Origin of the sequence: Paraburkholderia sp. Cy-641, assembly GCF_011752945.1 — a bacterium.
Classification (GTDB): domain Bacteria; phylum Pseudomonadota; class Gammaproteobacteria; order Burkholderiales; family Burkholderiaceae; genus Paraburkholderia.
The window spans coordinates 57,672-113,326 of sequence record NZ_VWWM01000019.1; the positions used below are offsets into that span (position 1 = coordinate 57,672).

Here is a 55,655-nt window from a genome sequence, read left to right on the forward strand (position 1 = left end):
CCGAACGCCGAAATCGGCGCACACCTCGGCGAAGTGCTGTGGAAAACCGGCGAGCAGGACGAGGCGCGCGCAGCATTCCGTGCCGCGCGCAAGCTCGAGCCGGACAACGACACCCTCGTCAAAACGCTGCAACGTCTTCAGGTAAACGATCTTTGATGCGTCTTTCCCGTTTGATTTCCTGTTCCGGGGCGCCGCGCGGCATGGCGCTCGGATTCGCGGCGGCGGCCGTTGTCGCGCTGGCGGGCTGCGCGTCGGTGCAACCGCAGGGGGCGTCCACGTCGAAGGCCGCGACCGAAGTGACCGCGCAAACGAGCCGCTCGTATCAGGGCCGTTTCGCGGTCCAGTACAACGACCAGAACGGCCAGCAACGCAACGCCTACGGCAACTTCTCGTGGCAGGAAACCGGCGACACCGTGACCCTGCAATTGCGCAATCCGCTTGGTCAGACCCTGGCTATCGTCACGTCGTCGCCGGCCTCGGCCACGCTCGAATTGCCGAACCGCGCACCGCTCACCGCGGATAACGTCTCCACGCTGATGCAGAATGCACTCGGGTTCACGCTGCCGGTCGAAGGTCTGCGCTACTGGCTGCAGCCGTCTCCCGCACCGACCTCGCGCGCGAAGACCGAGAACGACCCGCAGCAGCCGTCGCGCTTGAAGCAGATCACGCAGGACGGCTGGACCATCGACTATCTCGCGTATGCCGATGCACCGGCTACCGGCGTAAAGCGCCTCAATCTGAGCCGCTCGGAGCCGCCGCTCGACATCAAGCTCGTGCTGGATCAGTGACGGCTTTTCGCCAGGGCGGCCGGTACGACGGCCGCTTTCGAAGGCCGCTTTGAAAACCTTCGCCCCTGCATCCGTTCACGCAGCGTTACCGCCCGTTTGGCGCCACCTTGGCGCAGGTAGCTTTCACTCATGATCGAAACAACCGATTCGCTGCGCGATTGCCTCGCGCCAGCGAAACTGAATCTCTTCCTGCACATCACGGGCCGCCGGCCAGATGGCTATCACACGCTGCAAACGGTCTTTCAGCTGCTCGACTGGGGCGACACGCTGCACTTCACGCGCCGCGACGACGGGCTCATCACACGCCGCACCGAAATCGCCGATGTGCCGCCCGAGCATGACCTCACGGTACGCGCTGCGACGCTGCTGAAAGCGCACACGGGTTCGCGCGAGGGCGTCGACATCGAAATCGACAAGCGCCTGCCGATGGGCGCCGGACTCGGCGGTGGCAGCTCGGACGCAGCGACGACGCTGCTCGCGCTCAATCGCTTATGGAAACTCGACCTGCCGCGCCAGGAATTGCAGGATCTTGCGCTGAAGCTCGGTGCGGACGTGCCTTTTTTCGTATTTGGGAAAAATGCCTTCGCAGAGGGTGTTGGGGAAGCGTTAGACGTTGTACAATTGCCGCCGCGTCACTTCCTGGTAGTGACACCGAGGGTGCAGGTTCCAACTGCAGCGATTTTTTCCGAAAAAGCGTTGACAAGAGATACAAAGCCCCTCATAATTACGGACTTTCCTGCAGAACACAGCTGCAACACTGATTGGCCGGAAAGTTTTGGCCGGAATGACATGCAGCAGGTTGTCGTAGGAAAGTACGCGGAAGTAGCGCAAGTGCTGCGATGGTTTGAAAACATCGCGCCAGCGCGGATGTCCGGATCGGGTGCGAGTGTTTTTGCAGCGTTCCGTAGCAAAGCCGAGGCAGAAGCGGCGCAAGCCAAGTTGCCAAGCGAATGGAACAGTGCAGTGGCAGCGAGCCTGGATCAGCATCCACTCTTTGCTTTCGCGTCATAAGTTTTGCATCGTCGAACGAAACTCCACGGTCGGCGGAGCTCAAAGTTAGTGTAGGGGAGTCGCCAAGCTGGTTAAGGCACCGGATTTTGATTCCGGCATGCAAAGGTTCGAATCCTTTCTCCCCTGCCAAAAATTCTCGTAGTTCGCTGTGGTTCGTCACAGCAATCATATCTCTCCCGCCCCCAGCCTGAAGTAGGTGCACGATGAGCAGCCATGACGGCCTGATGGTTTTTACTGGCAACGCAAATCCCGCGCTTGCCCAGGAAGTCGTCAAAAACCTCGGTATTCCCCTCGGCAAAGCAATGGTCAGCCGTTTTTCGGACGGTGAGATCCAGGTCGAGATTCAGGAAAACGTGCGTGGCAAGGATGTCTTCGTCCTGCAATCCACGTGTGCACCGACGAACGACAATCTGATGGAACTGATGATCATGGTCGATGCGCTCAAACGCGCATCCGCAGGCCGGATCACCGCAGCCATCCCCTACTTCGGTTATGCCCGTCAGGATCGGCGCCCACGTTCGGCGCGCGTCGCCATCTCGGCGAAGGTCGTGGCGAACATGCTGGAAATCGCCGGCGTCGAGCGGATCATCACGATGGATCTGCACGCTGACCAGATTCAAGGCTTCTTCGACATCCCGGTCGACAACATCTACGCAACGCCCGTGTTGCTCGGCGATCTGCGCAAGCAGAACTACGACAACCTGCTGGTCGTTTCGCCGGACGTCGGCGGCGTGGTGCGCGCCCGTGCACTGGCAAAGCAGCTCAATTGCGATCTCGCGATCATCGACAAGCGTCGCCCGAAGGCGAACGTCGCCGAAGTGATGAACATCATCGGTGAAGTCGAAGGCCGCACCTGCGTGATCATGGACGACATGGTCGACACGGCCGGCACGCTGTGCAAGGCCGCGCAGGTTCTGAAGGAACGCGGCGCGAAGCAGGTGTTCGCGTACGCCACTCACCCGGTTCTGTCGGGCGGCGCAGGCGAGCGTATCGCCGCTTCCGCACTCGACGAACTTGTGGTCACGGACACGATCCCGCTCGGCGAAGAAGCCCGTTCGTGCGCAAAGATCCGTTCGTTGACGAGCGCCGGCCTGCTCGCCGAAACGTTCTCGCGCATCCGCCGCGGCGATTCGGTCATGTCGCTGTTCGCCGAGAGTTAAGCATTTGCGAAGACGCCGCGTACCGCTTCATGCGACACGCGGCGTTTTTGCACAATCGGCATGAACGAACGAAGGTTCGTGCCGCTATCCCGGGCCTCAGCCATTACGGCTTCGAGGCCCTGTTTTTACTGCCTGGTCGCGGGCAGTGCATTGGAGATTCAACATGAAAGTAGTCGCTTTCGAGCGTTCCCTGCAAGGTACGGGTGCGAGCCGCCGCCTGCGTAACTCGGGTAAGACCCCGGGTATCGTTTATGGCGCGGGTGCTGACACGCAACTGATCGAACTCGATCACAACGCCCTGTGGCACGCGCTCAAGAAAGAAGTTTTCCACTCGTCGATCCTCGAACTGGAAGTGGCCGGCAAGTCGCAACAGGTTCTGCTGCGCGACGTGCAATACCACCCGTTCCGTCAGCTCGTGCTGCACGTGGACTTCCAGCGCGTCGACGCATCGAAGAAGCTGCACACCAAGGTGCCGCTGCACTTCCTGAACCAGGAAAGCAACCCGGCAGTGAAGCTGTCGAGCGCGGTGATCTCGCACGTCCTCAACGAAATCGAAATCGAGTGCCTGCCGTCGGCACTGCCCGAATTCATCGAAGTCGACCTCGCGAAGATCGAAGCAGGTCAATCGGTTCACGCGAAGGACATCCCGTTGCCGGCAGGTGTGGCGCTCGTCGCCCACGTCGACGCGGAAAACCCGGTGGTTGCTGCTGCAACGATCCCGGCTGGCGCGATCTCCGGAGACGCCGCTGCTGCTGAAGGCGAAACGCCGGCTGCTTAAGGGCCCTTCGGTTCAGAGCAAGCAATCCTCTCGATCCGTTTCCCATGAAACGGTCGATGTGACCCGCCGAGGTTCGCCCTGGCGGGTTTTTTTTCGGCTTTTTGGGTCCGGCTGCAGTTCCCTTCCGGGCCAGATGGACTCACGCAATCATGATCAAGCTGATCGTCGGGCTCGGCAATCCGGGCGCCGAATACACCGCGACGCGTCACAACGCCGGCTTCTGGCTGGTCGATCAACTCGCGCGCGAGGCAGGCACGACGCTGCGCGACGAGCGGCGCTTCCACGGTTTTTACGCGAAAGCGCGGCTGCACGGCGAGGAAGTGCATCTGCTGGAGCCGCAAACCTATATGAACCGTTCCGGCCAATCGGTCGTGGCGGTGGCGCAGTTCTTCAAGATTCTTCCCGACGAGATTCTGGTCGCGCACGACGAGCTCGACATGCCGCCCGGCAGCGTCAAGCTGAAGCTCGGTGGCGGCAGCGGCGGGCATAATGGACTGAAGGACATCAGCGCGCATCTGTCGTCGCAGCAATACTGGCGGCTGCGGATCGGCATCGGCCATCCGCGCGACCTGATTCCCGAAAGCGCGCGCGCCGGCGCCAAACCCGACGTCGCCAATTACGTGCTGAAACCGCCGCGCCGCGAAGAGCAGGATGTGATCGACGCGTCGATCGAACGCGCCCTCGCGGTCATGCCCCAGGTCATCAAGGGCGAGCTGGAGCGCGCGATGATGCAGCTGCATCGCAATAACGGCTGAATAACGGCTGACCGGCGCGGCCGGCCGCCATCGCCATTGCAATCGACATCGCCAGGAGAATCGCTTGAGCCGTTACTGGAGTGACATCGTCCACCGTTTGACGCCGTATGTGCCGGGCGAACAGCCCGCGCTCGCGCATCCGGTGAAGCTGAACACCAACGAGAATCCCTACCCGCCGTCGCCGCGCGTGCTCGCGGCGATCCGCCAGGAACTCGGCGACACGGCCGAAGCGCTGCGCCGCTATCCGGACCCTACCGCGCGCAAGCTGCGCGAAACGGTCGCTGCCTATCACGGCATCCGCGCCGAACAGGTGTTTGCGGGCAACGGCTCGGACGAGGTGCTCGCGCTCACGTTCCAGGCCTTGCTCAAGCACGGCAAGCCGCTGCTGTTCCCCGACATCACGTACAGCTTCTATCCGACCTACGCCAGGCTGTTCGAAGTCGATTACCAGACCATCGCGCTCGACGACAACTTTGCGATCGACATCGACGATTACGCGGTGGAGAACGGCGGCATCCTGTTTCCGAACCCGAATGCGCCGACCGGCCGCCCGTTGCCGCTCGCGGACATCGAACGTCTCGTGGCGCGCCATCCGGATTCGGTCGTGGTAATCGACGAGGCTTACGTCGATTTCGGCGCCGAATCGGCAATTGCGCTGATCGATCGCTATCCGAATCTGCTCGTCGTGCAGACCGTGTCGAAATCGCGTTCGCTGGCCGGCATGCGCGTCGGCCTCGCGTTCGGCAATCCGGAGCTGATCGACGCGCTGAACCGCGTGAAAGACAGCTTCAACTCCTACCCGCTCGATCGGCTCGCCCAAGCGGCCGCGACCGCCGCCTACGAAGACGACGCCTGGTTCCGCGACTGCTGCGCGAAGGTGATCGCGAGCCGCGAGCGCCTGGCCGCGGAACTGGGCGCGCTCGGCTTCGAAGTCTTGCCGTCGGCCGCGAATCTGCTGTTCGCGCGCCATGCGGGCTACGACGCGGCGACGCTCGCATTGCGGCTCAGGGAGAAAGAAATTTTCGTGCGCCATTTCAAGGCGCCGCGTATCGACCAGCACCTGCGAATTTCGATCGGCACCGATGCTGAATGCGACATTCTGCTGGATGCGTTACGCGCTATTTTCAGCACGTACGCCGGATAGCGATGCGCGCCTCGGCGGCCTGAGGAAAACACCACCGCAAAACAAAAGCCAGAAACAAAAATGGCGAAGACCCATTCAGCCTTCGCCATTTTTTTGCTGCACGCATCAACCCCGAACGTCACGCACCCTTCGCGGCTTGCAGCGCGTGATACTTCGCCATCAAGCCTTCGCGCGTTTCCAGATGTTCCGGGTCGCGTGGAATGCACTCCACCGGGCACACCTGAATGCACTGCGGCTCGTCGAAATGGCCGACGCACTCGGTACATTTCTTCGGATCGATCACATAGATTTCCGTGCCCATCGAAATCGCATCGTTCGGGCACTCCGGCTCGCAGACGTCGCAATTGATGCATTCGTCGGTAATCATCAAGGCCATGCCGCCACCAACTTTCCTATGAAAAACAATACATTATAGCTTTTCATCCTGGCGCGCGGGCGCATGAAGCCAAGCGCCTTTTCACCACGACGCAGATCGACGATAACTAAAATCCAGCCGACATCTATCTCCGATTTCTGCAATTGACCGAAGCGCAGCGTGGCCTGCCCACGCTACCGGCACTCGACCCGCTCGAAGAAAAAATCCTTGAATTCGTGGTGCGCGCAACGCAGAACAAGGAGCGCCTCCCGATGAAGGACATGATGGGTCACAGCGAGCTGAGCTCGCCGGCCACACTGCATGGCCGCATTTCATCGATGTGCGAGAAAGGCTGGATCGTGCTCAACGATACCGAAGACGCCCGGCGCAAGCAGATCGAACTCACGCCAGCCTCGCTCAGGCATTTCGACAAACTCGCCGAGGCTTTCGCCAAAGCGGCAAAGGGCGCCTGGCCGTACCCGCAACTATCGGCCGGCCGCCGCCCGGCCGGTTACGGCTGCGCCGCCTGAGCGCCGCCATTCGGGTCCAGCGAAGCGACCTTCTCCTTCAGCCATTTTTCGACCGACGGGAACACGAACTTGCTGACGTCGCCGCCCAACTGCGCGATCTCGCGCACGATCGTGCCCGAAATGAACTGGTACTGGTCGGACGGCGTCATGAACATCGTCTCGACGTCGGGCAGCAGATAGCGGTTCATGCCCGCCATCTGAAACTCGTATTCGAAGTCCGACACGGCACGCAGGCCCCTGACGATCACGCGCGCGTTATTGGTCCGCACGAAATCCTTGAGGAGCCCCTTGAAGCTCATCACCTTGACGTTCGGGTAGTGCCCGAGCACTTCGTGTGCAATCGCGAGGCGCTCCTGCAGCGTAAAAAACGGCTTCTTGTTGCGACTGTCGGCAACGCCCACCACCAACGTGTCGAAAATGCTCGACGCGCGCCGAACGAGGTCTTCGTGACCGCGCGTCAGCGGGTCGAACGTGCCCGGGTACACGGCGACTACCATGAGACTTCTCCTCTATTCAGACAAAAGGGCACGGCAAAGCGTCCACGCGACGCATTTGACTCCGGACGCGCTGACGATAAACCGCCCGGCCCTTTTTTGGAACGCGCATTATTCCTTATTTTCGCGCTGCAGCAAATGAAAGTGGACAGCGCCCGCCTTGCCTTGCCGCGTGACTTCCCAGCCCGCGAGCGGCTCGTGGGCAACCGTTTCGAGCGCCTCGCCCGCTTCGACATAGAGAAAACCGTTCGCGCCGACGAGCGGCGCCGCCACGGCCAGCGCCGGGCCGAGCAGATCGGCGCCGAACGGCGGATCGAGGAACACCACGTCGAACGAGCCGGGCGCGAGACTCGCGGCAAGACGTAGGCCGTCCGCCTCGGCGATTTCGATCGCGCGCGCCGCGAGGCGCTGCTGGTTCGCGCGCAACTGGCCGGCGGCGCGCGCATTGCGCTCCACCATCAGCACGCGCGCCGCGCCGCGCGACGCGGCCTCGAAGCCGAGCGCACCGCTGCCGGCGAACAGATCGAGGCAATGCTGGCCATCCAGACGCTGGCCGAGCCAGTTGAACAGCGTTTCGCGCACGCGGTCGGGCGTGGGGCGCAAGCCGTCCAGATCGAGCACGGGCAATGGCGTGCGCTTCCAGTCGCCGCCGATGATACGAATGGCGTGCGGCTTGCCGCCTTTGGACGAAGCGCCGGCGGCGCGTGAAGGTGCTAAACGGGGCATGCGGTTTCTTGCAGTTTCTATGACCTGGTGACGACGCCCGCGACGCGCAGGCGCGCGGACCGGAGCGCCCACGTTACCACAGGGGCGTCCCGCGTCCAGCCTGGCCGATCGGCCGATACGACGCGCCGCGGCTCGCCTGATAAAATGTGCGGCTGCCAGCGCCTTGCCTTTCGCATCGCGGCGCTGCCCTCCTTCGCCGGTCCCGTGCCGGCTGCGCGCATCGGCGCGCTCTCCAATACGCCAGATCATGTTCAGTTTTTTCAAACGATTCAAGGGTTCGAAAGAGTCCGATACCGCCGCAGACGAAGCGCAGGCGGCGCAAGACGGCGCGCAGTCCGAAGCCATCGCCCCGCTGCCCGAGGAAGCGGCGCTGCCGCCCGCGGCCGCGACCGTCTTCGAGCCGCAACCGCAGGAAGCGGCCGAGGCCGGCTTTGACGCCGAATTCGAAACCGAATTCGAAGCCGTCGAGGAAACCGTCGAAGTCGTCCCGCCGCCCGTGCAGGACGCGGGCGCGAAGCGCTCCTGGCTCACGCGCCTGAAAAGCGGGCTGTCGAAAACGAGTTCGAGCCTGACCGGCATCTTCGTTGGCACGAAGATCGACGAGGACCTGTACGAAGAACTCGAAACCGCGCTGCTGATGTCGGACGCCGGCGTCGAGGCCACCGAATTCCTGCTCGAATCGCTGCGCGAAAAAGTGCGCAGCGAGCGCCTCACCGACCCTCAGCAGGTCAAGACGGCGCTGCGCACGCTGCTCGTCGCGCTGCTCAAGCCGCTCGAAAAATCGCTGATGCTCGGCCGTGCGCAGCCGCTCGTCATGATGATCGCCGGCGTCAACGGCGCGGGCAAAACCACGAGCATCGGCAAGCTCGCCAAGCATCTGCAGAGCTTCGACCAGTCGGTGCTGCTCGCCGCCGGCGACACGTTCCGCGCCGCCGCGCGCGAACAGCTGGCGATCTGGGGCCAGCGCAACAACGTGACCGTGGTCGCGCAGGAAAGCGGCGACCCGGCCGCGGTGATCTTCGACGCGGTCGGCGCCGCGCGCGCGCGCAAGATCGACGTGATGATGGCCGACACGGCCGGCCGCCTGCCTACGCAACTGCATCTGATGGAAGAGCTGCGCAAGGTGAAGCGCGTGATCGGCAAGGCGCAGGACGGCGCGCCGCACGAGGTGCTGCTCGTGATCGACGCGAACACGGGCCAGAACGCACTCACCCAGGTCAAGGCGTTCGACGACGCGCTCGGCCTCACCGGCCTGATCGTCACCAAGCTCGACGGCACCGCGAAGGGCGGCATTCTCGCGGCCATCGCACGGCAGCGGCCGGTGCCGGTGTATTTCATCGGCGTCGGCGAAAAGGTCGAGGATTTGCAACCGTTCAGCGCCGAGGAGTTTTCGGACGCGTTGCTGGGTGTTTGAGTTGCGCTTGAGTTACGTTTGAGCCGCGCTTGATCCACACCTGATCCGCGCTCAACCCGTAGCGCGCGGGCGCTTGAGCCCGAAACCAGCAAGAGGGCACTCCACGGAGCGCCCTCTTTTCATTTCAACCCGCCGCCGATATGCCGATGCGTCGCTACGCGACATAGAGCCGAAAAGCCGCCGCGTCACTCGGCATCGGGTTGCGCACCCGGTGCCGCGCGCGCAAACGCATCGAGCTGCATCGCGTGATCGTAGATGCGCTGGATCGTCGGAAACTTCGCCGTGTCGACCTTGAAGCGGTGCGCGTTGAACACCTGCGGAATCAGACAGGCATCGGCGAGCGTCGGCGTGTCGCCGAAACACAGCGTGCCGGTACGCGCGTCGCCCGCCAGATGCGTCTCCAGCGTCGCGAAGCCCGCGTCGATCCAGTGCCGGTACCACGCGTCTTTCGCATCGTCGTCGACGCACAGCGTGTGCTTCAGATAGCGCAGCACGCGCAGATTGTTCAGCGGATGAATCTCGCACGCGACCTGTAGCGCCACCGAGCGCACATACGCGCGATCGACGGGCGTCTTCGGCAGCAGCGGCGGCTCGGGATGCGTCTCCTCCAGATACTCGATGATCGCGAGCGACTGCGGCAACACGTCGTTGCCGTCGACGAGCGTCGGCACGATACCGTCCGGATTGACTTTGCGGTATTCGGGCTTCAGTTGCTCGCCGCCGTCGCGCACGAGGTGCACGGGCACGTAGTCGTACGGCAGGTTCTTCACGTTCAGCGCAATACGCACGCGATACGCCGCCGAGCTACGGAAATAGCTATAGAGCTTCATGTTGTCTGTCTCCTCCAACCTGCCCGCGAATCGTCAGACGACGCGCACGCTGAACTCGCCGAGCCCGTCCACGCCGCCCTTCATCAGATCGCCCTGTACCACCGCGCCGACGCCCTCGGGCGTACCGGTGAAAATCAGGTCGCCCGGCTGCAACTCGAACAGCGTCGACAGATACGCCACCGTCTCGCCGACCGACCAGATCAGCTGCGACACGTCCGAGCGCTGCTTGTCCTCGCCGTTCACCGACAGCCAGATCGCGCCCTTGCCGATATGGCCGACCTTCGAAGCCGAATGGATCGGGCCGAGCGGCGCCGAATGATCGAAGCCCTTCGCGGTATCCCACGGACGGCCCAGCTTCTTCGCCTCGCCTTGCAGATCGCGGCGCGTCATGTCGAGGCCGAGCGCGTAGCCGTACACGTGATCGAGCGCGCTTTCGACGGGGATGTCCTTGCCGCTCCTGCCGATCGCCGCGACCATTTCCATTTCGAAGTGGACGTTCTTCGTTTGCGACGGATACGGAAATTCGCCGGTCACGCCTGGTGCGACATAGACGACGGCATCGGCCGGCTTCGAGAAGAAGAACGGCGGCTCGCGGTCCGGGTCATGCCCCATCTCGCGCGCGTGCGCCTCGTAATTGCGCCCCACGCAGTAGATGCGCCGCACCGCGAACTGCTCGCCCGACCCGACGACCGGCACCGCGACCTGCGGTGCCGGTGCAAATACGTAACTCATCCCGTTCTCCGTTTTCCGATTGGCTTACGATCCGCGCCGCCGACGCGGCGAGAAGCATCGAGTGTAACGCGCGGCACGGGCCAATGCGTCCAGGCGCGAGCGCCGAGGCACGGGCTCGGCGCCCCGTTCTTTCTCGCGCGAGCCCCATAGATGCGATACTCATACCGAATAGCATCCTTTGAATCAGCTGGCGACCCGCTCCAGTGCGACGCGCCACGCCGCCCGCCCCCTTACCCGATGACCGCCCCGACCGACACCGCTACCGCCGCCCCCTTCCCCTGCGCCCGCTTCATCAAGGAAATCGGCCGTGGCCCGAACGGCGCCCGCGCGCTGAGCGCCGACGACACCCGCGAACTCTACGCCGCGATGCTCGACGGCCGCGTGGCCGAACTCGAACTCGGCGCGGTGCTGCTCGCGTATCGCGTGAAAGGCGAGAGCGCCGACGAACTCGCCGCGATGCTGGCCGCCGCGCATGCGTCGTTCGAGCCGGTGCAATTGCCGCACGGCGCATATCGGCCCGTGTCGATCCCATCCTACAACGGCGCGCGCAAGCAGCCGAACCTCGTGCCGCTGCTCGCGCTGCTGCTCGCGCGCGAAGGTGTGCCGGTGCTCGTGCACGGCGTCACTGAAGATCCGGGCCGCGTGACGAGCGCCGAAATCTTCGCGGAGCTGCGGATTCCGCACGCGCAATCACTCGCCGAGATCGAAGACGGTCTCGCCGAGCGCCGCCTCGCATTTGCCTCGATCGACGTGCTCGCGCCGAAACTCGCGCATCTGCTCGCGCTGCGCCGGCGCATGGGCGTGCGCAATTCGACGCATACGCTCGTGAAAATCCTGCAGCCGTTCGCGCCCGCGGGGCTGCGCCTCGTCAACTACACGCATCCGCCATATCGCGACAGTCTCACGCAGCTGTTCAACTCGCATCCCGACGCTGCGCTCGGCGGCGCCCTGCTCGCGCGCGGCACCGAGGGCGAGGCGGTCGCGGATACGCGGCGCCAGGTGCAGGTCGACTGGCTGCACGACGGCATCTGCGAAACGCGTCTGCCGCACGAGCGTTCGTCGCCCGACGCGCCCGAAGTCGAATTGCCCGAAGCGCGCGACGCCGTCACCACGGCCGAGTGGATCGACGCAGTGCTGCGCGGCGAAGCGCCGGTGCCTGGCGCGATCGAGCGACAGGTCGAGCTGATCGTCGAGATCGCGAAAACGGCGCGCTGAAACTCGCCGAAACGTGGCAATCGCGCGCGAGGTCTGCGACGCCGTCGCGCAGACATGGCGGCCCACGCTCGCCGACAAGATGATCGTCAACCTGCCGGCGAGCGTCGAGGCGGCCACGCCGAACGTGTTCGCCGACCAGATCGAGTGGATGCACCGCAATCTCGGCTATCGCGACAGCATCGTGCTGTCGGTGCATCCGCACAACGACCGCGGCACCGCGATCGCCGCAGCGGAACTCGCGCTGCTCGCGGGCGCGGATCGCATCGAAGGCTGCCTGTTCGGCAATGGCGAGCGCACGGGCAATGTCGATCTCGTGCCGCTCGCGATGAATCTCGACGCGCAAGGCATCGATAGCGAACTCGATTTTTCCGATCTCGCGGCGATCCGGCGAGTGGTGGAGCGTTGCACGCGGATTCCGGTGCCGACACGGCATCCGTATGCGGGCGACGTGACGATGCGGATCGCCGGGGCAAGGAGCGGCGCGAACGGCGCCGCTACCGGTAATGGCAATGGCAACGACAACGCGACCGAGCGCGACGAGGCCGGCGAATGCGTCGCGGCCTGAAGCCGGGTCTCAAGCTGAGTGTGTCGTGAAAGAAGCGGAGTGAATCCGCAGCAGCAGAGCGCGTATCCCGTGCTTCGCTGTGGCCGCCGACGCGCTCACGAGGCGCATACCGCAAGCCGAGCCGGACCCGACGTGCATCCGACCCGAAGCCCACGCGAGTCCGCGGCATGAGTCCATGCGCGAATCAGACGCAAACCCAGCGCGCCCGCAAAACCTGCAAGCCGCTCGCCACATCATGCGAACAAGACGGACGTCGCCGAAAAACGCGTCACTCGATCGCGCAGCGCGTCGCCTGCCAGGCGATCAAACGCCACTGCCCATCTTCCTGCGTATGGATCGCCGTATAGGCAATCGGAAACAGCAGCGCGCCGTTGTTCGCTTCCATCTCGATCAGCGCGCGGCCCGTGACGACATACGTTTCGCGCCCGGCCGGCAGCACGTCCTGCGACTGCACCTCGATCTGCCGATAACGGCGGCGCCCCCCCGTAATCCCGTCGATGAACTGCCGCTTCGTCTCGCGTTTGCCGTTCGTGTGGACATAGCTCACGTTGTCCGCGAGCAGCGTGTCGAGCGACTGCCCGTCGCCGTCGACCATCGCACGAAAGCGCTCCCGCTCGAGCCCGCGAATCGCTTCGATCATCTTTGCCACCATTGCAGCCCCTTGCACACCGTAGGCCAAAGGCGGCCACGGTCGTCAGAAGTTATATTGCAAATATAGCTGGCTGAAATTTATACCAGGATTCGGCTCTTTGATACCGCCGTTGGAAATATGCTGGAAGCGGTAGCCCGCAACATATTGCTGATGCGTGCCGAATTGCAGCCCGACGCCCGCCATGTCGGCGAACTGAAACGCGCTGGAAAGCGTGAGGTCGGAAGAAATGCGGGGACTCGTCAGCAGCCGCACGCCGGCGCCCACCTCGACGAACGGCCGCACCGGGCCCGACATCTTGATGAAGCGGATCACAGGCGTCACGCCAACCTCCCCGATGTCGCCATGAACGTTGCCTTCGTTGGTGTGCCACCACGCGACGTGCGCCTCGCCGATCAACGCGAAGTGCCAGTCGCCGACCTGCCACCACGTCCAGTCCGGATCCCACACCATGCCCAGATCGAGCTTCTTGATGTGATGGTCGCCCACCCCGGCCGCCACCTGCACCCCGAACGGGTCGGCGAGCGCCGTACCCGCCGCCGACATCAGCAGCGCGGCCAGCGTGCCTTTTAGAGTAAACCCACGCAAAACAGTGTTTTTGTTCTTCACCTTGCACCCGCACTCACGAGCATTGAAACGATGCGTAACCGTCTGCTTATTCTAAATAAAAACTTAAGAGCGCGGATCGTATGAATAATTGTCTAAATTCGCAATTATTTACTGATAAATAGGAAAATATCAGTCGATTATGAGAACCAAGGCTATTGGGTCGGTAACTTCTACGTTCTCTGAACGACAGCGAAATAGGCTGTCTAATAGCTATTAGATAACGAATCTCAATAGGATTTCCGGGAACTCAGATGCCCCTACAGCCTCTAAGTATTAGCACTCGACAGATCAGAGTGCTAACATCCATCGCTGGAGTCCATCACTGAACACGCTATTGTCTGATTCCAAAGGAGTTTCACACGTGAGCCATGCAATGACCCTTCCGAGTACTCTGAGCCCGTCGTCGGCTAAGGCCGCTCCGGCAGGTGCACTGGCGCTCTCGCATTCCTCGCTGCTGCCCGGCCAACTGGGCAACATCGACGCCTACATCCAGGCCGTCAACCGCATTCCGATGCTGACGCCGACGGAAGAACGCCAGTTCGCCACCGAGTTTCGCGAGCACGACAACCTCGAATCGGCGCGTCGCCTCGTGCTGTCGCACCTACGCCTCGTCGTGTCGATCGCGCGCAACTACCTCGGTTACGGGTTGCCGCACGCCGACCTGATCCAGGAAGGCAACATCGGGCTGATGAAGGCCGTCAAGCGCTTCGACCCGGAGCAGAACGTGCGCCTCGTGTCGTACGCGATGCACTGGATCAAGGCCGAGATCCACGAATACATCCTGCGCAACTGGCGCATGGTGAAGGTCGCCACCACCAAGGCGCAGCGCAAGCTGTTCTTCAACCTTCGCAGCCACAAGCAGGGCCTCGGCGCGTTCACGCCGGACGAGATCGAAGGTCTCGCCAAGGAACTGAACGTGAAGCGCGAAGAAGTCGCGGAAATGGAAACGCGTCTGTCGGGCGGCGACATTGCGCTCGAAGGCCAGGTTGAAGACGGCGAAGAGTCGTACGCGCCGATCGCGTATCTCGCCGACTCGCACAGCGAGCCGACCGCCGTGCTGGCTTCGCGTCAGCGCGACCGGCTGCAAAGCGACGGCATCGCGAGCGCGCTCGAAGCACTCGATCCGCGCAGCCGCCGCATCATCGAGGCGCGCTGGCTGAAGGTCGAGGACGACGGCTCGGGCGGCTCGACGCTGCACGAACTGGCCGACGAATTCGGCGTATCGGCCGAGCGTATCCGCCAGATCGAAGCGAGCGCGATGAAGAAGATGCGCGGCGCACTCGCCGAATACACGTAAAGCCCGCCACGCCGCCGGCTGCGGCCAATACAGCCGATACAGGCTGATACAGCAGCCGGCGCCTCGCACGGGAATCACTTGCTAGTTCAAGCCCCGCCCTCGCAAGACGGCGGGGCTTTTTTCATCCTCACGCGTTCGCTCTCGCGGCGCGCCCATGCCCGCCGATTCACGATCGTGAACACTCACCGGCCGCCACGGCTTCCTTGACGTATCGCAAGTCAGATAGCAATACTGCTCAGACGCGGCGAGCTTCGCGACTCGATGCCGCACGGCCCAATTCAAGCGCGCGAGGTTCGGCTCCTACAATCGGCATGCATTCGCCAGATCTCCCGACGGCCCGGGCGGACTGGTCCAGCCGGGTTCACCGGCATGAAGTCGTCTTCGACCGAACATGACCCTAGCCCTCAATCGCCACAGCACACGCCGCTCACGCTGGCGCACCCGGTTCACCCGGTGGGTGCGCGGCCCGACACTGGCACGCGATATCGCCATCATCCTCGCCATCAAATTCGTCCTGCTGATGGCGCTCAAGTTCACCTTTTTCAATCATCCGCAGGCGCAGCACATGATGCTGCCGCCCGAGCAAGTCGCGCAGGCGCTGCTGTCGGTGCCTGTCCCGCATCCGTCCCGAGGTGATCAACATGCCCGTTAGCGAAGTCGTAGAACTATCGCGTCTTCAGTTCGCCATCACGGCGCTCTATCACTTTCTGTTCGTGCCGCTCACGCTCGGCCTCGCGTGGCTGCTCGTCATCATGGAGTCCGTCTACGTGATGACCGGCAAGCCGATCTACAAGGACATGACACAGTTCTGGGGCAAGCTCTTCGGCATCAACTTCGCGATGGGCGTCGCCACCGGTCTCACGCTCGAATTCCAGTTCGGCACCAACTGGGCGTACTACTCGCATTACGTCGGCGATATTTTCGGCGTGCCGCTCGCCGTCGAAGGGCTGATGGCGTTCTTCCTCGAATCGACCTTCGTCGGCCTGTTCTTCTTCGGCTGGAGCCGGCTCTCGAAGGTGCAGCACCTGATCGTCACGTTCTGCGTCGCGCTCGGCTCGAACCTCTCGGCGCTGTGGATTCTGATCGCCAATGGCTGGATGAACAATCCGGTCGGCGCGAAGTTCAACTACCAGACGATGCGCATGGAGCTCGACAGCATCTTCGCGGTGATCTTCAACCCGGTCGCGCAGGTCAAGTTCGTGCACACGGTATCGGCCGGTTACGTGACCGCGTCGATGTTCGTGCTCGGCGTGTCGTCGTGGTATCTGCTCAAGCGCCGCGACACCGAGTTCGCGCTGCGCTCGTTCGCGATCGCCGCCGGCTTCGGCCTCGCCTCGGCCTTGTGCGTGATCGTGCTCGGCGACGAATCGGGCTACCGCACCGGCGAAGTCCAGCAGGTCAAGCTCGCCGCCATCGAATCCGAATGGGAAACCGCGCCCGCGCCGGCACCGTTCACGATCTTCGGGATTCCGAACCAGCGCGAACAGCGCACCGATTACGCGATCCGCGTGCCGTACGCGCTCGGCATCATCGCGACGCGTTCGCTCGACGAGCCCGTGGTCGGCCTGCGCGACCTGATTGCGGAAAACGAAGGCCGCATCAAAAGCGGCATGCTGGCCTTCGCAGCGCTGCAAAAGCTCAAGGGCGGCGACGCGACCGACGCAGCGCGCGCCGCCTTCGAAGCGCACAAGGCCGATCTCGGCTACGGCCTGCTGCTCAAGCAGTTCACGCCGAACGTAACCGATGCGACGCCCGAGCAGATCTCCGCGGCGGCGCAGCGCACGATCCCGCCGGTCCTGCCACTGTTCTTCTCGTTTCGCCTGATGGTCGGCCTCGGTCTGCTGTTCCTCGCGACCTTCGTGCTCGCGTTCTGGTTCTGCGCGCAACGCACGCTGCTGCTGGAGAAGCGCCGCTGGTTCCTGCGCTGGGCCGTGTGGGCGATTCCGCTGCCGTGGCTCGCCGCCGAACTCGGCTGGATCGTCGCCGAAATGGGCCGCCAGCCGTGGAGCATCGCCGGCATCCTGCCGACCAATCTCGCCGCGTCGAGCCTGACGCCGCGCGATCTGTATCTGAGCATCGGCGGCTTCGTGCTGTTCTACACGGTGCTGTTCGTCATCGAGATCATGCTGATGTTCAAGTACGCGCGGCTTGGTCCGTCGTCGCTGCACACGGGCCGCTATCACCACGAGATCGCGCAGCCGGCCGCCCAGCCGCTGTCGCCGAATACGGCCGCGTGACGCGCCGCCGCCACTCCGTTCGAGAGGAATCGACACCATGGATTACGCAACGCTCAAACTGATCTGGTGGGCATTGATAGGCGTACTGCTGATCGGCTTCGCGCTCACCGACGGCTTCGATATGGGCGCGGCGATCCTGCTGCCGTTCATCGCGAAGACGGACGCCGAGCGGCGCATCGTCGTCAACACGGTCGGCGCAACGTGGGAAGGCAATCAGGTCTGGCTCGTCACCGCGGGCGGCGCGATGTTCGCGGCATGGCCGCTCGCTTATGCGGCGTCGTTCTCCGGCTTCTACTTCGCGATGCTGCTCGTGCTGTTCGCGCTGTTCTTCCGGCCGGTCGGCTTCGACTATCGCGGCAAGCGCGACGACCCGCGCTGGCGCAACGCGTGGGACTGGGGCCTGTTCATCGGCGGCCTCGTGCCGGCGCTCGTGTTCGGCGTCGCGTTCGGCAATCTGCTGCAAGGCGTGCCGTTCTCGTTCGACAACGACCTGCGCGTCACCTATCACGGCAGTTTCTTCGGCCTGCTCAATCCGTTCGCCTTGCTGACAGGCCTTGTCAGCGTGTCGATGCTGACCGCGCACGGCGCGGCGTTCGTGAAGTGGAAATCAGATGGCGTGATCCACGAGCGCGCGTCGAAGGCGCTGCGGCTCGCAGCGGTGTGCGCGGTCGTGCTGTTCATGGTGGCGGGCGCGTTCGTCGCGACGATGATCGGCGGCTATCAGATCGTCGACGCGCCGCCGCTCGACGCGGTCGCCAATCCGCTGCTGAAGACCGTGATCGGCGCACCAGGCCTGTGGCTCACCAACTACGCGCTGTATCCGTGGATGGTGGCCGCGCCCGTGGCGGGTCTCGTCGGCGGCATTCTGGCGGTGCTGCTCGCGCGTTCGCGCTTCGAGGCGAGCGCGTTTCTGTCGACCGCGCTGATGGTCGTCGGCGTGATCCTGACGGCAGGCTTCTCGATGTTCCCGTTCATCATGCCGTCCTCGCTCGACGGCCGCAGCAGCCTGACGCTATGGGATTCGACGTCGAGCCGCCTGACGCTCGAAATCATGCTGGTCGCCGTCATCATTTTCCTGCCGATCATCCTGCTGTACACGAGCTGGGTGTATCGCGTGATGCGTGGCAAGGTGACCGCGGCGGCCATCAAGGAAAACAGCCATTCGATGTATTGAACGGCACGACGTTTTGCGAGTCCGGTAGCATCCAGCGGTTAACGCAAGAGCGGCACCTTGAAAACAAGGTGCCGCTCTTTTTATTCACAGCCAACCGCTGCGAACCGGGGCATGGCTCACGCCAGTACCGGCTCTGCGCCGGCGCCCGCGCCGCCGCCTGGCGACAGTCGCGTCGCGAGCTTCTGCGCATAACGCGGCGCAGCCTCGCCGACCACGACATGGAACGTATCGGTCGCCACCCACGCGGTATCGAGCGAAGCGAGGCGCTGACGATCGACCGCCGACGGATCGCGCACGACGACCCGCAGACGCGTGGCCGCGACCGCATCGAGCGACACTATGTTGCCCGCGCCGCCGAACACGGCGAGCCAGCGCAGCGGATCGGGATCGAGCGGACCGCCCTGCGCGTGCTGAGCCACAGGTTGCGGCGCGGATTGCACGCTCCGCGCGGCAACCGCCGTCGGCGCAACAGCAGCAGCCACGGCAACCGGCGCAGCCCCGACCTCATCGCCGCCACCCTGCGCAATCACCGTGCGGATTTCATCGGCGATGATGTCCGCTTCCGGTCCGATGATGACCTGCACATTGGTCGCGCCGCGCTTGAGCACGCCGCGCGCGCCGATCGTCTTCAGCTCGCTCTCGGACACCTTCGCCGCATCGACCACCGACAGACGCAGACGCGTCGTGCACGCATCCACGACCGACAGATTCGCCGCGCCGCCGAGCGCCGCGATATAGCGTCGCGCACGCGGCACGGCCGCACCGGCGATCGGCGCGACGAAGCCGCCGGCCGTGAACGAATCGGCCTGCTCTTCGGCACCGGCCGGCTCGCGGCCCGGCGTTGCCATGTTGAACTTGCGGATGAAGAAGCGGAACAGCCCGTAGTACAGCACCGAGTACACGATGCCGATCGGAATCGCCCACCAGCCCCGCGTCGACAGCCCGTAGTTCAGCACGTAATCGATAAAGCCCGCCGAGAACGTGAAGCCGAGGTGAATGCCGAGCGCCGAGCAGATCGCGAGCGAAATCCCGGTCAGCAGCGCGTGGATCGCGTAGAGCACCGGCGCGAGGAACATGAAGCTGAATTCGATCGGCTCGGTCACGCCGGTCAGGAACGACGTGAGGCCCATCGAGAACAGCAGGCCGAACACCATCGCGCGGCGCTCTTTCGGCGCTTCGTGATACATCGCGAGACACGCGGCCGGCAGGCCGAACATCATCACCGGGAAGAAGCCCGTCATGAAGGTGCCCGCGGTCGGATCGCCGGCGAAGAAGCGGTGCAGGTCGCCCGTGACCGGCGCGCCGCCCGCCGGCGTGAACGTGCCGAACACGAACCACGTCAGCGAATTGAGGATGTGATGCAGGCCCGTGACGAGCAGCAGACGGTTCAGCACGCCGAACACGAAGGCGCCGAGCGCGCCCGCCGTGGTGAGCCAGTGGCCGGCCACGTCGATCGCGTTCTGCACCGGCTGCCACACGTAGCCGAACACGATGCCGAGTATCAGGCAGACCACCCCCGTGACGATCGGCACGAAGCGTTTGCCGCCGAAGAACGCGAGGTAATCGGGCAGCTTGATGTCCTTGTAGCGGTTGTACAGGAAACCGGCCACGAGACCCGCGACGATCCCCGACAGCACACCCATGTTGAGCTTGTCGTTGATGTCCTTCATCACCGCGATCTGCACCAGATAGCCGATCGCGCCCGCGAGGCCCGCGACGCCGTTGTTGTCTTTCGCGAAACCGACCGCCACGCCGATCGCGAACAGCAGCGGCAGGTTGCTGAAAATCGCGTCGCCCGCGTCGGCGATCATCTTGATGTTGAACACGTCGGGCTGGCCGAGGCGCAGCAGCAGGCCGGCGACCGGCAGCACCGCGATCGGCAGCATCAGCGCGCGTCCGAGGCGCTGAATCTTCAGAAACGGATTTCCATCCATGGGTATCTCCTGTCCTTGTCTCGTAACTGGACGTTGTGGTTAGGTTGTGTGGCGATAGGTGAGGATTGCGCCGGCCCGCGCCGCGAAGCGCGGACCACGCGGCTTCAGTCGAGCGGCCAGGTGGCGCGGCTCGCGGCTCTGACGGCCTGCGCCGATTCGAGCGCGAGCGCATCCTGGGCGCGCTGACGGCACAACGGATAATCGAGCGTGCGCACGCGCGCCTTGATGCCCGGCACCGATACCGGATCGACCGACAGCTCGGTCACGCCGAGACCGACGAGCAGCGGCATCGCGAGCGGGTCGCCCGCCAGCGCGCCGCACACGCCGACCCATTTGCCGTGCTTGTCCGCGCCCGCAACGGTCGCCGCGATCAGGCGCAGCACGGCCGGGTGCAGGCCATCGGCCTGAGCCGCGAGATCGGGCTGGCAGCGGTCCATCGCGAGCGTGTACTGCGTCAGATCGTTGGTGCCGATCGAGAGGAAATCGGCGTGCTGCGCGAGTTGATCGGCGAGCAATGCCGCCGACGGCACTTCGATCATCACACCCACTTCGATCGCTTCCGTGCGGCCGGCCTCGCGCGCCAGCTCGTCGATGCGCTTGCGGATGCCGATCAGTTCGCTCGCGTCGGTGACCATCGGCAGCAGGATGCGCACGGCGCCGAGCGGGCGCACCGCGAGCAGGCCGCGCAACTGGGCGTCGAGCAGATCGGGGCGCACCTGCGCGAGGCGCACGCCGCGCAGGCCGAGCGCGGGGTTCGGCTCGGGCGGCAGCGTCAGATAGTCGACTTCCTTGTCGGCGCCGACGTCGAGCGTGCGAATGATCGCGGTGCGGCCGCCCAACGCGTCGGCAATCGCCTGGTAGCTCTGACGATGCTCGTCGGCACTCGGTGCGGCCGGACGGTGGATAAACAGCAGCTCGGTGCGCAACAGCCCGACCGCATCGGCGCCGTTGTCGACGGCAGCCTTGGCGTCGTCGAGCGTCGCGATGTTGGCGGCCACTTCGATCGCCCGGCCGTCGGACGTCGCCGCGGCCTGCTGCGAGGTCCGGCGATTCGCTTCGCGCACGTCGGCGAGACGGCTGCGCTCGCGGCGCGCGCGTTCGACGTCGAGTTCGGTCGGTGCGAATTCGAGGCGCCCCGTGCTCGCATTGACGACGACCTGGGTGCCCTCGGGAATCGCATGCAACGCATCGCCGATCGCGACCAGCGCCGGAATGCCGGCCTGGCGCGCGAGAATCGCCGCGTGCGAGGTGGCGCCGCCGCGCGCCATCACGAGCGCGGTCACGCGCGTGCGATCGAGCGAGGACAGATCCGACGGCGTGAATTCGTCCGCGGCGAGCACCGCTTCAGCGGGCAGCGTGCGCGCCGCCGCGCTCGTATAACCGAGCGCGCGCAGCACGCGCTTTTCGATGTCGCGCAGATCGGCGGCACGTTCGGCAAGCAGCGCGTCCTCGACCTTGCTCAGGACATCGATCTGTGCGCGGATCGCCTCGCGCCACGCGAATCCGGCGCTCTTGCCGAGGCTGATCAGATCGCGCGCGGCATCGAGCAGCGTCGGGTCTTCGAGCAGCACGCGGTGCACCGCGAAAATCCCCGCTTCGCCGACCGCACCGCGCTGCGACGCATCGCGCACGGTCGTGTCGAGATCGGCGTCGACGCTCGCGATCGCCTTGTCGAGCAGACGGCTTTCCGCCGCCGACGTGCCGCTCGCCTGTTCCGGCGGATCGAGGTCCGCGTCGTCCCAGCGCACGAGCTGGCCGACCGCGACGCCCGGCGCCGCGCACACGCCCGCGAGCGTGTTCGGCGCGAGCGGCTCGCCCGCGGCCCGCACCGCTGCGGCCGCCACGGACACAGCAGCGGGTGCCGGTGTAGCCTGGCGCGCCGGCTTCTGTTCGACTTCGCCGTGCGCTTCGCGCGTCAGTTCGTGAGCGACGGCATCGACCGCCGCCTGCGCTTGCGGACCGACGCCGAGCAATTCGACCGTCGCACCTTCGCCGGCGCCGAGGCCGAGCAGGCCGACCACGCTTTCGATCGCCGCCTTGCGGCCTTCGTACCGCACCTCGACACGCGCATCGAAACCGCGCGCCGCTTCGCGCGCTCGCGCGGCCGGCCGCGCATGCAGACCGCCCGCGTGCGTCAGCGTGATCTGGCGACGTGCTTCGGTCTCGACCTGGGCGGCGCTCGCCTCGCGCACGGCCTCGGTGTTCACGCCGTCGCGCGCGCGCAGCACCAGCAGCGGCGTTTCGCCGGCCTTCACCGGGCCTGCCGGCGCGCGCTCGATCACCTCGAACGCATCCGAATTGGCGATCGCGATCACCGAGACGAGGCTCGGCGCATTGAGCGCGATCTGGTCCTGATCGAACTCGATCAGCACGTCGCCGGCGTGCACGTGCGCGCCCTGCTCGACCATCGGCGCAAACCCCTTGCCGTTCAGCCCGACCGTATCGATGCCGATATGCAGCAGAATTTCCGCGCCCTCGGCGCTCGCGAGCGTGACCGCGTGGCCGGTGCGCGCGAGATGCGTGACGACGCCGTCGCACGGCGCGACCAGGCGACCTTCCAGCGGATCGATGCCGATGCCGTCACCGAACATGCCGCCCGAAAACACCGGGTCCGGCACGTTCTCAAGCGGCACGACCGGACCGGTCAGCGGTGCGAGCAAAACAATGTGATCTTCGGAATGACTCATGAGGCTGGACTTTTCGACACGTCGCATCTGCATTCTCGTCAGTGAGTTTCGGTGACTTTGTTGAGATGGCGCGGCGCATCGGGATTGCGCCCGCGCGCGGCGGCAAGGTCCGCGGCCATCACGTAAAAGGACAGGATCGCGGCGATCGGATCGAGCGCCGCGTGTGCGGTTGAAACAAGCGGCAGCGACGCGTCGGCCACGTCGTCGGGCGCGGCGAGCAGCACGCGCGCGCCGCGCGCGCGCATGTCGTGCGCGAGTTGCAGGAGGCCCGCCTGCTCCGGTCCGCGCGGCGCGAACACGAGTAGCGGATAGTCGCGATCGATCAGCTCCATCGGACCGTGACGCACTTCCGCGCTCGAAAACGCTTCGGCCTGGATGCCCGAGGTTTCCTTCAGCTTCAGCGCGGCTTCCTGCGCGATCGCGAGACCGAGGCCCCGGCCGATCACGATCATCCGTTCGATGCCGCGCAGTTCGTTCACGGCCATCGACCAGTCGAGCCGGCCCGCGCGCTCCAGCGCCTCGGGCAGCGTGTTCAGCGCGTCGAGCAGTTCGGCGTCGTTCTGCCAATGCGCGACCAGTTGCGCGGAAATCGACAGCATCGCGATATAGCTCTTGGTCGCGGCGACGCTCAGTTCGGGACCGGCGACGAGCGGCAGATGCCACTCGCACGCATCCGCGAGCGGCGACGCCGGCGCGTTCACGGCGGCGACCGTCAACGCCCCAGCATTGCGCAACGCGTTCATCGTGCCGACAAGGTCCGGGCTCTTGCCCGATTGCGAGAACGCGAGCGCAAGCTGGTCGCGCACCTGCAACGGCGCCTGCTGCAACGTCGCGACCGACATCGGCAGCGACGCGACCGGCACGCCGAGGCGGCTCATCGTCAGCGAGGCGAAGTAACTGGCGGCGTGGTCCGAACTGCCGCGCGCGACCGTCAATGCGACGTGGCGCGGCTGTTGCGCGAGCGTCGCGGCGAGCGCCGCGACGCGCGAGGTGTCCTCGAGTTGCGCGGCGACCGTCCCGGCGGACGCGAGCGCTTCTTTAAGCATATTCGACAATGGCTTCTCCTTCGACGTAAGTCGCGGTCAAGGTCAGTTCGCGATCGAACACGACCACGTCGGCCCACGCGCCGCGCGCGATACGGCCGCGGTCTTCGATGCCGAGATAGTCGGCGGCATAGCGCGACAAACGGTGTGATACATCGGCGATCGGCAAGCCGATCGAAACAAGATTGCGCAGCGCCTGATCCATCGTCAGCGTGCTGCCCGCAAGCGTGCCGTCGGCGAGACGCACGCCGCCCAGGCACTTGGTCACGTGCTGGCTGCCGAGGCGGTATTCGCCGTCGGGCATGCCGGTGGCCGAGGTGCTGTCCGTCACCACGTAGAGACGCGGAATCGCACGCAGCGCGGCGCGGATCGCGCCCGGATGGACGTGCAGCAGATCGGGAATGATTTCGGCGTATTCGGCATGCGCGAGCGCCGCGCCGACGAGGCCGGGGTTGCGGTGATGCAGCGGCGACATCGCGTTGAACAGGTGCGTGAAGCCGCACGCGCCGTGCTTGAGCGCGGCGACGGCGTCGTCGTAGGTGCCGAGCGAATGGCCGAGCTGCACGCGCACGCCGCGCGCCGCCATCTCGGAGATGATCTCCATATGGCCGGCGATCTCGGGCGCGAGCGTGACGACGCGAATCGGTGCGATCGACAGATACTTGAGCACCTCGTCCATCACCGCCGACACGGCCGCGTCCGGCTGCGCGCCGAGCTTGCCGGGGTTGATGTACGGCCCTTCCAGATGCACCCCGAGCACGCGCGCGCCGCCCGGCGTGCGCACCCGCGTGACGTTGCCGAGCCCGGCGACCACGCTCATCAGCTCCTCGCGCGGCGCGGTCATCGTGGTCGCGAGCAGGCTCGTCGTGCCGTGGCGCGCATGCGTGCGCGTGATCGTTTCGATCGCGTCGCCGGCTTCCATCACGTCGGAGCCGCCGCCGCCGTGCACGTGCAGGTCGATGAAGCCGGGCAGGATGTAGGGCGCGTCGTTCGTCGACGGATCGGCGCGCTCGCCGGTCAGTGCCGTGATACGGCCGTTTTCGTATTCGAGCGTGCCGTGAATCCACCCGTCGGTGGTGAGTATGTTTCCGGTCAGCATGAGTCTCTCTGGTGCGTGATACGTATGCAGCAAATTCGTGTGCCCCGGCTCGCGGCCCTAGCAAGCCGCGCCGCCCGGATACGCGCTTCAGGTGCGCAGTTCGGCGACGAAGTCGTAGTAGTCGTCGCGACAATAGGTGTCGGTCAGTTCGATCGCACGCTGGTCCGCGCTATAGCCGATGCGCGTAATGACCAGCAGCGCCGTGCGCGATTCGATGTCCATCAGCGCGGCGATTTCGCTCGACGCGTTGACCGCGCGGAAGTGCTGCAACGCGCGCACGACCGCCACGCCGTGCTGCTCCAGATAGCTGTAGAGCGAATCGCCGATCGCCTGCGGGTCCGGCACGATCGCGACCGGCAGCGCCGAATGCTCGACCGCCATCACGATGCCGTCCGCGCGCCGCAGCCGCCGCAGGCTCGTGACGGCCGCCCCCGGCGACAGGCCGAGATGCAGCAGTTCGTCGCGATTGGCAGCGCGCACGTCGCGCTCGAGCCACACCGAATCCGGACGGAAACCGCGCTGCTGCATCTTCTTCGTGAAGCCGGTGAGACGCGACAGCGGGTCTTCGACGCGCGGCGTGATGAAGCTGCCCGCGCCGCGCGAGCGCCGGATCAGGCCCTGCTCGACCAGCAGCTCGATCGCCTTGCGCGCGGTGATGCGCGACACGCCGATCGCATCCGACAAGGTGCGTTCCGACGGCAGCGCCTCGCCGGCCGACCAGACGCCGCAATGGATCGCCGTCGTCAGGTTGCGCGCGAGCTGCAGGTAGAGCGGCGTGACGTTGTGCACGTCAGGCATCAATGCGGACCAGCGAGTTTCCATGGGGCTCCAGGAGACGCCGCGAGCAGTGCGGCCCGGAAAAATGAGAGCCCATTATATAACCAACATAATACCAGTCAATTAACTGGTCCCATGCTGGTATAGTACGTGGCAAAGCCTTGTCGGATAAGGCTCAGAGGCCGATTGGAGCGGTGTTTCGAGACGAATTGGGAGATCGGGATTTACCCGTATCCGGTGGTTGGAACCATACCAGCGGATGCTTACCTGACTTTCGCCGGGCTCGAAAAAGCAGTCTGATCGATACCTGTTTAATACCAGTTTCGATCCACCCGTGGCGTGACGGCTTTGCTCGCCGCGGGCGTTCCAATATAGTGGCCGTGTACCAATCCCAAAAAGGTCCCGGGGAGCCGCACTTGACAGATTCCGAGGCGCAGCGGCGCGCTCACGCCGTCCGCCATTTCAATCGCTTCTATACCCTGTACATTGGCGCCCTGCATGAGCGCCTGACGAAAAGCGGGTTCTCGCTGACCGAGGTACGCGTGCTTCACGAGCTTTCTCGCGAACACACGCAAACCGCGTCGGCGCTGAGCCGCGCGCTCGGTCTCGACAGTGGCTATCTGAGCCGCCTGCTGACCAGTTTCGAACGGCGCAATCTGATTACGCGCCGCCCATCCGACACCGACGCGCGCCAATCGCTGATCGCGCTCACCGAGCACGGCCATGCGACCTACGCGCCGCTCGACGCCGCCGCCACGCAGGACGCGCTGGCCCTGCTCGACCGGCTCGACATGCACTCGCAGCAGCAACTGATTGGCGCGATGAGGCTGATCGAGCGCCTGCTGCGCGAGCGGCCCAGGCACGAACTCGTCGTGCTGCGCCCGCCGCACGCCGGCGAATGCGGCTGGCTCGTGCATCGGCAGGCCCAGTGGTTCGCCGCGCAATACGGCTGGGATCAGACATTCGAAGGATTGCTCGCGCGGGTGGTCGCCGAGTACGCGCAGCGCAACGATCCGCTGCGCGAGCAATGCTGGATCGCCGAACAGGACGGTCTCGTGACCGGCTCGGCATGCATCGTCGGCGTATCGACGACGGTGGCGAGCGTGCGTTTGCTGTGGGTCGAACCGGACATGCGGCGCTTCGGCATCGGCACTCAGCTGCTCAGCGAATGCGTGCGTTTCGCGCGACGGGCCGGTTATACGAAACTCACGCTCGCCACCGCGAGCGCGTTGGCGGAACCGCGGCGGCTCTGCGAGCGCATGGGCTTCGTGCTGACCAGTGCCGTGGACACGCACCGTTTCGGCCGCGATCTGACGCTCGAACGATGGGAGCTGGAGCTCTAGCCACGGCCGCAAAAGAAAAGGCGCGGCACGACCAGTGTCGCGCCGCGCCTCGCCAGGCCGGAGATGCGTCGCTTAGAACGACGGCACCATCGAGCCCTTGAACTGCGTCTTGATGAACTGGCGCACGTCTTCCGACTGATATGCCGCGACCAGCTTCTTGACCCACGGCTGATCCTTGTCCTTAGCGCGCACCGCGATCAGGTTCGCGTAGGGGCTGTGGATGTCTTCGAGCGCGATCGCGTCTTTGGTCGGCTGAAGGCCGGCGGCCAGCGCGAAGTTCGTGTTGATGACGGCGGCGTCGACGTCCGCGAGCGAGCGCGGCAGTTGCGCGGCGTCGAGTTCGACGAACTTGATCTTCTTCGGATTGTCGACGACGTCGAGCGGCGTCGCGTTATTGCCGCCCGTGGCCGAGCCGTCCTTCAGCTTGATCAGGCCTTGCGATTGCAGCAGCAACAGCGCGCGGTTTTCGTTCGACGGATCGTTCGGCACCGCGATCTTCGCGCCCTGCGGCAGATCCTTCAGCGATTTGAGCTTCTTCGAATACGCGCCGAGCGGCGAGATATAGGTGAGACCCGCGCTGACGAGCTTGTAGCCACGCTGCTTGATCTGACTGTCGAGGTACGGCTGGTGCTGGAAGCTGTTGGCGTCGAGGTCGCCGGCGTCGAGCGCGGCGTTCGGCTGGATGTAGTCGTTGAATTCGATGACCTTCACGTTCAGGCCTTCCCGCTTCGCGACCTTGGTGACGACTTCCCAGACCTGCGCGTCCGGACCGCCGATCGTGCCGACCTTGATGACCTTGTCGTCGGCGTGGGCGCCGAGGCTGGTCAGGAATGCCGCGCCGGCGACGACCGCGGTGAGAGCTTTCAGGATGTTTCTGCGCTGCATGGGGTTCTCGCTGTTGCTGTTCGGTTCTCTGACCGGTGTCAGATCCGGATGAAAGACGGGCGATGCACCGGCCCTTGCGGGCGCGTCGCCGACGAAACCCGGAATGGTCTCATATGGCCGCGGGGTTGGGAAATACCCTGATCGCATATGGTTATGCGGCGGTGCGCCGGGCGGGTTGGCGGCGAGAGGCTGGCGTGCGTGAAATGCGCGTGGCGCGGCGGCGGGTAGCCGATAATTCAAGGCCGTGGCCGCGAATATGCGCGCAGATGCGCACCGTCATCGTGACGAACTCGTTGCGCACATGCGCCAGCCCGACACGAGCGGCCCGACTCCATTGCCTGTTGCGAGAACCTCATGTACGTCATCAACCTGATCTACACCGCCCCGCTCGACCGTATCGACGACGCGCTCGACGCGCATCGCGCCTTCCTCGCCCGGCAGTTCGACGCGGGCATCTTCGTCGCGGCCGGGCCGAAGGTGCCGCGCGACGGCGGCATCATCCTCGCGGTGCGCATCGACCGGGACAGGCTGGAGCGGATTCTCGCGAGCGATCCGTTCGCCGAGCAGAAGCTCGCGCGCTACGAGGTGACGGAGTTCAAGACGACGCGTCTCGCGCCGGGGATCAACTTCCCGGTACCGGACTGAGCGTTACGTGGAAGGGATCGCCGGGCAGGCGCGAGGGGTGCATGAGAGAGCACGCGAGGGTGCATGAGAAGCTCATGAAGGGCACATGAACGGCGCATGAGCGCTGCACGAACGGTTCGCGCAGAAAGTGCGCCGCATCATCACACGCGATATCGCCGCCAACCCGGCCGCTGCCTCGACGTATGGCCTCAGTCGAGCAGCAGCTTGATGTCGTGCACCCACGGCGTCGCACCCTGACCGTCGCGCGCGAACAGACGCAGCTTGCCGTCCGTGTCGAACACGTAGCTCGCGGCCGTGTGGTCCATCGTGTAGCTGTCGGGCGTCTTGCCCGGCACCTTCGCGTAGTAGACGCGGAAGGCCTTCGCGACCTTGGCGAGTTGCTCCTCGCTGGCCGGACGCAGGCCGACGAAGCCCGGATCGAACGCCGACGTATATTGCGCGAGCAACTGCGGCGTATCGCGCTCGGGATCGACGGTGACGAACAGCACCTGCACGCGCTTCGCGTCTTCCGGACCGAGCTGCTGCAACGCCTGCGACAGTTCGGCCATCGTCGTCGGGCAGACGTCGGGGCAATGCGTGTAGCCGAAGAACAGCACCACGACCTTGCCCTTGTAGTCCGCGAGCGTGCGGATCTTGCCCGAGGTATCGGGCAACGAGAAATCGCTCGCGAATTGCGTGTTGCCGGTGATGTCGACATTCGAGAAGGCGGGCGGCTGCTTGCCGCAACCCGCCGCGAGCAGCATGCCGCCGAGCGCGCAGGCCATCGCAGCGGCGCGCGCGACGCGCGCAAAGCGGTTCTTGAACATGGTGTTACGCGCCGATCACGACGCGCGCATAGTGGTCGATCAGTAGCGCGGCGAACAGCAGCGACAGATAGACGATCGAGTAACGAAAGGTTCTGCGCGCGAGATCGTCCGAATACGCCCGGTAGATCTTCCACGCATAGGCGAGAAACACGGCGCCTAGCAGCACCGCCGACGCGAGATACACAACGCCGCTCATGCCGGAGATGAACGGCATGAGCGTGACCGCGAACAGGATCACCGTGTAAAGCAGGATATGCAGGCGCGTGTACTGTTCGCCGTGCGTGTTCGGCAGCATCGGCAGGCCAGCGTTTTCGTAGTCCTTGCGGCGGTAGAGCGCGAGCGCCCAGAAATGCGGCGGCGTCCACACGAAGATGATCAGCACGAGAATCCACGCGTCGCCGGGCACGTGGCCCGTGACTGCGGCCCAGCCGAGCGCCGGCGGCATCGCGCCCGAGGCGCCGCCGATCACGATGTTCTGCGGCGTGGCCGGCTTCAGCAACAGCGTATAGATGACCGCATAGCCGACGAAGGTGGCGAGCGTCAGCCACATGGTCAGCGGATTGGCGAACGTGTACAGCGTCCACATGCCGAGGCCGCCGAGCACGGCCGAGAACAGCAGGATCTGCGGAGTCGTGATTTCGCCGCGCGCGGACGGGCGCCACGAGGTGCGGCGCATCTTGGCGTCAATCTGCTGCTCGACGAGGCAGTTGATGGCGAACGCGGCGCCGGCCAGCAGCCAGATGCCGACGGTGCCGCCGATCAGCACGGTCCACGGGACCATGCCGGGCGTCGCCAGGAACATGCCGATGACGGCGCAGAACACGGCGAGTTGCGTGACGCGCGGCTTCGTCAGGGCGAGGTATTGGGAAACCCGGTTGCCGGGAGTCTGGGAGAGTGTTGTGCTGTCCATGTGGGTCACGCTGGCGCGGCATCGCGCGCTGGGAGCACGGCGCGGCCGGGACGGCTATAAGCGATCCGAAAGTTTAACATAACGAGCAGCAGCAGCAGGATCGCGGCGCCGCCATTATGGGCGACGGCAATCGGCAACGGCCACTGCAGCACGATGTTCGACAGCCCGGTGATGAACTGGATCAGCACGACGAGCAGCACGCCGTTCGCGGGCCGGCGCAGCGATTCGAAGCGGCGCATTTTCAGCGCGAACCACACGAGATAGGCGATCACGACGAACGCGAAGGTGCGGTGCGTCCAATGAATCGCGACGAGCGCGTCCTGCGTGATGACGTCGCCGTCGCCCGTCATGCCGAGCGCGCGCCACAGGTGGAAGCCGTGCGCGAAGTCCATCGGCGGAATCCATTGGCCGTTGCAGGTCGGGAAGTCGGTGCAGGCGAGCACCGCGTAATTCGTGCTGACCCAGCCGCCGAGCGCGATCTGCAGCACCAGCAGCGCGAGACCGGCCAGCGCCGCCGCGCGCCAGCGCGCGGTCTCGGGCTCATCGGCCGGCAGCGGCGTGAGCCGCGCGGCCAGCCAGCCGAGCGTGCCGAGCAGCGCAAGGCCGAGCAGCAGATGCGTCGTCACGATGACCGGTTGCAGCTTCAGCGTCACGGTCCATGCGCCGAACGCGCCCTGCACGAGAATCAGCAGCAGCAGCGAGGTCGGCCACCACGGCGACACGTGCAGCGGCCGGCGCTTGATGCTCGCGGTCCACGCGATGACCGTCTGCGCGATGATCAGCACGCCGATTGCCATCGCGAAATAGCGGTGGATCATTTCGATCCACGCCTTCGTCATGCTGACGGGCCCGGTCGGCATCGCCCGATAGGCGGCGGAAATCGCCGCGTGCGCGATGAACGGCGACGACGTGCCGTAGCAGCCGGGCCAGTCCGGGCAGCCGAGGCCCGAATCGGTGAGGCGCGTGAAGCCGCCGAACATCACCAGATCGAGCGTGAGGAAGGTGGTGAGCCAGACCAGCTTGCGGAATTTGTTGTCGTCGGCCTTGGCCCACACGTAGGACAGCGGCAACAACGCGATACACAGGCCGATCAGAGCCAGTTGCAATACGAACATCTTTTTTACCCTGGTTGCGGCATCAGCCGATGCTCGACCATTTGAGCAGTTTGGTCACGTCACCCTTGATCTTGCTCGGGTTCGCGTCTTTCGGGAAACGCATCATCAGATTGCCGTTCGGATCGACCATGAAGATGTGGTCGGTCACTTGCGTGCCGGTGTCGACGGGCAGCCATGCGGCCACCTGCGCCGGATCGGCGATCAGCATGGTGGTGTCGGGGTAGGCCGTTTGTATCACGTCGGCGACCTTGCCTGCATCGGTGCGCAGCCACACTTCCACGACGCGCTCGCGTTCCGGGCCCTGCGCTGCGCGGATTTGCCGCATGAAGTAGAGCTTCGTGACGCACGCCTTGTCGCACGCGCTGCCGTCGACCGAGATCATCAGCCAGCGGCCGCGCAGCGATTCGAGCTTGAACGGCTTGCCGTCCTCGCCCGTGACCACGAGCGAGCCGGGGATCGGCCGCTGCGGCTCGATCAGCGTGCCGTAGCTCGTGCTGCCGCCGGTCGGCTTGACCACGTAGTACATGAAATACGACACGGCGATCGGCGCCGCGCCGATGATTACCAGCAGCAGCAGAATCCAGCGGCCGCGCCGCCACGAGCCCGGTCCGTTCGGTTGACCGGGGATCGCTTTCGCGGCAGCGGGATGGCCGCCGCGCGGCGAACGGGGGGTTTGAGTCGACACTGCAGAACCTCTTCTGTTTCAATGATTTCGCGGTTTGCCCGGGCCGGTCATCGCGGAGTTGTCCGGCACCGGCGGCCGTCCCGGCCGGGCGGGGACGGTGCGCTTGCTCGGCGCTTGCCCCGCCTTTGCTTCACCTTTACTCCGCCTTTACCGCACGCGGGCTTCGCTCGCGCCCCGCTGCGGCCACGCGCCCCGCCACCTCGGACGCGCTTCTTTTCGCCCCGGCTACCCGAGCGCAGCGCGTACGCCACGCTACGTACCCGGCGCGTGCTCCTTTCGCGCCGCGCGACGCGCGGCGTACAAACCAAACCCGAGCGCCGCGACGGCCATGCCCCACCACTGGAACATGTAGCCGTAGTTGCGCTCGACGCCGGTGGTCGGCGCGGGCCAGTCGCGCACCAGCTTGTCGCCATCGTCGCTCGTTTGCTGGATCACGAACGATTGCAGCGGCAGCCCGGTTTCCGCAGCATACGCGGCGACCTCGAGATTCTGCCGGATCAGTTGATGCGCGGCCGAACCGCCCTGCCCCAACTCGAACGCGCGCGACGCATCGGCCCGCGCGATCCCTTCGATCTGGACCTCGCCTTGCGGCGTCGCGTACGGCGCGATGGTCTCGCGATTGCTCATGTTGCGCGGCAGCCAGCCGCGATTGACCAGCACGTAGCCGCCGTCGTCCAGTTTAAAAGGCATGACGACATAGAAGCCCGGCTGATCGTTATACGGACGATTATCGAGGTACACGACCTTGTCCGCGACGAAACTGCCACGCGCTTTCACGCGGTGAAATTCGATGTCCTTCAGCGCGAGCGGCGCGGCGCTCACCGGCAATGCGGGCGCGTTTTCGAATTGCGTGATGCGCGCCTCGAGCGCTTCCTTCTGATGCGCGCGGTCGCGTTGCCAGAAGCCGAGCCGCACCGTCACGACGACGACCAGCAGGATCAGCAGCGCGGGAATCAGGCGAAACTTCATTGCATGCGCTCCGGCGATGTGTCGCGAGTCACCGGCAAGCCCCGGCGAATGCCCGCATGCGGTGCGATAATGTCTGTCTTGCCACTGCGCTTTCCCGTTTCAGTTGGTTCCATGCACATTATCGTTCCCATCGCCTTTGCTCTGATCATCGCCAGCATGGTGTCGGCGCTGTATTTCATGATGCACGACAAAGGCAAGACCAAGCGGATGGTCTGGTCGCTCGCCACGCGAGTAGGCCTGTCGATTTCGCTGTTCCTGTTCATCCTGTTCGCGCACTGGATGGGCTGGATCCAGTCGACCGGTATTCCGTACGGGCGCTGAGCCTCGCCGGCCCAAACCGGCGTAGTGTGAACCGCTCATACGCCAGCGCCTGATCTGCCGGGGCTGCTTCGCGCAAGCGGGTTCGCCGATCCTACGCATTGACTCCGGGCCTTGAACCCGGCGCTTCAGGTTTCGGACCGCTCTGGTCACCGCTCAGGCCACGAACGTCAGCGATACATTTTCCGCACCGCCAAACAAAACGCCGCCCTGACAGGTCGAGGGCGGCGCTGCACAGATCCTTGCCTACTGCTCGTGCGCGCCGCCCGATAGACGTTGCGCCAACGGCCCGCGCACATCCGGCCAAGCGGTATGCGCGAGCCCGACTGCGTTACAGCCAGTACACGACGACGTACAGACCGAGCCACACGACGTCGACGAAGTGCCAATACCAGGCCGCGCCTTCGAACGCAAAGTGATGTTCGGGCGTGAAGTGGCCGCGAATCAGACGCACCAGCACCACCGCGAGCATCGTGCCGCCGAGGAACACGTGGAAGCCGTGGAAGCCCGTCAGCAGGAAGAACGTCGAACCGTAGATGCCCGAGGCGAGCGTCAGATTCAGTTCGTTGTACGCGTGGAAATATTCGAAGCCCTGCAGGAACAGGAAGCACACACCAAACACGAGCGTCGCGGCCAGCCAGGCGATCGCCTTCTTGCGATGGTTGTCGCGCAGCGCATGGTGCGAAACCGTCAGTGTCGCTCCCGAGGACAGCAGCAGTGCCGTGTTGATGGTCGGCACCGGCCACGGCTGCATCGACTTGTAGGTCGACACCAGGTTCGCGGGACCGTTGTTCGGCCACACCGCCGAGAAATCCGGCCAGATCAGCTTGAAGTCGAGGCTGCCCAACTGATGCAGCGCGATTTCACGCGCATAGAAGAGCGCGCCGAAGAAAGCGCCGAAGAACATCACTTCGGAGAAGATGAACCAGCTCATGCTCCAGCGGTACGAGCGGTCGACGTTCTTGCCGTACATGCCGCCTTCCGATTCGGCGATCGCGTCGCCGAACCAGTGCCACAGCGTAAAGAGCAGCCACAGCAAACCGACGAGCACGCCGAGCGGCGCCCACGTGTGTTCGTTGATCCAGGCCGCAAGCGATCCGAGCATGACCAGCAATCCGGCAGCGGCGCTGATCGGATGCCGCGACGGATGCGGTACGAAATAGTACGGGCTCTCGTTTTGACCGCTCATTCTTGATTCTCCACTTCAGTCCAGTTGTTCCGGAATCTCCGGCTGTATCTTCGGCGGCGCGTCGATACCGCACCGCTTCTCTCTAATTCGTGGGCTTCGCTGCCGTTGCCCTACCCGACGACCGCATGCACGACGAGAATCAGCACACCGATCAAAATCGCCGCGCCGATCAACGCCGCCACGATCACATGCAGCGGATTGAGTTGCGTGGCATCCGCTTCCAGATCGCGGCGCCTGCGCACGCCGAAAAACGACCAGAACACAGCACGCATCGACTGACCGAAACTGCTCTTGCGCGGGCTGCCGCCGTTATCGCTCATCTCACCTCGTCCTTCATCTGCGGCTTGCGCCGTCGCACCCGCATCAGACCGGCTTCGCGGAAGCAGTCTGCGCTTCCGCCTTCGGCGCCGCGTCGTCCGTGCTCGCCGCCGCCGGCGTATTCAATTCGAAGAACGTGTACGACAGCGTGATCGTTTTCACATCCTTCGGCAACTTCGGATCGACCACGAACACCACCGGCATCCGCTTGCTCTCGTTCGCATTCAACGTCTGCTGCGTGAAGCAGAAACACTCGATCTTCCTGAAGTACTCGGTCGCCTGCTTCGGCGCGTAGCTCGGAATGGCTTGCGCGTGAATCGTGCGCGCCTGTTCGTTGCTCACGTCGTACATCACCGTCGTCACTTCCCCCGGATGCACGTCGAGGCTGCGCTGCTCCGGCCAGAAACCGAGCGGACCGCGCGCGTTCGCATCGAATTCGATCGAAATCGTGCGGCTCATGTCGACCTGCGTATTCTTCGCCTCGCGCACCGAAACATCGCGCTGCACGAGGTTGTTGATGCCGGTCACCTGGCAGATCGCGCGATACATCGGCACCAGCGCGAAACCGAAACCGAACATCATCACGGCGACGACGAACAGCTTGACCAGCATCAAACGGTTGAAAGAGCGGTCGGCCGGAGCCGGCGTTTGCGTCGACATTCGAATCCTCAACAAACCTGCAAGCAGACTTCAACGGCCGCGGCCGTCAGCCTGCGCCCACCCAAACAGTCAGCTAAACCAGCACTGCTTGACGATGACGCTCACGAAAAACAGCGCCGCGACCGCGAACATCACCAACCCTATCCGCCTGTTGCCCGCGCGAATCTGCTCCGGCGTACGTCTTCCCTCTGGATTGCGCGTCATGCTCGATTGTCTGAATACGGTTCGTCACTGACGAGGCCGCCCACATGGCGGCCTCACGAAGCGCCGGGTTCCAGAGCGGCATGCCGCGCCGCCGGAATCCGGCACTTCGGAAGAGGCTTACTCGACGGTCGGCGGATGCTCGAACGTATGGAACGGTGCCGGGCTCGGCACGGTCCACTCGAGACCCGTTGCGCCGTCCCACGGCTTGTCGCCCGCTTCCACGTGCTCGCCACCGCCACGGTAAGCCGGCAGCGCCACCGCGAACAGGAAGTACACCTGCGAGAGACCGAAGCCGAACGCGCCGATCGAGATGACCTGGTTCCAGTCGGTGAACTGCGCCGGGTAGTCGGCATAACGACGCGGCATGCCCGCGAGACCGACGAAGTGCATCGGCAGGAACGCGAGGTTGAAGAAGAACATTGACGCCCAGAAGTGGATCTTGCCGCGCGTTTCGTTGTACATCCAGCCGGTCCACTTCGGCGACCAGTAGTACCACCCCGAGAACAGCGCGAATAGCGACCCCGCCACCAGCACGTAATGGAAGTGCGCGACCACGAAATAAGTACCGTGATACTGGATGTCGAGCGGTGCCATCGCGAGCATCAGACCCGACAGGCCGCCGAACGTGAACACGATCAGGAAGCCCACCGCGAACAGCATCGGCGTTTCGAAGGAGAGCGAACCGCGCCACATCGTCGCGACCCAGTTGAACACCTTCACGCCGGTCGGCACCGCGATCAGCATCGTCGCGTACATGAAGAACAGCTGGCCCGTCACCGGCATGCCGGTCACGAACATGTGGTGTGCCCAGACCATGAACGACAGGATCGCGATCGACGCCGTTGCGTACACCATCGAGCTATAGCCGAACAGCGGCTTGCGCGAGAACGCCGGGATCACCTGCGAGACGATCCCGAACGCCGGCAAGATCATGATGTACACCTCGGGGTGCCCGAAGAACCAGAAGATGTGCTGGTACATGACCGGGTCGCCGCCGCCCGCCGCGTTGAAGAACGACGTGCCGAAGTGGCGGTCGAACAGCACCATCGTGATCGCGCCCGCCAGAACCGGCATCACGGCGATCAGCAGGTACGCGGTGATGAGCCAGGTCCACACGAACATCGGCATCTTCATCAGCGTGAGGCCGGGGGCGCGCATGTTCAGGATCGTCACGACGATGTTGATACCGCCCATGATCGACGACGCACCCATCAGGTGGATCGCGAAAATCGCGAAGTCCATGCCCGGGCCCATCTGCGTGGAAAGCGGTGCGTAGAGCGTCCAGCCCGCGGCGGTCGCGCCGCCCGGCGCGAAGAACGAGCCGACCAGCAGCACGGCCGCGACCGGCAGCAGCCAGAAGCTGAAGTTGTTCATGCGCGCGAAGGCCATGTCCGACGCGCCGATCTGCAGCGGCACCATCCAGTTCGCGAAGCCGACGAAGGCCGGCATGATCGCGCCGAACACCATGATCAGTCCGTGCATGGTGGTCAACTGGTTGAAGAACTCGGGACGCATGATCTGCAGACCCGGCTCGAACAGCTCGGCACGGATCATCAGCGCCATCACGCCCCCGGACAGGAACATGGTGAACGAGAAGATCAGGTACAGCGTACCGATGTCCTTGTGGTTGGTGGCGAACAGCCAGCGGCGCCAGCCGTGCGGCGTTTCGTGGGCATGGTCGCCGTGCACGTGCTCGTGGCCCGCGACTACATCGTGTCCGATGCTAGACATGACAATCTCCTAAAGCGAATTCTGCGGTGCTGACCATGAACACGTCAGGCTGCCGGGCTGATCTGAACGCGCCGGGCTTCCTTCGCGTCGGTGCCGCCGGTGATCGTTTCCGGCTTCTTCAAAATAATATGGTCTTCGGCAATGCCGGCTGCTTTCAGTGCGTCGCGCACGGCTTGCGCACGATCCTTCGCGAGCTTCGCGTTCAGATCGGCCGAACCGGTGGCGTCGGTAAAGCCCGACAGCGTGAATTTCGCATCCGGATGCGCCTTCGCGTAGGCCGCGGCCGCCTCGACCGCCGCTTTCGCGTCGGCCGGCAGCGTGCTCTTGCCGGTCTCGAAGTAGACGTTCGCCGGCAGCGTGGCCGCCGCGCTATCCGTGGCGGCCGCTGTGTCGTTGCCCGAGGCAGCCGGCGCGGACGCCGCTTCCGCACCCGAGGCCGCGGCACCCGCGTCGGCCAGATGGTTGCCGCCTTCCGGCAGCTTGCCGTTGCGCGCGTCGGCCACCTGCTTCGGCTGGAGAATGTCGCCCGTGTGGTTGCCCCACGAGTTGCGTTCGTAGGTGATGACCGAGGCGATTTCGACGTCGTTCAGCGTCGGCGCCCACGAAGGCATGGCGTTCTTGCCCTTGAGCACGAGGCTCACGTGATCGGCGATCGGGCCGTTGGCGATCTTGCTGCCGTCGAGCGCCGGGAATACGCCCGCGCCCTTGCCGGTCGGCTGGTGGCAGACCGCGCAGTTCGCCGCGTAGACCTTGCCGCCGCGCTCCATCAGCTCGGCCATCGTGTAGGTCCTGTTCGGATCGTCCTGGCCAGCGGCCATTTTCTTCTGCTGCACCTCGACCCACTTCGCGTAGTCGTCGGCCGACAGCACCTCGACGACGACCGGCATGAACGCGTGTTCCTTGCCGCACAGCTCGGTACAGAAGCCGCGGAACGTGCCGGTGCGGTTAGCCTTGAACCACGTGTCGCGCACGAAGCCCGGGATCGCGTCCTGCTTCACACCGAAGGCCGGCACGTACCAGGAGTGGACCACGTCGTTCGCGGTGGTGATGATGCGGATTTTCTTGTCGACGGGCACCACGAGCGGGTTATCGACTTCCTGCAGATAGAGCGTGGAGATCGGCTCGCGGCCCTCGGTCTCGGCGCGCGGCGTGGCGAGCGTGGACAGGAAGCTGATGCCCTCGCCCGGACCCTTCACGTAGTCGTAGCCCCACTTCCACTGGTAGCCGGTGACCTTGATCGTGAGGTCGGCGTTCGAGGTGTCCTTCATCGCGACGACGGCCTTGGTGGCGGGCAGCGCCATCAGCACGACGATGACGAACGGCACGATCGTCCAGATGATTTCGACGGTGGTGCTTTCGTGGAAATGGGATGCCTTGTGGCCTTTCGATTTGCGGTGGGCAAAGATCGAATAGAACATCACCCCGAACACGCCGACGAAAATCACCGTGCAAAGCGCCAGCATGAACATGTGCAGGCTGAACAGCTCCTCGGCGATTCTCGTTGCAGGCGGCTGGAGATTGATCGCGTTGACGGCTGGGCCGCCAGGAGCATCGCCCACTGCCAGGGCGGCACCGGCGAAAAGCAGTCCGCTCGTCGCCAGCACGCTCGTGAGCGCTCGCTTGATTGTTTTCATAGCTTCCTTACCCAAATTTTCCATTCAAACCCATCGACCCCGCTGGCAGCGTGTCTCGCGCGCGCCCCCTTGAACGCCGCGTGTCCGGCACTACCTAACAGCGTGCCAGCCACATCCGCAGCTCGCCTGCGAACTGCGCGCGCCGATTCTGCGCGAGATGTTGCCCGATCATGATCGTCTGCCCGCGCGAGACCAGCTTGATCTGGTCGCGCGGCGTTGCACCCGGCTCGATCCGCACCCAGCGCGGATTGAATTCGAACTGCGTAATCTGCTCGGCGCTGACCTGCTCGATCACGAGCCGGCCAGGAAACAACCGGATGCGCTCGTAATCGACAGCATGACGCGCATATATTGCAAACGCGATACCTACCGCCAGCAACTCGATTCCGGTGAACGGCAGCACCAGCCAGGCGCCGACCAGAACCAGCATGAAAGCAATTGCCAGCGAGAACAACGCAAGCGACACGTACAGGCAGACAAACTGCCGCGGCGAGATCGAACAGTTGCGCTTCATGGTCCAGTCCTTGAGGACGGGCTCCGAATCCGCCAGCAGATGATCTGATGCACCCATCGCTGCCTCCTGCGAATCGCTGCTTCCGGTCCGCCTTCTTCTACTTCCTCTACTGCCCGGATGCTTCCCGCGGCCGCCGCTTTTGCCGTGCACGCCGCGCATCTTCGCGACGACTTTCGCCACCGCTTGCGACCGCTCCAACCCCTACCGCGTCACTTCATGCTGCCGTCTTGCGCCCTCGGCTTACCGCCGCGGAGGTGGGAACTCCGGGCGACAAACTGACGCATTATAGGCGCGATCCATGGCATCCACAAGCAAGCCCCGATTGCCCCGCAAGCCAGGCGCGACAAGCCTTAGCGCCATTTTGCCCAGCCTTTTGCGGCTCTTTCGAAAGGCAAATCTCAGGCATAACAGATGTCCTCTTTACCGCGTCGGCAACCCCTCTGCAAATGGGCCAAAGCACCGGTCGACAACCGCCGCGCAACGTGCTAACGACAGGCCGGCAAGCGGCCTGTGCTCCACCGGCAAGTACAGGCAAGACGCCGGCAAGACACAGGCAAAACGCCGCCAACGCGCCGGCCATCCGCTAACGGCGCTTGCCCGAACCGCGTCCGATGTCCTCGATGCGCACGATGCCATGGCCCTCGGCCGTGGTGCGCGGCACCGCTTTCCATGCATGCCCGTAGATCACCTCGAAGGTCAGCGCGATCGTGCCGTCGGCGCGCCGGCGCGCTTCGAGCGCCGCGAGGAGAGCCTTGTGCAGCCTGCGCGCGACGGCACCCGGCAGCGTCTCGCGCTCGAACGGATATGCGCCCCAGCGGCGCACGTCCGCGAGCAGCGACTCGGGCGACTTGTAGGTGATCGTGAGCGTTTCCTGGTCCATTACCGGAATCTCGAAGCCGGCTTCGACGAGCATGTCGCCGAGATCGTGCATGTCGACGAAGTCGATCACATGCTTGCGCGACGCGACGCCGTGCGCAGCCTCGATCTCGGCGTAGGCGCCGCGCAACTCCTTGAGCGTGTCGGGGCCGAACGTGCTGAACATCAGCAGGCCGTTCACCTTGAGCACGCGCTGCCATTCGGGAAACACGAGATCGGGCCGCGAATGCCAGTGCAGCGCGAGATTGGACCAGATGAATTCGAATGCGCCGGCCGCGAACGGCAGCGCAGAGAAGTCGGCCTGCGCGAAGCGCGGACCGCGCGCGCCGAGCGCCTTGCCGAGCGAGGCCGGCAGGAAGCGCCGCCAGCTCGTGTCGCCGGCATCGTGACGCAGCGCGCGCCTGAGCATGCCGTGCGACAGATCGGAGCCGAACACCGGCGCCTCGGGAAAGCGCTCGCGCAAGGCGGGGATGTCTTCGCCCGCGCCGCAGCCCGCATCGAGCACGCTCGCCGGCGCCACCTTGATGTAATCGAGACGCTCGTTCATGCGTTGCGCGATCTCGCGCGGCAGGAAGGCCACCTCGTCGAAGGTTGCGGCGCGGCGGTCGAAAATACGCCTGAGGCGCCGGGAATCATAGGCCGGACGGCCAGATTGAGCGGATGTTGGGGACATGAGTGTCGTGCTGGCGTAGAGCTCGAAGTATACTCGTTCGTTTCCCGGCATTCAGCTTGAAAGGCTTTCGCAGCCGCCCACTCGTGCAATTCCAGTCATTTTCTTCGTCCTGTCGCAATCACCTCGCGCGTCTTTCGAAAGGCGCGCATTCGGCATGGCCGCGCGCGTTGCACGCGCTCTTGCCGAACCTTTGCGCGTTATGCGGCAATTTGTCGCATAAGACGTTGTGCGAGGGTTGCGACGCCGCCTACTGGAACGAAAGCCGCCTGCGCTGCACGGTCTGCGCGGTGCCGCTGCCGGCCACGCGCTGGGCCGCTCGCGCGCAGTATCGCTGCGCTGCTTGCGTGGCCGCGCCGCCGCCGTTCGACGCGAGCTTCGCGCTCGCCGACTATCGCGCGCCGCTCGACACGCTCGCGGTTGGCCTCAAGTTCCGCGCGCGTCTGATGCTTGCACGCGAGTTCGCGCGACGCCTCGCACGGCTCGCGCAAGATGCCTCGGCGCATGCCGCCGGCCATCCCGACGTGATCGCGCCCGTGCCGCTGGCCGGCCGCCGTCTCGCGAAACGCGGCTACAACCAGGCGTGGCAGATCGCCAGGCCGCTCGCCCGCGCGCTCGGCGTGCGCAGCGACGCCACCTTGCTGCAACGAACGCTCGACACCGCCCCGCAGTCGCGGCTCGATCTCGAGGCGCGCCGGCAAAACGTCAGCCACGCGTTTCGTGTCGCGCATGCGGTGCGCGGCCTGCATGTCGGCATCGTCGACGATGTGATGACGAGCGGCGCCACGCTCGAAGCGCTCGCGCATACGCTGAAGGCCGCGGGCGCACGGCGGGTCACGAACTTCGTCGCGCTACGCACCCCCAAAAACTAGTCTCCACGTGGTCCAGTCATGTTCAACGTCGTTCTCGTAGAACCCGAAATTCCGCCGAACACCGGCAATGTGATCCGCCTGTGCGCGAACACCGGTGCGCGGCTGCATCTGATCGAGCCGCTCGGCTTTCCGCTCGACGACGCGAAAATGCGTCGCGCCGGCCTCGACTATCACGAGTACGCGCAAATGCATGTGCATGCCGATTGGGACGCGTTCATCGCAAAAGAAACGCCGGACCTCGCGCGCATGTTCGCGTTCACGACGCGCGGCTCGGGCCGCTTTCACGACCATGCGTTCCGTCCCGGCGACTGGTTCGTGTTCGGCGCGGAAACGCGTGGCCTGCCCGATGCGCTGCTCGAACGCTTTCCGAACGAGCAGCGCGTGCGTCTGCCGATGCGCCCCGGCAACCGCAGCCTGAATCTGTCGAACACGGTTGCGGTCGTCGTGTTCGAAGCGTGGCGTCAGGCCGGCTTCGAAGGCGGCGCCTGACGGCGCGCGAGTTCGGCCGCGTAGCGCGCGAACATGGCGTCGTCGAAACAGGCGAACACCACTTCGCCGATGCGCGGCGTGCGCGGCAACATGGCAAGCACGGTCGCGATGGCGATGCGCACAGCCTCGTCGGCGGGAAAGCGATAGATGCCGCAACTGATCGCCGGAAACGCGATGCTCACGCAATGCGCATCGCGCGCGACTTCGAGCGAGCGCTGATAGCACGAGGCGAGCAGATCGGCTTCGCCATGCGCGCCGCCGCGCCATACCGGACCGACCGCGTGAATCACGTGCTTCGCGGGCAGGTGGTAGCCCGCGGTGAGTTTCGCGTCGCCGGTCGCGCAACCGCCGAGCGTTTCGCACTCGCGCAGCAGGTCCCCGCCGGCCGCGCAATGAATCGCGCCATCCACGCCGCCGCCGCCGAGCAGCGACGTATTCGCGGCGTTGACGATTGCATCGACCGCGAGCGTCGTGATGTCGACCACGCGCGCTTCGAGCGAGCAATTTCCGTGACTGAGATTGAAGGTGGGCATGGGAACCTCGCTGATCCGGGCCTTCTTATAACAAGGTGGACAGCGAGGCGGGGCCGCCGTTCAACGGCGATTCGCGAGGCGATTCACGAAGCGGCTCGCGCCAAACGGCCGGCCAATGGACGGTGGGAGACGGCAAATATGGCGAATACAGCGGACACGGCCGACGCAGCCGACAACCAGGCCGACGGAACCGGCCTGGCTTATCCCGCCTCGCTCATTCGGCCTTCGAATCGCGCCGCAGCAGCGCGCTGACCGCATCGCGCGGTGCCACGCCGTCGAACAGCACCGCGCAAACCGCCTGCGTGATCGGCATCTCGATCGCATGAGCGCGCGCGATCGCGAGCACGGCCTGCGCGCAACGCACGCCCTCGGCCACGTGACCAAGGCCGCCGAGGATGTCGTCGAGCGTACGGCCCGCGGCGAGTTGCATGCCGACCGTGCGGTTACGCGACAGATCGCCGGTGGCGGTCAGAATCAGATCGCCGAGGCCCGTCAAGCCGGTGAACGTTTCCGCGCGTCCGCCAAGCGTCACGCCGAGACGCGACATTTCGGCGAGCCCGCGCGTAATCAGCGCGGCGCGTGCATTGAGACCGAGGCCGAGGCCATCGGCGATACCGGTGGCGATCGCCAGCACGTTTTTCACCGCGCCGCCCACTTCCACGCCGACGACGTCGTCGCCGGTATAGATGCGCATCGCGCCGTGATGGAACGCCGCAACCGTCCGTTCGCGGCACGCCGCCGACGCGCTCGCGACAGTCAGCGCGACCGGCAGGCCCTGGCCGACTTCGCGCGCGAAGCTCGGCCCCGACAACACGCCGTTGCCGGCATGATCCGGCAGCTCGGCCGCGACCACCTGATGCGGCATCAACTGCGAATCGGCTTCGAAACCCTTGCACAGCCACAGGACATGCGCCGGCACCTTGCCCGCATTGCGCATCGCCTGGAAGAGACCGCGCAGGCCGGCGACCGGCGTCGCGACGACGCACAGCGCGTCTTCGGCGAGCGCATGATCGAGCGCCGCACCGAAGTCCGCTTCATAGCGAAGCGCCGGCGGCAAGGCAACGCCCGCCAGATAGCGGGCGTTTTCGTGCGCAGCGGAAAGCTCGGCAACGAGCGCGGCCTCGCGCGCCCATAGCACCGTGTCGTGCCTTAAGGCGAGATGGCCGGCGAGGGCGGTACCCCATGCGCCGGCGCCGAGAACGGCAACTTTCATAGCCGGCACTGCGTGCGGCGCCTTAATGCGTGACGCCGTTTTGCGCCGCGCCGTCCTGCTGAGCCGCGCTCATCTGCGCGAGACGCTGCTCGTACAGCGCCTGGAAGTTGATCTCGGCGAGGTGGATCGGCGGGAAGCCGGCACGCGTGATCGCGTCGGCGATGTTCGAGCGCAGGTACGGGAACAGGATGGTCGGGCAAGCGATGCCGACGAGCGGATCGATCTGCTCGGCAGGAATGTTGCGAATGTCAAAAATTCCGGCCTGCTTCGCTTCGATCAGGAACGCGACCTTGTCCGCGACCTTGGCCGTGACCGTGCCCGTCACGAGGATTTCGAACACGGATTCGGCGAGGCGCTCGGCCTTCACGTCGACTTCGACTTCGACCGACGGCATTTCCTGCTCGAGGAAGATCGCCGGCGAATTCGGCTGCTCGAGCGACATGTCCTTCAGGTAGATGCGCTGGATGTTGAAGAACGGCTGGTTATTCTCGTCGGACATGATTGAGTGATTCCCTGATAGGTATGCATGGCGGCGGCCCATGCTGACATAGGTCGCCAGATTGTTGCGACGGATCGCGCGCCCCGGCGGAGCGCGCATGCGCCGGCTTGTCGAGTCGTCCGCCCGCTCGCGCGACGCGAAAGCCCGCGAACTCAGGCTGCTGACTCAGGTAGCTGACTCAGGCAGCTTCGAGCAGCGGCATCAGACCGCCCGCGCGATCGAGCGCGGAAAGATCATCATAGCCGCCGACATGCGTCTCGCCGATGAACACCTGCGGCACCGTGCGACGACCGGTGCGGGTCATCATCTCATCACGACGGGCCGGGTCCTTGTCGATCAGTACTTTCTCGACGTGCTCGACGCCGCGCGACTTTAAAAGACGTTCGGCCATCTGGCAATACGGGCACACCTGGGTGCTGTACATGATCACTTTGTTCACTTGACTGCTCCTTGTTTCACAACCGGCATGCCGGCTTTCTGCCAGGCGTCGACACCGCCTTCGAGAACATGGACTTCGGCGTATCCCGCTTCCTGTACGAGACGCGCGGCCTTGTTCGACTGCTGGCCGGTCTGGCACACCAGCAGCACCGGGTTGTTCTTGTTCTTCGCGAGTTGCGCGACCTTCGCCGGCAGCTCCGCGAGTTCGAAATGCCGGGCCGAGGGCAGATGGCCGCGGGCGTAATCGGCGGACGGCCGCAGGTCGATGACCGCCGCGTTGCGCCGGTTGATCAGCTGGGTGGCTTCGGCCGCCGACAGGCCGCCGCGGCCGCGCCGGCTGATGGTCGGCCACAGCAGCAACCCACCGGAAATGAGGACGATCGCGATCAGTACGAGGTTTGTGTAATCAGTGAAGAACTTCACGGAAAATCCGCCGGAAAGAGAGAAATCGGAAAGGGCAATCCAGCCATTATAAAATAACCGTCTGACGCGATGGCGGCACACCTCTGGACGAGCCGCCCGACGCTTTACCGCTTCCTTACTACCGACCGGCAATTCTCATGTACAAACTCGTTCTCATCCGCCACGGCGAATCGACGTGGAACAAGGAAAACCGCTTCACCGGCTGGGTCGACGTCGACCTCACCGAGCAGGGCACCCGGGAAGCGCAGCAGGCTGGCGTGCTGCTCAAGGAGTCGGGCTATACGTTCGACATCGCGTACACCTCGGTGCTGAAGCGCGCGATCCGCACGCTGTGGCACGTGCAGGACCAGATGGACCTGATGTACCTGCCGGTCGTGCATTCGTGGCGTCTGAACGAGCGCCACTACGGCGCGCTGTCGGGTCTGAACAAGGCCGAAACCGCCGCGAAGTTCGGCGACGAGCAGGTGCTGGTGTGGCGCCGCAGCTACGACACGCCGCCGCCCGCGCTCGAGCCGACCGACGAGCGCGCGCCGTACGCCGATCCGCGTTACGCCAAGGTGCCGCGCGAACAGTTGCCGCTCACCGAGTGCCTGAAGGACACGGTCGCGCGCGTGCTGCCGCTGTGGAACGAGTCGATCGCGCCGGCCGTCAAGTCGGGCCGCAAGATCCTGATCGCCGCACACGGCAATTCGATCCGCGCGCTCGTCAAATATCTCGACAACATCTCGGACGGCGACATCGTCGGCCTGAACATTCCGAACGGCGTGCCGCTCGTCTATGAGCTCGACGAAAACCTGAAGCCGATCAAGCACTACTATCTCGGCGACCAGGACGCGATCGCGAAGGCGCAAGCCGCGGTCGCGAGCCAGGGCAAGGCGGGCTGATTGCGCGAACCGCATGCGGCCCCGCGCGGCGGACCATGCGCGGGGCCGCACAGCGCAATCCCGGACGACCGGGAAATACTGTTTTGTGAGTAGTAGCCGGAGTCGCCGGCCCTGCTGGGCGGCTTCGCCAGGCGGTTTCCTTTATCCACCCGGTTGAGCGGCTTCCTGGGCGGACGCGCCGGTGGTCTTTGAGGGTGGCTTGCGGCAGTATGGGCAGCCGGCCGTCGAATGCACCGGCGAAGCATTCACCCTGCGCGCTCCGGATCTCACGAACCCGGGCCGTCCTGTACTGTCGAAGCACGATTATCTGCGCCACGCCCTGAGCAGGCGGGTGTGCAGTTATACTTGTCCGTCCAATCTTTATCGACGCTGCCACGCGCTTCCGACCCGCAACAGACTCTATGCGAAAGAACCTGAAAAATATCGGCCTGATTGCCGCGGGCCTTGCTACCGGTGTCTTTGCCACCCTGCAGTTCTCCGCCTCGGCCGAGCAACCCGCCAGCGCCGTGGTTGCCCCGCTGCCGTTAGACCAGCTCAGGCTCTTCGCCGAAGTGTTCGGGCAGATCAAGCACGAATACGTCGAACCGGTCGACGACAAGAAGCTCCTCACCGCCGCGATCAAGGGCATGGTGTCGAGCCTCGACCCGCACTCGTCGTACCTCGACAAGACCGATTACGAAGAGCTGCAGGAACAGACCAAGGGCCGCTTCGCGGGCCTCGGCATCGAAATTTCGTCGGAAGACGGCCTGATCAAGGTGATTTCGCCCATCGAAGACACGCCCGCGTTCCGCGCCGGCATCCGTCCGGGCGACCTGATCACGCGCATCAACGACAAGCCCGTGCGCGGCATGACGCTCGATCAGGCGGTCAAGCAGATGCGCGGCGATCCGGGCACCAAGGTCACGCTCACGATCTTCCGCAAGACCGACGACCGCACGTTCCCGCTCACGGTCACGCGCGCGATCATCAAGGTGCAGTCGGTGAAGGGCAAGATCGTTGCGCCGGGCTTCGCCTACGTGCGCATCACGAGCTTCCAGGAACGCACCACGCCCGACCTCGCCGCCAAGCTGCAGGACCTCGCGCGCCAGGAGCCGAACCTGAAGGGCCTCGTTCTCGATCTGCGCAATAACGGCGGCGGTCTGCTGCAAAGCGCGGTCGGTGTGGCCGGCGCGTTCCTGCCGCCGAACTCGGTGGTGGTGTCCACCAACGGCCAGATTCCGGATTCGAAGCAGATCTATCGCGACACCTACGATAACTACCGTCTGCAATCGTTCGACAGCGATCCGCTCAAGGACGTGCCGGCCATCTTCAAGACCGTGCCGATGATCGTGCTGACCAACGCCTACTCGGCGTCGGCCTCGGAAATCGTCGCGGGTGCGCTGCAGGATCAGCACCGCGCGCTGATCGTCGGCAAGACCACGTTCGGCAAGGGTTCGGTGCAAACCGTGCGGCCCATGACGGCCGACACCGCGCTGCGCCTGACCACCGCGTACTACTACACGCCGAGCGGCCGCTCGATCCAGAACAAGGGCATTCGCCCCGACATTCCGGTCGACCAGTACGCAGACGGCGATCCGGACGACGCGCTCGTGACCCGCGAAGTCGACTACTCGAATCACCTTGCGAACACGCAGGACCCGAACGAGAAGAAGGAAGCGGAGCAGCGCGAGCAGGAGCGCATGGAACAGCTGCGTCTGCTCGAAGAGCAGAACGACAAGAAGACGCCGGAACAGCGCCAGAAGGATCGCGACCGCAAGCCGGTCGAATTCGGCTCGGCTGACGACTTCATGCTGCAACAGGGGCTCAACAAGCTCGAAGGCAAGCCGGTTCAGGAATCGAAGTCGCTGATGGAGCGCCGTCTCGCGCAGAACAAGCCGGCTACGTCGGCTTCGGCGCCGGTCGCGGTGAAGCCGACCCAGCCGGTGCCGGGTGCCTCGGGACCGGCTCCGGTTCAGGCTCCTGCCTCGGCTCCCGCGCCTGCATCGGCGCCGGCCACGCAAGGCAAGTAAGCCGTCCGCATGTGTCTTCGCAGCGCCTCGTGCTGCGAAGACACACTGTGAAGCCACACCGCGAAGCCTTCGCAAAAGGCGTCGCTCAACCGGCGATGTGCCAGCCCTTGGGTTACGGCAAGCTGAGCCACGGCAAACCGCTCTCCCCCGCGCGATTAAAATAACAGCCACGAATGCGCGCCGCGGACCACCAGTCCGCCTTTCCTCGCGCGACACAGCGACACACTCACGCGCTCCCGCCATGAATGACGATCAACTCCTTCGCTATTCCCGCCATATTCTCGTCGACGAAATCGGCATCGAAGCGCAGCAGCGTTTTATCGACGCCCACGCGATCGTCGTCGGCGCGGGCGGTCTCGGTTCGCCGGCGGCGCTCTATCTCGCGGCCGCGGGTGTCGGCCGCCTCACGCTCGTCGATGCCGACACGGTCGACCTCACGAATCTGCAGCGGCAGATCCTGCACGTCAGCGCATCGGTGGGGCGCAAGAAGGTGGAGTCCGGGCGCGACATGCTCGCGCAGATCAACCCCGAGGTCGTAGTCAATGCAGTGGCCGAGCGCGTCGACGATGCATGGCTCGCTCGCGAGGTACCGCACGCGAGCGTCGTGCTCGATTGCACCGACAACTTCGCGACGCGTCACGCCATCAACCGCGCGTGCGTCAAGCATCGCGTGCCGCTCGTGTCGGGCGCGGCGCTGCGTTTCGACGGCCAGATCAGCACGTTCGATTTCCGCGACGAAGCATCGCCCTGCTACGCGTGCATCTTTCCCGAAGACCAGCCGTTCGAAGAAGTCGCGTGTTCGACGATGGGCGTGTTCGCGCCAACGGTCGGCATCATCGGTTCGATGCAGGCCGCCGAAGCGCTCAAGGTGATCGGCGCGATCGGCACGCCGCTCGTCGGCCGCCTGACGATGCTCGATTCGCTGCGGATGGAATGGAACACGATGCGCATCGGCCGTCAGCCCGATTGCCCGGTGTGCGGGCAAGCTCATGGGGCTTGATGCATCGCTGCACCGATACCTCTGCACGGATACCTCGATACCCGCTCGCGCTAACGGGCGCCGAATAAAAAGACGCAGCACTCAGGCTGCGTTTTTTTATTGAAAGAGGCGTCGACGAAACCTCACGAACTCAAGCCAGCGCGACCCGCTTGAGCGCCGCCTGCACCTCTTCCGGCTCGAACGATGCCAGCACGTCGGCCACCGGCTTCTCCAACGTCTTCAGATGCGAGCGCAGCACTTCCTGCTTGACCTCGAGCAACTGGCTCGGATGCATCGAAAACTCGGTGAGTCCCATGCCGAGCAACAGCCGCGTCAACGCCGGATCGCCAGCCATCTCGCCGCACACCGAGACCGGCACGCCCGCGCGCTTCGCCTCGCGCAGCGTGAACGCGATCAGATGCAGCACCGCAGGATGCAGCGGGTCGTACAGATGCGCGACGGCGTTGTCCGCGCGATCGATCGCGAGCGTGTACTGGATCAGATCGTTGGTGCCGATCGACAGGAAATCGAGTCGCTTCAGAAACAGCGGCAACGCAATCGCGGCAGCTGGAATCTCGATCATCGCGCCGACCTGCACGTTCGGATCGTAGCCGATGCCCGCGTCGTCGAGCTGACGCTTGGCTTCGCGGATCAGATCGAGCGTCTGGTCGATTTCCTGCGCATGCGCGAGCATCGGAATCAGAATCTTCACCTTGCCGAACGCCGACGCGCGCAGGATCGCGCGCAACTGCGTGAGAAACATCTGCGGCTCGGACAGGCTCCAGCGAATCGCGCGAAGCCCGAGCGCCGGATTCGCCGCGGTTTCGTAGCCATCGCCGCCGCCCATCGAATCGAGCGGCTTGTCGGCACCGACGTCGATCGTGCGGATCGTGACCGGCAGGCCATTCATCAACTCGACCGCACGGCGATACGCGCAGAACTGCTCCTCTTCTTCGGGCATCCGGTCCTTGTGATTCATGAACAGGAACTCGGTGCGGAACAGCCCCACGCCGGTCGCGCCGGATTCGACGGCCGCGCGCGCATCTTCAGGCAGCTCGATGTTCGCGCACAGTTCGATGCGCGTGCCGCATAACGTTTGCGTCGGCGAAAACTTGAGACGCTGCAGCTTGCGCTGCTCCAGTTCCTTTTCGCTTTGACGGTACGAATACTCTTCGAGCACGATCGGTGCGGGATCGACGATCACGATGCCATGATCGCCGTCGACGATGATCAGGTCGTCCTGGCGAATCAGCGCGCTCGCATGCTGCACGCCGACCGCGGCCGGAATGCCGAGGCTGCGCGCGACGATCGCGGTATGCGAGGTGCGCCCGCCGAGATCGGTGACGAAGCCCTGGAACGTCTGCGTCTTGAACTGCATCATGTCGGCCGGCGCGATGTCGTGCGCGACCACGATCATCTCGTCGCATGCACCGTGCACGCCATCGAGACCGGACGCACCCGCGAGCGCCTTGAGCACGCGCTCGACCACCTGCTCGATGTCGGCCTTGCGCTCGCGCAGGTACTCGTCTTCGATATCGTCGAAATGGCGCGACAGGCGCTCGAGTTGTTCGGTCAGCGCCCACTCCACGTTGTAGCGGCGCGTACGGATCAGGTCGATGGTTTCCTGAACGAGCATGGCGTCGTTCAGGATCATCGTGTGAACGTTGATGAAGGCGCCCATTTCGCTGGGCGCGTCGGCGGCGAGATCGGCACGCAGCGTATCCAGTTCCTCATGAACGCGTTGCTGGGCCGCGCGAAAGCGCTCGACCTCCCCTTCGATCTGGGCAGGTTCGATCAGATAGTGGTCTACGTCGAGTGCAGCCGGGGCGATCAGATAGGCCCGCCCGATGGCGATACCGCGTGACACGGGAATTCCATGCAGCGTGAACGACACGCGCACCTCCTCTAGTTGTGTGATGCCGCGGCAAACCGCTGCAATGCTCTCAGACTGTACTGGGCATTATAAATTCCGCGCTCTGGCGAAGTATGTCGAAGGTGTGTGCGGCGCAGCACGAATTGTCGGCATCGCGGGCGGCGCAGGATGGGTGTGCCCGTATGGCTGCACATCGTGGACGACGCCTCGCGCGCCGCAAACCCGTCTCGCCTTACGCACCCTTGTCGCGTGATTAACCGTACACGTGCCGCCGATACGCCTCCCGCCGTTGTTACCCGTTGAAATACCGGCGGCAAAAAAAACGCCGCGGACGAGCCGCGGCGCTGTCGTATCAGCCGATCGCTGAATACGCCGGATTATTGGCCCTCGCCGAATTTATCGGCGATCAGTTTCAGCAGCGCGTCCATCGCCTCCTGCTCGTCGGAGCCTTCGGTTTCGATCAGCACCGTGCTGCCGATACCCGCTGCCAGCATCATCACGCCCATGATGCTCTTCGCGTTGATGCGGCGGCCGTTGCGGCTCATCCAGATTTCCGCCTGATAGTTGCCCGCGAGTTGCGTCAACTTGGCCGACGCACGCGCGTGCAGCCCCAGCTTGTTCACGATAGTCGTTTCCTGTTGCAGCATGTGATGGTCCGAAGCGCGCGTAAATGGGATGGTAAAAGTTGAAACGGCAAACCCGTTGCAATGCGTTTGAAGCCGCCGGCGACACGCCCCGCCGCCGACGCTTCGCCTATGTCTACAAGCTCTACAAGCCGGCCGAACCCGCCTTCTGCGCCAGATCGGCGTCGGCGGGCAACGCGGGAATGCAGTCGCCGGGCGCGACGGTCGCCGGCAAGGCCTGCGGGCAATCGCACGGCGCGGCCGGTGCCGTGGAGGCTTCCGGCATAGCGGGCCCGATCGCCTGAATGCCCTTGGTCGCGCCGGCGAGCGCCTTGTCGACGAGCGTGTCGAGCGGCATCGCGCGATAGCAGACCGAGCGCACGAGCATCGGCAGATTGACGCCGCACAATACGCGCACGTCCGGCACCGTGGCAAGCCGGCCCGCGATATTGGCCGGTGTCGCGCCGAACATGTCGGTGAGCACGAGCGCGCCGTTCTCTTCCTTCAGACGCGCGATTTCCGCATTCGCAAACGCCACCACTTGCGCGGGATCGCAATCGGGCGACACGTCGATCACGCCGATGCGCGCCGGCAAACCGCCGTAGATGTGGGAAATGCAATCGCGCAACGCGGTGGCGAAGGGAGCGTGCGCAATGATCAGAATGCCTGCCATGTCAGCCTTACTGCAAAAAAACGGCCCCGAACCATGGACCGGGACACAGCCCGGTTCGTCAGCGCCCTTGACCGGCCGTGGGTCGCGAGGGCGGAAACGCCTCGTCAGGCGAGCGGTTCGCGGCGCCTCGCATGAGGTGGGCGCCTGCGGGAACCCTGCCCGTTGGTTGTCCGCAATCCGCGCGGGCGGCACCGGTTACGGCCGGCGATCTTGCCGGTGGCTACCGAATGCCTTGCGCGGGCGAGCGGGCATTGTAACAGGCTCATTTTCGCGCCAAAGCGCGAGGCGCGCCCGACGCAACACCCAATGCCGGACCTGACGCGGATTCGCTACACAGGTTGGGGGCCCGGCCCGGCATTCAAGGCCGTGGCATCAGCCCGCCGCGCGCTCCAGCGCGTCGACGAACATCCCGGCCACGTCAAAGCCGGTCTGGTCCATGATCTCGCGGAAACACGTCGGGCTCGTGACGTTGACTTCGGTGAGCCAGTCGCCGATCGCGTCGAGCCCGACCAGCAGCAAACCGCGCGCCGCCAGCACGGGCGCGAGCGTATCGGCAATCGTGCGATCGTGTTCGGTCAAGGGCCGCGCGACGCCGAGGCCGCCCGCCGCGAGATTGCCGCGCACCTCATTGCCCTGAGGAATGCGCGCGAGCGAATATGGCACCGCTGCGCCGCCGATCAGCAGGATGCGCTTGTCGCCGTCCTTGATCTCGGGGATGAACTTTTGCGCCATCACCGAGCGCGCGCCGTCGTGGCTCAGCATTTCGATGATCGAGCCGAGGTTCATGCCGTCCGCCTTCACGCGGAACACGCCCATGCCGCCCATGCCGTCGAGCGGCTTCAGGATCACGTCGCCGTGCTGCTCGTGGAACGCGCGCAGACGCGCGGCGTCGCGCGTGACGAGCGTGGGCGCGACGAACTGCGCGAATTCGCCGATCGCGAGCTTTTCCGAATGATCGCGGATCGCCTGTGGCTTGTTGAAGATGCGCGCACCGTTACGCTCGGCGATTTCGAGCAGCCACGTCGACGTCACGTACTCCATGTCGAACGGCGGGTCCTTGCGCATCACGACCGCGGCGAAGCTTTTCAGCGCGCGCGGCGCGGCGGGGTCGGCGGCGAACCAGACGTCGCGATGCAGATCGGCGGTGTCGCCGACGATCGCAATACGCTCCACGTTCGCCTCGACGTCACCGCCCGTCCACGCCAGATGCTTCGGCTCGCAGGCGTACACCGTGTGACCACGGCGCGCCGCCTCGGCCATCATTGCGTAGGTCGTGTCCTTGTAGATCTTGAACTGGCCCAGCGGATCGGCGATGAAAAGAATGTCCATGAAAGTCCCGGTGCGCCCTGAGTGGCGTGACAGTGTTCGTCAATATAGTCTTTGAAGACGGCAATGGCGGCACGCATGCCGCCATCCCGCCGCGCGAGGTGGCTCAGACCTGGATCGCTTCCGGATCGGTCTTTTCGAGTTCGACCGATGCGGCGAGCAGCCCGAGCCGCGCGACCACGCCGTACATGTAGAAGCGGTTCGGCGGCGCCGCGCCGGGCTTCGCGTGCGCGTCGGGCAGCGCCGTATGCTCGAAGCCGAGCGGCACGAAGTGCATGCCGGGCGCGTTCAGGTTCTGATCGCGCTCGCGGCTGCCGTGCACGCGATAGAAGCCGCCCACCACGTAGCGGTCGATCATGTAGACGACCGGCTCGGCCACTTCCTCGCCGATGCGCTCGAACGTGTACACGCCTTCCTGCACGATCACGTCATGCACTTCGAGGCCGTCTTTGGTGGCTGCCATGCGCACGCGTTCGCGCTTCGTGAGCGCGGCCACTTCCGAGGCGTCGTGCACGGTCATCACGCCCATGCCGTAAGTGCCCGCATCGGACTTGATGACGACGTACGGCTTCTCGGAGATGCCGTACTCGCGGTACTTGCGGGCGATCTTCTTGAGCACGCCGTCGATCGCATCGGCCAGCGCTTCCTCGCCGGTGCGCTCCTGGAAATCGACGCCTTCGACGCGCGCGAAGTACGGGTTGATCATCCACGGATCGATCTCGACCATCTTCGCGAACTTCTTCGCGACGTCGTCGTAGCAGGAGAAATGCGTCGACTTGCGGCGCACCGCCCAGCCCGCATGCAGCGGCGGCAGCAGATACTGCTCGTGCAGATTTTCGAGCACGGGCGGAATGCCGCCCGACAGGTCGTTGTTGAGCAGGATCGAGCACGGGTCGAAGTTCTTCAGGCCGAGGCGCCGCGGCGAGCGCTCGAGCGGTTCGAGCACGAGCTTCTGGCCGTCCGACAAGGCGATCGTGACCGGGCCGTTGATGGTTTCGTCGAGCGTGCCGAAACGCACGTTCAACCCGGCCTGGCGCATGATCGACGCGAGCCGGGCGACGTTTTCGAGGTAGAACGCGTTGCGCGTATGGCGCTCGGGAATCACGAGCAGGTTCTTCGCGTCCGGGCAGATCTTTTCGATCGAGGCCATTGCGGCCTGCACCGCGAGCGGCAGCACTTCCTGCGGCAGATTGTTGAATGCGCCGGGGAACAGATTGGTGTCGACCGGCGCGAGCTTGAAGCCCGCGTTACGCAGATCGACGGAACAGTAGAACGGCGGCGTGTGCTCCTGCCATTCGAGCCGGAACCAGCGTTCGATAGCGGGCGTGGCGTCGAGGATCTTCCGC

At 64.7% G+C, this 55,655-nt stretch carries 57 protein-coding genes, 1 tRNA gene and 2 pseudogenes (2 of these 60 cut by a window edge); 24 read left to right on the plus strand and 36 right to left on the minus strand.

The features are described from left to right. From F3J20_RS12565 to hisC, 8 genes are all read left to right on the plus strand, one after another. Positions 1–156: the end of a tetratricopeptide repeat protein gene (locus tag F3J20_RS12565; protein WP_167048298.1), read on the plus strand. Its footprint begins 1,686 nt before the window's first position; the window shows 156 of its 1,842 coding nt (coding positions 1,687–1,842); the start codon falls outside the window, past its left edge; it ends in the stop codon at positions 154–156. Continuing rightward, the gene (gene lolB / locus F3J20_RS12570; RefSeq protein ID WP_167048300.1) at positions 156–788 is read left to right on the plus strand and encodes a lipoprotein insertase outer membrane protein LolB; all 633 of its coding nucleotides are present in this window, start codon (positions 156–158) and stop codon (positions 786–788) included. The genes F3J20_RS12565 and lolB overlap by 1 nt, the downstream gene beginning before the upstream one ends. Positions 789–917: 129 nt before the next feature. Next, on the plus strand, positions 918–1,799 hold the full coding sequence (gene ispE / locus F3J20_RS12575) for a 4-(cytidine 5'-diphospho)-2-C-methyl-D-erythritol kinase (RefSeq protein WP_167048302.1): 882 nt from the start codon (positions 918–920) through the stop codon (positions 1,797–1,799). Between the two features lie 52 nt (positions 1,800–1,851). Beyond that, positions 1,852–1,928: transfer RNA gene (locus F3J20_RS12580), tRNA-Gln, on the plus strand. A gap of 74 nt (positions 1,929–2,002) precedes the next feature. Next, entirely contained in the window at positions 2,003–2,959 is a 957-nt protein-coding gene (locus F3J20_RS12585; protein ID WP_167048304.1) for a ribose-phosphate pyrophosphokinase, read from the plus strand. A gap of 163 nt (positions 2,960–3,122) precedes the next feature. Next, positions 3,123–3,737, plus strand: a complete 615-nt coding sequence (locus F3J20_RS12590; protein WP_167048306.1) for a 50S ribosomal protein L25/general stress protein Ctc — start codon at positions 3,123–3,125, stop codon at positions 3,735–3,737. A gap of 149 nt (positions 3,738–3,886) precedes the next feature. Beyond that, complete coding sequence (gene pth, locus F3J20_RS12595) at positions 3,887–4,492, plus strand: aminoacyl-tRNA hydrolase (protein ID WP_085482232.1); 606 nt, start codon at positions 3,887–3,889, stop codon at positions 4,490–4,492. 64 nt (positions 4,493–4,556) lie between these two features. After that, complete coding sequence (gene hisC / locus F3J20_RS12600) at positions 4,557–5,636, plus strand: histidinol-phosphate transaminase (RefSeq protein ID WP_167048308.1); 1,080 nt, start codon at positions 4,557–4,559, stop codon at positions 5,634–5,636. Between the two features lie 118 nt (positions 5,637–5,754). Here the strand turns inward: hisC and F3J20_RS12605 are convergent, their stop codons facing one another. Further along, positions 5,755–6,012, minus strand: a complete 258-nt coding sequence (locus F3J20_RS12605) for a YfhL family 4Fe-4S dicluster ferredoxin (RefSeq protein ID WP_167048310.1) — start codon at positions 6,010–6,012, stop codon at positions 5,755–5,757. A 122-nt stretch (positions 6,013–6,134) separates the two neighbouring features. On the opposite strand from F3J20_RS12605, the pseudogene F3J20_RS12610 reads away from it, so the two are divergent. Continuing rightward, positions 6,135–6,458: pseudogene (locus tag F3J20_RS12610) on the plus strand (winged helix-turn-helix domain-containing protein); the annotation flags it as partial. A gap of 44 nt (positions 6,459–6,502) precedes the next feature. On the opposite strand, the gene coaD reads toward F3J20_RS12610, so the two are convergent. After that, entirely contained in the window at positions 6,503–7,018 is a 516-nt protein-coding gene (gene coaD / locus F3J20_RS12615) for a pantetheine-phosphate adenylyltransferase (protein WP_167048352.1), read from the minus strand. Positions 7,019–7,126: 108 nt separating this feature from the next. Further along, entirely contained in the window at positions 7,127–7,741 is a 615-nt protein-coding gene (rsmD, locus tag F3J20_RS12620) for a 16S rRNA (guanine(966)-N(2))-methyltransferase RsmD (RefSeq protein ID WP_167283519.1), read from the minus strand. Positions 7,742–7,988: 247 nt separating this feature from the next. Between rsmD and ftsY the strand changes: the two genes are divergently transcribed. After that, positions 7,989–9,155, plus strand: a complete 1,167-nt coding sequence (gene ftsY, locus F3J20_RS12625; protein ID WP_167048368.1) for a signal recognition particle-docking protein FtsY — start codon at positions 7,989–7,991, stop codon at positions 9,153–9,155. A 185-nt stretch (positions 9,156–9,340) separates the two neighbouring features. On the opposite strand, the gene maiA is transcribed toward ftsY, so the two are convergent. Together maiA and F3J20_RS12635 are read right to left on the minus strand one after the other, a co-directional pair. Then, positions 9,341–9,985, minus strand: coding sequence for a maleylacetoacetate isomerase (gene maiA, locus F3J20_RS12630; RefSeq protein ID WP_167048370.1), 645 nt, complete (start codon positions 9,983–9,985; stop codon positions 9,341–9,343). Between the two features lie 33 nt (positions 9,986–10,018). Beyond that, entirely contained in the window at positions 10,019–10,717 is a 699-nt protein-coding gene (locus F3J20_RS12635) for a fumarylacetoacetate hydrolase family protein (RefSeq protein ID WP_167048372.1), read from the minus strand. Between the two features lie 237 nt (positions 10,718–10,954). On the opposite strand from F3J20_RS12635, the gene ybiB reads away from it, so the two are divergent. Further along, complete coding sequence (gene ybiB, locus F3J20_RS12640; RefSeq protein WP_167048374.1) at positions 10,955–11,932, plus strand: DNA-binding protein YbiB; 978 nt, start codon at positions 10,955–10,957, stop codon at positions 11,930–11,932. A 13-nt stretch (positions 11,933–11,945) separates the two neighbouring features. Further along, positions 11,946–12,419, plus strand: a pseudogene (locus F3J20_RS12645) (hypothetical protein); the annotation flags it as partial. 346 nt (positions 12,420–12,765) lie between these two features. Here F3J20_RS12645 and F3J20_RS12650 read toward each other — a convergent pair. Next, on the minus strand, positions 12,766–13,149 hold the full coding sequence (locus tag F3J20_RS12650; RefSeq protein ID WP_167048376.1) for a nuclear transport factor 2 family protein: 384 nt from the start codon (positions 13,147–13,149) through the stop codon (positions 12,766–12,768). A 42-nt stretch (positions 13,150–13,191) separates the two neighbouring features. Continuing rightward, positions 13,192–13,755, minus strand: a complete 564-nt coding sequence (locus F3J20_RS12655; RefSeq protein ID WP_206000689.1) for an acyloxyacyl hydrolase — start codon at positions 13,753–13,755, stop codon at positions 13,192–13,194. A 361-nt stretch (positions 13,756–14,116) separates the two neighbouring features. Between F3J20_RS12655 and rpoH the strand changes: the two genes are divergently transcribed. The 4 genes from rpoH to cydB all read left to right on the plus strand — a co-directional run bounded on the left by rpoH (position 14,117) and on the right by cydB (position 18,463). Beyond that, complete coding sequence (gene rpoH, locus F3J20_RS12660; protein WP_167048378.1) at positions 14,117–15,052, plus strand: RNA polymerase sigma factor RpoH; 936 nt, start codon at positions 14,117–14,119, stop codon at positions 15,050–15,052. Between the two features lie 391 nt (positions 15,053–15,443). Further along, positions 15,444–15,704, plus strand: a complete 261-nt coding sequence (gene cydP, locus F3J20_RS12665; protein WP_167048380.1) for a cytochrome oxidase putative small subunit CydP — start codon at positions 15,444–15,446, stop codon at positions 15,702–15,704. Further along, entirely contained in the window at positions 15,694–17,289 is a 1,596-nt protein-coding gene (locus F3J20_RS12670) for a cytochrome ubiquinol oxidase subunit I (RefSeq protein WP_167048382.1), read from the plus strand. The genes cydP and F3J20_RS12670 overlap by 11 nt, the downstream gene beginning before the upstream one ends. Before the next feature lie 37 nt (positions 17,290–17,326). Further along, on the plus strand, positions 17,327–18,463 hold the full coding sequence (gene cydB, locus F3J20_RS12675) for a cytochrome d ubiquinol oxidase subunit II (protein ID WP_167048384.1): 1,137 nt from the start codon (positions 17,327–17,329) through the stop codon (positions 18,461–18,463). Between the two features lie 116 nt (positions 18,464–18,579). On the opposite strand, the gene nagE is transcribed toward cydB, so the two are convergent. The 5 genes from nagE to F3J20_RS12700 form a co-directional block, all read right to left on the minus strand. Beyond that, positions 18,580–20,397, minus strand: a complete 1,818-nt coding sequence (gene nagE / locus F3J20_RS12680; protein ID WP_167048386.1) for an N-acetylglucosamine-specific PTS transporter subunit IIBC — start codon at positions 20,395–20,397, stop codon at positions 18,580–18,582. A gap of 104 nt (positions 20,398–20,501) precedes the next feature. Next, positions 20,502–23,084, minus strand: a complete 2,583-nt coding sequence (ptsP, locus tag F3J20_RS12685; protein ID WP_167048388.1) for a phosphoenolpyruvate--protein phosphotransferase — start codon at positions 23,082–23,084, stop codon at positions 20,502–20,504. 38 nt (positions 23,085–23,122) lie between these two features. After that, positions 23,123–24,139 (minus strand): SIS domain-containing protein, encoded by a 1,017-nt coding sequence (locus tag F3J20_RS12690; protein WP_205193257.1) that lies wholly within the window; start codon positions 24,137–24,139, stop codon positions 23,123–23,125. After that, positions 24,123–25,226, minus strand: coding sequence for an N-acetylglucosamine-6-phosphate deacetylase (gene nagA, locus F3J20_RS12695; RefSeq protein ID WP_167048390.1), 1,104 nt, complete (start codon positions 25,224–25,226; stop codon positions 24,123–24,125). Before nagA ends, F3J20_RS12690 begins: the two co-directional genes overlap by 17 nt. 87 nt (positions 25,227–25,313) lie before the next feature. Next, entirely contained in the window at positions 25,314–26,048 is a 735-nt protein-coding gene (locus F3J20_RS12700) for a GntR family transcriptional regulator (protein ID WP_167048392.1), read from the minus strand. Between the two features lie 371 nt (positions 26,049–26,419). On the opposite strand from F3J20_RS12700, the gene F3J20_RS12705 reads away from it, so the two are divergent. Then, positions 26,420–27,346: a bifunctional helix-turn-helix transcriptional regulator/GNAT family N-acetyltransferase gene (locus F3J20_RS12705; RefSeq protein ID WP_167048394.1), complete on the plus strand. Its 927-nt coding sequence runs from the start codon at positions 26,420–26,422 to the stop codon at positions 27,344–27,346. A 72-nt stretch (positions 27,347–27,418) separates the two neighbouring features. Here the strand turns inward: F3J20_RS12705 and F3J20_RS12710 are convergent, their stop codons facing one another. Beyond that, positions 27,419–28,231: a MetQ/NlpA family ABC transporter substrate-binding protein gene (locus tag F3J20_RS12710; protein ID WP_167048396.1), complete on the minus strand. Its 813-nt coding sequence runs from the start codon at positions 28,229–28,231 to the stop codon at positions 27,419–27,421. Positions 28,232–28,585: 354 nt separating this feature from the next. On the opposite strand from F3J20_RS12710, the gene F3J20_RS12715 reads away from it, so the two are divergent. After that, positions 28,586–28,876: a YciI family protein gene (locus F3J20_RS12715; protein ID WP_167048398.1), complete on the plus strand. Its 291-nt coding sequence runs from the start codon at positions 28,586–28,588 to the stop codon at positions 28,874–28,876. Between the two features lie 188 nt (positions 28,877–29,064). Here the strand turns inward: F3J20_RS12715 and F3J20_RS12720 are convergent, their stop codons facing one another. The 5 genes from F3J20_RS12720 to F3J20_RS12740 form a co-directional block, all read right to left on the minus strand. Then, on the minus strand, positions 29,065–29,682 hold the full coding sequence (locus F3J20_RS12720; protein ID WP_167048400.1) for an SCO family protein: 618 nt from the start codon (positions 29,680–29,682) through the stop codon (positions 29,065–29,067). 4 nt (positions 29,683–29,686) lie between these two features. Then, positions 29,687–30,592: a heme o synthase gene (gene cyoE / locus F3J20_RS12725; RefSeq protein ID WP_167048402.1), complete on the minus strand. Its 906-nt coding sequence runs from the start codon at positions 30,590–30,592 to the stop codon at positions 29,687–29,689. A 5-nt stretch (positions 30,593–30,597) separates the two neighbouring features. After that, the gene (locus tag F3J20_RS12730) at positions 30,598–31,707 is read right to left on the minus strand and encodes a COX15/CtaA family protein (protein ID WP_167048404.1); all 1,110 of its coding nucleotides are present in this window, start codon (positions 31,705–31,707) and stop codon (positions 30,598–30,600) included. Positions 31,708–31,729: 22 nt separating this feature from the next. Then, the gene (locus tag F3J20_RS12735) at positions 31,730–32,392 is read right to left on the minus strand and encodes a cytochrome C oxidase subunit I (RefSeq protein ID WP_167283520.1); all 663 of its coding nucleotides are present in this window, start codon (positions 32,390–32,392) and stop codon (positions 31,730–31,732) included. Between the two features lie 252 nt (positions 32,393–32,644). Further along, positions 32,645–33,361 carry an SURF1 family protein gene (locus tag F3J20_RS12740; RefSeq protein ID WP_167048408.1) on the minus strand — a complete coding sequence of 239 codons (717 nt, stop codon included), beginning with the start codon at positions 33,359–33,361 and terminating at the stop codon, positions 32,645–32,647. 111 nt (positions 33,362–33,472) lie between these two features. Between F3J20_RS12740 and F3J20_RS12745 the strand changes: the two genes are divergently transcribed. Continuing rightward, positions 33,473–33,682 (plus strand): twin transmembrane helix small protein, encoded by a 210-nt coding sequence (locus tag F3J20_RS12745; protein ID WP_008921867.1) that lies wholly within the window; start codon positions 33,473–33,475, stop codon positions 33,680–33,682. A gap of 328 nt (positions 33,683–34,010) precedes the next feature. Here the strand turns inward: F3J20_RS12745 and F3J20_RS12750 are convergent, their stop codons facing one another. The 8 genes from F3J20_RS12750 to F3J20_RS12780 form a co-directional block, all read right to left on the minus strand. Next, positions 34,011–34,868, minus strand: coding sequence for a cytochrome c oxidase subunit 3 (locus F3J20_RS12750; protein WP_167048410.1), 858 nt, complete (start codon positions 34,866–34,868; stop codon positions 34,011–34,013). 110 nt (positions 34,869–34,978) lie between these two features. Beyond that, positions 34,979–35,188, minus strand: coding sequence for a DUF2970 domain-containing protein (locus F3J20_RS12755; RefSeq protein ID WP_167048412.1), 210 nt, complete (start codon positions 35,186–35,188; stop codon positions 34,979–34,981). A gap of 43 nt (positions 35,189–35,231) precedes the next feature. After that, positions 35,232–35,846 (minus strand): cytochrome c oxidase assembly protein, encoded by a 615-nt coding sequence (locus tag F3J20_RS12760; protein WP_167048413.1) that lies wholly within the window; start codon positions 35,844–35,846, stop codon positions 35,232–35,234. Positions 35,847–35,915: 69 nt separating this feature from the next. Further along, positions 35,916–36,050 (minus strand): cytochrome oxidase small assembly protein, encoded by a 135-nt coding sequence (locus tag F3J20_RS32115; RefSeq protein ID WP_240159255.1) that lies wholly within the window; start codon positions 36,048–36,050, stop codon positions 35,916–35,918. A gap of 117 nt (positions 36,051–36,167) precedes the next feature. Beyond that, on the minus strand, positions 36,168–37,781 hold the full coding sequence (ctaD, locus tag F3J20_RS12765; RefSeq protein ID WP_167048415.1) for a cytochrome c oxidase subunit I: 1,614 nt from the start codon (positions 37,779–37,781) through the stop codon (positions 36,168–36,170). A gap of 44 nt (positions 37,782–37,825) precedes the next feature. Further along, positions 37,826–39,439, minus strand: a complete 1,614-nt coding sequence (gene coxB, locus F3J20_RS12770; RefSeq protein WP_167283521.1) for a cytochrome c oxidase subunit II — start codon at positions 39,437–39,439, stop codon at positions 37,826–37,828. Positions 39,440–39,509: 70 nt separating this feature from the next. Further along, positions 39,510–39,986, minus strand: coding sequence for a DUF2244 domain-containing protein (locus F3J20_RS12775; RefSeq protein ID WP_167048465.1), 477 nt, complete (start codon positions 39,984–39,986; stop codon positions 39,510–39,512). Positions 39,987–40,512: 526 nt separating this feature from the next. Next, complete coding sequence (locus F3J20_RS12780) at positions 40,513–41,478, minus strand: methyltransferase domain-containing protein (RefSeq protein WP_167283522.1); 966 nt, start codon at positions 41,476–41,478, stop codon at positions 40,513–40,515. 83 nt (positions 41,479–41,561) lie between these two features. On the opposite strand from F3J20_RS12780, the gene F3J20_RS12785 reads away from it, so the two are divergent. Both F3J20_RS12785 and trmL read left to right on the plus strand, forming a co-directional pair. After that, on the plus strand, positions 41,562–42,347 hold the full coding sequence (locus tag F3J20_RS12785) for a ComF family protein (RefSeq protein ID WP_167048421.1): 786 nt from the start codon (positions 41,562–41,564) through the stop codon (positions 42,345–42,347). An 18-nt stretch (positions 42,348–42,365) separates the two neighbouring features. Beyond that, complete coding sequence (gene trmL, locus F3J20_RS12790) at positions 42,366–42,836, plus strand: tRNA (uridine(34)/cytosine(34)/5-carboxymethylaminomethyluridine(34)-2'-O)-methyltransferase TrmL (protein ID WP_167048423.1); 471 nt, start codon at positions 42,366–42,368, stop codon at positions 42,834–42,836. On the opposite strand, the gene F3J20_RS12795 is transcribed toward trmL, so the two are convergent. The 5 genes from F3J20_RS12795 to F3J20_RS12815 all read right to left on the minus strand — a co-directional run bounded on the left by F3J20_RS12795 (position 42,809) and on the right by F3J20_RS12815 (position 45,942). Then, on the minus strand, positions 42,809–43,369 hold the full coding sequence (locus F3J20_RS12795) for an O-acetyl-ADP-ribose deacetylase (RefSeq protein ID WP_167048425.1): 561 nt from the start codon (positions 43,367–43,369) through the stop codon (positions 42,809–42,811). The genes trmL and F3J20_RS12795 overlap by 28 nt on opposite strands. Positions 43,370–43,583: 214 nt before the next feature. Then, positions 43,584–44,582 carry an NAD(P)H-dependent glycerol-3-phosphate dehydrogenase gene (locus F3J20_RS12800; protein ID WP_167048427.1) on the minus strand — a complete coding sequence of 333 codons (999 nt, stop codon included), beginning with the start codon at positions 44,580–44,582 and terminating at the stop codon, positions 43,584–43,586. 22 nt (positions 44,583–44,604) lie between these two features. Next, complete coding sequence (gene secB / locus F3J20_RS12805; protein WP_167283523.1) at positions 44,605–45,081, minus strand: protein-export chaperone SecB; 477 nt, start codon at positions 45,079–45,081, stop codon at positions 44,605–44,607. 178 nt (positions 45,082–45,259) lie between these two features. After that, positions 45,260–45,520 (minus strand): glutaredoxin 3, encoded by a 261-nt coding sequence (gene grxC / locus F3J20_RS12810; protein WP_167048431.1) that lies wholly within the window; start codon positions 45,518–45,520, stop codon positions 45,260–45,262. Next, a complete protein-coding gene (locus F3J20_RS12815) occupies positions 45,517–45,942 on the minus strand; it encodes a rhodanese-like domain-containing protein (RefSeq protein WP_167048467.1) in 426 nt (141 codons plus the stop codon). Before F3J20_RS12815 ends, grxC begins: the two co-directional genes overlap by 4 nt. A gap of 137 nt (positions 45,943–46,079) precedes the next feature. On the opposite strand from F3J20_RS12815, the gene gpmA reads away from it, so the two are divergent. The 3 genes from gpmA (at position 46,080) to moeB (ending at position 49,835) form a co-directional block, all read left to right on the plus strand. After that, a complete protein-coding gene (gene gpmA, locus F3J20_RS12820; RefSeq protein ID WP_167048433.1) occupies positions 46,080–46,826 on the plus strand; it encodes a 2,3-diphosphoglycerate-dependent phosphoglycerate mutase in 747 nt (248 codons plus the stop codon). Between the two features lie 401 nt (positions 46,827–47,227). Next, on the plus strand, positions 47,228–48,835 hold the full coding sequence (locus F3J20_RS12825; protein ID WP_167048435.1) for a S41 family peptidase: 1,608 nt from the start codon (positions 47,228–47,230) through the stop codon (positions 48,833–48,835). A 241-nt stretch (positions 48,836–49,076) separates the two neighbouring features. After that, positions 49,077–49,835, plus strand: a complete 759-nt coding sequence (moeB, locus tag F3J20_RS12830) for a molybdopterin-synthase adenylyltransferase MoeB (protein ID WP_167048437.1) — start codon at positions 49,077–49,079, stop codon at positions 49,833–49,835. Between the two features lie 130 nt (positions 49,836–49,965). Here the strand turns inward: moeB and ptsP (F3J20_RS12835) are convergent, their stop codons facing one another. The 5 genes from ptsP (F3J20_RS12835) to gshA all read right to left on the minus strand — a co-directional run. Continuing rightward, entirely contained in the window at positions 49,966–51,708 is a 1,743-nt protein-coding gene (ptsP, locus tag F3J20_RS12835; RefSeq protein WP_167048439.1) for a phosphoenolpyruvate--protein phosphotransferase, read from the minus strand. A gap of 356 nt (positions 51,709–52,064) precedes the next feature. Next, complete coding sequence (locus F3J20_RS12840) at positions 52,065–52,334, minus strand: HPr family phosphocarrier protein (RefSeq protein WP_167048441.1); 270 nt, start codon at positions 52,332–52,334, stop codon at positions 52,065–52,067. A gap of 121 nt (positions 52,335–52,455) precedes the next feature. After that, on the minus strand, positions 52,456–52,983 hold the full coding sequence (locus F3J20_RS12845; protein WP_167048442.1) for a PTS mannose transporter subunit IIA: 528 nt from the start codon (positions 52,981–52,983) through the stop codon (positions 52,456–52,458). Positions 52,984–53,355: 372 nt separating this feature from the next. Then, complete coding sequence (gene gshB, locus F3J20_RS12850; RefSeq protein ID WP_167048444.1) at positions 53,356–54,312, minus strand: glutathione synthase; 957 nt, start codon at positions 54,310–54,312, stop codon at positions 53,356–53,358. A gap of 103 nt (positions 54,313–54,415) precedes the next feature. Then, positions 54,416–55,655 carry the 3' portion of a glutamate--cysteine ligase gene (gshA, locus tag F3J20_RS12855; protein ID WP_167283524.1) on the minus strand. 50 nt of this gene lie beyond the right edge of the window, so 1,240 of the gene's 1,290 nt are visible here — the last part of the coding sequence; its start codon lies off the right edge, out of view — the gene reads right to left on this strand; the stop codon is at positions 54,416–54,418.

Bases quoted from the DNA above. Each gene is read 5' to 3' on its own strand.
- coxB (WP_167283521.1), bottom strand. From the start codon at position 39,439: ATGGAAAATTTGGGTAAGGAAGCTATGAAAACAATCAAGCGAGCGCTC.
- F3J20_RS12715 (WP_167048398.1), top strand. From the start codon at position 28,586: ATGTACGTCATCAACCTGATCTACACCGCCCCGCTCGACCGTATCGAC.
- F3J20_RS12800 (WP_167048427.1), bottom strand. From the start codon at position 44,582: ATGAAAGTTGCCGTTCTCGGCGCCGGCGCATGGGGTACCGCCCTCGCC.
- F3J20_RS12605 (WP_167048310.1), bottom strand. From the start codon at position 6,012: ATGGCCTTGATGATTACCGACGAATGCATCAATTGCGACGTCTGCGAG.
- ptsP (WP_167048388.1), bottom strand. From the start codon at position 23,084: ATGAGTCATTCCGAAGATCACATTGTTTTGCTCGCACCGCTGACCGGT.
- F3J20_RS12760 (WP_167048413.1), bottom strand. From the start codon at position 35,846: ATGTCGACGCAAACGCCGGCTCCGGCCGACCGCTCTTTCAACCGTTTG.
- F3J20_RS12795 (WP_167048425.1), bottom strand. From the start codon at position 43,369: ATGCCCACCTTCAATCTCAGTCACGGAAATTGCTCGCTCGAAGCGCGC.
- F3J20_RS12775 (WP_167048465.1), bottom strand. From the start codon at position 39,986: ATGGGTGCATCAGATCATCTGCTGGCGGATTCGGAGCCCGTCCTCAAG.
- pth (WP_085482232.1), top strand. From the start codon at position 3,887: ATGATCAAGCTGATCGTCGGGCTCGGCAATCCGGGCGCCGAATACACC.
- F3J20_RS12845 (WP_167048442.1), bottom strand. From the start codon at position 52,983: ATGGCAGGCATTCTGATCATTGCGCACGCTCCCTTCGCCACCGCGTTG.
- coaD (WP_167048352.1), bottom strand. From the start codon at position 7,018: ATGGTAGTCGCCGTGTACCCGGGCACGTTCGACCCGCTGACGCGCGGT.
- F3J20_RS12740 (WP_167048408.1), bottom strand. From the start codon at position 33,361: ATGAAGTTTCGCCTGATTCCCGCGCTGCTGATCCTGCTGGTCGTCGTC.
- cyoE (WP_167048402.1), bottom strand. From the start codon at position 30,592: ATGGACAGCACAACACTCTCCCAGACTCCCGGCAACCGGGTTTCCCAA.
- lolB (WP_167048300.1), top strand. From the start codon at position 156: ATGCGTCTTTCCCGTTTGATTTCCTGTTCCGGGGCGCCGCGCGGCATG.
- F3J20_RS12745 (WP_008921867.1), top strand. From the start codon at position 33,473: ATGCACATTATCGTTCCCATCGCCTTTGCTCTGATCATCGCCAGCATG.
- cydB (WP_167048384.1), top strand. From the start codon at position 17,327: ATGGATTACGCAACGCTCAAACTGATCTGGTGGGCATTGATAGGCGTA.
- F3J20_RS12825 (WP_167048435.1), top strand. From the start codon at position 47,228: ATGCGAAAGAACCTGAAAAATATCGGCCTGATTGCCGCGGGCCTTGCT.
- cydP (WP_167048380.1), top strand. From the start codon at position 15,444: ATGACCCTAGCCCTCAATCGCCACAGCACACGCCGCTCACGCTGGCGC.
- ftsY (WP_167048368.1), top strand. From the start codon at position 7,989: ATGTTCAGTTTTTTCAAACGATTCAAGGGTTCGAAAGAGTCCGATACC.
- F3J20_RS32115 (WP_240159255.1), bottom strand. From the start codon at position 36,050: ATGACGCGCAATCCAGAGGGAAGACGTACGCCGGAGCAGATTCGCGCG.
- F3J20_RS12750 (WP_167048410.1), bottom strand. From the start codon at position 34,868: ATGAGCGGTCAAAACGAGAGCCCGTACTATTTCGTACCGCATCCGTCG.
- F3J20_RS12590 (WP_167048306.1), top strand. From the start codon at position 3,123: ATGAAAGTAGTCGCTTTCGAGCGTTCCCTGCAAGGTACGGGTGCGAGC.
- F3J20_RS12670 (WP_167048382.1), top strand. From the start codon at position 15,694: ATGCCCGTTAGCGAAGTCGTAGAACTATCGCGTCTTCAGTTCGCCATC.
- ispE (WP_167048302.1), top strand. From the start codon at position 918: ATGATCGAAACAACCGATTCGCTGCGCGATTGCCTCGCGCCAGCGAAA.
- F3J20_RS12840 (WP_167048441.1), bottom strand. From the start codon at position 52,334: ATGCTGCAACAGGAAACGACTATCGTGAACAAGCTGGGGCTGCACGCG.
- nagE (WP_167048386.1), bottom strand. From the start codon at position 20,397: ATGGATGGAAATCCGTTTCTGAAGATTCAGCGCCTCGGACGCGCGCTG.
- F3J20_RS12700 (WP_167048392.1), bottom strand. From the start codon at position 26,048: ATGGAAACTCGCTGGTCCGCATTGATGCCTGACGTGCACAACGTCACG.
- nagA (WP_167048390.1), bottom strand. From the start codon at position 25,226: ATGCTGACCGGAAACATACTCACCACCGACGGGTGGATTCACGGCACG.
- trmL (WP_167048423.1), top strand. From the start codon at position 42,366: ATGTTCAACGTCGTTCTCGTAGAACCCGAAATTCCGCCGAACACCGGC.
- gshB (WP_167048444.1), bottom strand. From the start codon at position 54,312: ATGGACATTCTTTTCATCGCCGATCCGCTGGGCCAGTTCAAGATCTAC.
- ctaD (WP_167048415.1), bottom strand. From the start codon at position 37,781: ATGTCTAGCATCGGACACGATGTAGTCGCGGGCCACGAGCACGTGCAC.
- maiA (WP_167048370.1), bottom strand. From the start codon at position 9,985: ATGAAGCTCTATAGCTATTTCCGTAGCTCGGCGGCGTATCGCGTGCGT.
- ybiB (WP_167048374.1), top strand. From the start codon at position 10,955: ATGACCGCCCCGACCGACACCGCTACCGCCGCCCCCTTCCCCTGCGCC.
- secB (WP_167283523.1), bottom strand. From the start codon at position 45,081: ATGTCCGACGAGAATAACCAGCCGTTCTTCAACATCCAGCGCATCTAC.
- F3J20_RS12755 (WP_167048412.1), bottom strand. From the start codon at position 35,188: ATGAGCGATAACGGCGGCAGCCCGCGCAAGAGCAGTTTCGGTCAGTCG.
- F3J20_RS12635 (WP_167048372.1), bottom strand. From the start codon at position 10,717: ATGAGTTACGTATTTGCACCGGCACCGCAGGTCGCGGTGCCGGTCGTC.
- F3J20_RS12710 (WP_167048396.1), bottom strand. From the start codon at position 28,231: ATGCAGCGCAGAAACATCCTGAAAGCTCTCACCGCGGTCGTCGCCGGC.
- F3J20_RS12730 (WP_167048404.1), bottom strand. From the start codon at position 31,707: ATGTTCGTATTGCAACTGGCTCTGATCGGCCTGTGTATCGCGTTGTTG.
- F3J20_RS12650 (WP_167048376.1), bottom strand. From the start codon at position 13,149: ATGGTGGCAAAGATGATCGAAGCGATTCGCGGGCTCGAGCGGGAGCGC.
- rsmD (WP_167283519.1), bottom strand. From the start codon at position 7,741: ATGCCCCGTTTAGCACCTTCACGCGCCGCCGGCGCTTCGTCCAAAGGC.
- gpmA (WP_167048433.1), top strand. From the start codon at position 46,080: ATGTACAAACTCGTTCTCATCCGCCACGGCGAATCGACGTGGAACAAG.
- F3J20_RS12720 (WP_167048400.1), bottom strand. From the start codon at position 29,682: ATGTTCAAGAACCGCTTTGCGCGCGTCGCGCGCGCCGCTGCGATGGCC.
- F3J20_RS12780 (WP_167283522.1), bottom strand. From the start codon at position 41,478: ATGTCCCCAACATCCGCTCAATCTGGCCGTCCGGCCTATGATTCCCGG.
- moeB (WP_167048437.1), top strand. From the start codon at position 49,077: ATGAATGACGATCAACTCCTTCGCTATTCCCGCCATATTCTCGTCGAC.
- F3J20_RS12585 (WP_167048304.1), top strand. From the start codon at position 2,003: ATGAGCAGCCATGACGGCCTGATGGTTTTTACTGGCAACGCAAATCCC.